The 55414-nt window shown below is 54.9% G+C and carries 63 protein-coding genes (1 of these 63 running past the window's edge); 5 read left to right on the forward strand and 58 right to left on the reverse strand.

The features are described 5' to 3' along the window. The 11 genes from ACAF76_RS12380 to mce all read right to left on the reverse strand — a co-directional run. On the reverse strand, positions 1 to 453 hold the 5' portion of the coding sequence (locus ACAF76_RS12380) for a purine-nucleoside phosphorylase (RefSeq protein ID WP_400163859.1). It extends 357 nt beyond the left edge of the window; only the first 453 of its 810 coding nucleotides appear in the window; its start codon is at positions 451 to 453; its stop codon lies off the left edge, out of view. 59 nt (positions 454 to 512) lie between these two features. Further along, positions 513 to 1685 (reverse strand): phosphopentomutase, encoded by a 1173-nt coding sequence (deoB, locus tag ACAF76_RS12385; RefSeq protein WP_400163860.1) that lies wholly within the window; start codon positions 1683 to 1685, stop codon positions 513 to 515. Positions 1686 to 1838: 153 nt separating this feature from the next. Further along, entirely contained in the window at positions 1839 to 2726 is an 888-nt protein-coding gene (gene xerD, locus ACAF76_RS12390; protein ID WP_400163861.1) for a site-specific tyrosine recombinase XerD, read from the reverse strand. An 84-nt stretch (positions 2727 to 2810) separates the two neighbouring features. Further along, entirely contained in the window at positions 2811 to 3047 is a 237-nt protein-coding gene (locus tag ACAF76_RS12395; protein WP_400163862.1) for a DUF4227 family protein, read from the reverse strand. Between the two features lie 191 nt (positions 3048 to 3238). Continuing rightward, positions 3239 to 3703, reverse strand: a complete 465-nt coding sequence (locus tag ACAF76_RS12400; protein ID WP_400163863.1) for a Fur family transcriptional regulator — start codon at positions 3701 to 3703, stop codon at positions 3239 to 3241. Between the two features lie 94 nt (positions 3704 to 3797). Beyond that, positions 3798 to 4424 (reverse strand): stage II sporulation protein M, encoded by a 627-nt coding sequence (gene spoIIM, locus ACAF76_RS12405; RefSeq protein WP_400163864.1) that lies wholly within the window; start codon positions 4422 to 4424, stop codon positions 3798 to 3800. A gap of 69 nt (positions 4425 to 4493) precedes the next feature. Continuing rightward, the gene (locus ACAF76_RS12410; protein ID WP_400163963.1) at positions 4494 to 5666 is read right to left on the reverse strand and encodes an endonuclease Q family protein; all 1173 of its coding nucleotides are present in this window, start codon (positions 5664 to 5666) and stop codon (positions 4494 to 4496) included. A 4-nt stretch (positions 5667 to 5670) separates the two neighbouring features. Next, the gene (locus tag ACAF76_RS12415) at positions 5671 to 6234 is read right to left on the reverse strand and encodes an NUDIX domain-containing protein (RefSeq protein WP_400163865.1); all 564 of its coding nucleotides are present in this window, start codon (positions 6232 to 6234) and stop codon (positions 5671 to 5673) included. 158 nt (positions 6235 to 6392) lie between these two features. After that, on the reverse strand, positions 6393 to 7586 hold the full coding sequence (locus ACAF76_RS12420) for a DUF3866 family protein (RefSeq protein WP_400163866.1): 1194 nt from the start codon (positions 7584 to 7586) through the stop codon (positions 6393 to 6395). A gap of 139 nt (positions 7587 to 7725) precedes the next feature. Then, a complete protein-coding gene (locus ACAF76_RS12425) occupies positions 7726 to 8841 on the reverse strand; it encodes a M20/M25/M40 family metallo-hydrolase (RefSeq protein WP_400163867.1) in 1116 nt (371 codons plus the stop codon). A 138-nt stretch (positions 8842 to 8979) separates the two neighbouring features. Beyond that, positions 8980 to 9405: a methylmalonyl-CoA epimerase gene (gene mce, locus ACAF76_RS12430; protein WP_400163868.1), complete on the reverse strand. Its 426-nt coding sequence runs from the start codon at positions 9403 to 9405 to the stop codon at positions 8980 to 8982. A 147-nt stretch (positions 9406 to 9552) separates the two neighbouring features. On the opposite strand from mce, the gene ACAF76_RS12435 reads away from it, so the two are divergent. Then, positions 9553 to 9723: a hypothetical protein gene (locus tag ACAF76_RS12435; protein WP_400163869.1), complete on the forward strand. Its 171-nt coding sequence runs from the start codon at positions 9553 to 9555 to the stop codon at positions 9721 to 9723. Positions 9724 to 9831: 108 nt separating this feature from the next. On the opposite strand, the gene ACAF76_RS12440 is transcribed toward ACAF76_RS12435, so the two are convergent. The 7 genes from ACAF76_RS12440 to ACAF76_RS12470 all read right to left on the reverse strand — a co-directional run bounded on the left by ACAF76_RS12440 (position 9832) and on the right by ACAF76_RS12470 (position 20161). Beyond that, positions 9832 to 11562 (reverse strand): copper amine oxidase N-terminal domain-containing protein, encoded by a 1731-nt coding sequence (locus ACAF76_RS12440; RefSeq protein WP_400163870.1) that lies wholly within the window; start codon positions 11560 to 11562, stop codon positions 9832 to 9834. Positions 11563 to 11880: 318 nt separating this feature from the next. After that, positions 11881 to 13161: a dihydrolipoamide acetyltransferase family protein gene (locus ACAF76_RS12445; protein ID WP_400163871.1), complete on the reverse strand. Its 1281-nt coding sequence runs from the start codon at positions 13159 to 13161 to the stop codon at positions 11881 to 11883. Positions 13162 to 13175: 14 nt separating this feature from the next. Next, entirely contained in the window at positions 13176 to 14159 is a 984-nt protein-coding gene (locus ACAF76_RS12450) for an alpha-ketoacid dehydrogenase subunit beta (RefSeq protein ID WP_400163872.1), read from the reverse strand. Beyond that, positions 14159 to 15163: a thiamine pyrophosphate-dependent dehydrogenase E1 component subunit alpha gene (locus ACAF76_RS12455; RefSeq protein WP_400163873.1), complete on the reverse strand. Its 1005-nt coding sequence runs from the start codon at positions 15161 to 15163 to the stop codon at positions 14159 to 14161. Before ACAF76_RS12455 ends, ACAF76_RS12450 begins: the two co-directional genes overlap by 1 nt. Positions 15164 to 15180: 17 nt before the next feature. Further along, positions 15181 to 16602, reverse strand: a complete 1422-nt coding sequence (lpdA, locus tag ACAF76_RS12460) for a dihydrolipoyl dehydrogenase (RefSeq protein ID WP_400163874.1) — start codon at positions 16600 to 16602, stop codon at positions 15181 to 15183. Between the two features lie 155 nt (positions 16603 to 16757). Next, the gene (locus tag ACAF76_RS12465; RefSeq protein WP_400163875.1) at positions 16758 to 17849 is read right to left on the reverse strand and encodes a Glu/Leu/Phe/Val dehydrogenase dimerization domain-containing protein; all 1092 of its coding nucleotides are present in this window, start codon (positions 17847 to 17849) and stop codon (positions 16758 to 16760) included. Between the two features lie 248 nt (positions 17850 to 18097). Continuing rightward, complete coding sequence (locus ACAF76_RS12470; protein WP_400163876.1) at positions 18098 to 20161, reverse strand: sigma 54-interacting transcriptional regulator; 2064 nt, start codon at positions 20159 to 20161, stop codon at positions 18098 to 18100. 163 nt (positions 20162 to 20324) lie between these two features. Between ACAF76_RS12470 and ACAF76_RS12475 the strand changes: the two genes are divergently transcribed. Continuing rightward, complete coding sequence (locus ACAF76_RS12475; protein WP_400163877.1) at positions 20325 to 20609, forward strand: DUF2627 domain-containing protein; 285 nt, start codon at positions 20325 to 20327, stop codon at positions 20607 to 20609. Between the two features lie 30 nt (positions 20610 to 20639). On the opposite strand, the gene ACAF76_RS12480 is transcribed toward ACAF76_RS12475, so the two are convergent. From ACAF76_RS12480 to ACAF76_RS12660, 37 genes are all read right to left on the reverse strand, one after another. After that, positions 20640 to 21500 (reverse strand): UDP-N-acetylmuramyl pentapeptide phosphotransferase, encoded by an 861-nt coding sequence (locus tag ACAF76_RS12480; protein WP_400163878.1) that lies wholly within the window; start codon positions 21498 to 21500, stop codon positions 20640 to 20642. Further along, complete coding sequence (locus tag ACAF76_RS12485; RefSeq protein WP_400163879.1) at positions 21470 to 22174, reverse strand: glycosyltransferase family 2 protein; 705 nt, start codon at positions 22172 to 22174, stop codon at positions 21470 to 21472. The genes ACAF76_RS12480 and ACAF76_RS12485 overlap by 31 nt, the downstream gene beginning before the upstream one ends. Beyond that, positions 22161 to 22718, reverse strand: coding sequence for a copper transporter (locus tag ACAF76_RS12490; RefSeq protein WP_400163880.1), 558 nt, complete (start codon positions 22716 to 22718; stop codon positions 22161 to 22163). Before ACAF76_RS12490 ends, ACAF76_RS12485 begins: the two co-directional genes overlap by 14 nt. A gap of 13 nt (positions 22719 to 22731) precedes the next feature. Continuing rightward, positions 22732 to 23886: a putative cytokinetic ring protein SteA gene (steA, locus tag ACAF76_RS12495; RefSeq protein ID WP_400163964.1), complete on the reverse strand. Its 1155-nt coding sequence runs from the start codon at positions 23884 to 23886 to the stop codon at positions 22732 to 22734. Positions 23887 to 24008: 122 nt separating this feature from the next. Further along, a complete protein-coding gene (locus ACAF76_RS12500; protein ID WP_400163881.1) occupies positions 24009 to 24179 on the reverse strand; it encodes a DUF2759 domain-containing protein in 171 nt (56 codons plus the stop codon). Between the two features lie 244 nt (positions 24180 to 24423). Continuing rightward, positions 24424 to 24813 (reverse strand): VOC family protein, encoded by a 390-nt coding sequence (locus tag ACAF76_RS12505; protein ID WP_400163882.1) that lies wholly within the window; start codon positions 24811 to 24813, stop codon positions 24424 to 24426. 212 nt (positions 24814 to 25025) lie between these two features. Further along, entirely contained in the window at positions 25026 to 25880 is an 855-nt protein-coding gene (locus ACAF76_RS12510) for a metallophosphoesterase (RefSeq protein ID WP_400163883.1), read from the reverse strand. After that, entirely contained in the window at positions 25877 to 26455 is a 579-nt protein-coding gene (locus tag ACAF76_RS12515) for a beta-class carbonic anhydrase (RefSeq protein ID WP_400163884.1), read from the reverse strand. Before ACAF76_RS12515 ends, ACAF76_RS12510 begins: the two co-directional genes overlap by 4 nt. Before the next feature lie 211 nt (positions 26456 to 26666). After that, entirely contained in the window at positions 26667 to 27170 is a 504-nt protein-coding gene (locus ACAF76_RS12520) for a hypothetical protein (protein ID WP_400163885.1), read from the reverse strand. 251 nt (positions 27171 to 27421) lie between these two features. Then, positions 27422 to 28210 (reverse strand): sporulation transcription factor Spo0A, encoded by a 789-nt coding sequence (spo0A, locus tag ACAF76_RS12525; RefSeq protein WP_400163886.1) that lies wholly within the window; start codon positions 28208 to 28210, stop codon positions 27422 to 27424. A gap of 308 nt (positions 28211 to 28518) precedes the next feature. Continuing rightward, positions 28519 to 29850 carry a SpoIVB peptidase gene (gene spoIVB, locus ACAF76_RS12530; protein WP_400163887.1) on the reverse strand — a complete coding sequence of 444 codons (1332 nt, stop codon included), beginning with the start codon at positions 29848 to 29850 and terminating at the stop codon, positions 28519 to 28521. Positions 29851 to 29990: 140 nt separating this feature from the next. Next, a complete protein-coding gene (recN, locus tag ACAF76_RS12535; protein ID WP_400163888.1) occupies positions 29991 to 31712 on the reverse strand; it encodes a DNA repair protein RecN in 1722 nt (573 codons plus the stop codon). A gap of 17 nt (positions 31713 to 31729) precedes the next feature. After that, positions 31730 to 32179, reverse strand: a complete 450-nt coding sequence (gene ahrC, locus ACAF76_RS12540; protein ID WP_400163889.1) for a transcriptional regulator AhrC/ArgR — start codon at positions 32177 to 32179, stop codon at positions 31730 to 31732. Positions 32180 to 32185: 6 nt separating this feature from the next. After that, entirely contained in the window at positions 32186 to 33049 is an 864-nt protein-coding gene (locus ACAF76_RS12545; RefSeq protein ID WP_400163890.1) for an NAD(+)/NADH kinase, read from the reverse strand. 109 nt (positions 33050 to 33158) lie between these two features. Continuing rightward, positions 33159 to 33977, reverse strand: a complete 819-nt coding sequence (locus ACAF76_RS12550) for a TlyA family RNA methyltransferase (protein ID WP_400163891.1) — start codon at positions 33975 to 33977, stop codon at positions 33159 to 33161. Continuing rightward, a complete protein-coding gene (gene dxs / locus ACAF76_RS12555) occupies positions 33974 to 35860 on the reverse strand; it encodes a 1-deoxy-D-xylulose-5-phosphate synthase (RefSeq protein WP_400163892.1) in 1887 nt (628 codons plus the stop codon). The genes ACAF76_RS12550 and dxs overlap by 4 nt, the downstream gene beginning before the upstream one ends. 290 nt (positions 35861 to 36150) lie before the next feature. After that, on the reverse strand, positions 36151 to 37047 hold the full coding sequence (locus tag ACAF76_RS12560) for a polyprenyl synthetase family protein (protein WP_400163893.1): 897 nt from the start codon (positions 37045 to 37047) through the stop codon (positions 36151 to 36153). Then, entirely contained in the window at positions 37047 to 37301 is a 255-nt protein-coding gene (gene xseB / locus ACAF76_RS12565) for an exodeoxyribonuclease VII small subunit (RefSeq protein WP_400163894.1), read from the reverse strand. Before xseB ends, ACAF76_RS12560 begins: the two co-directional genes overlap by 1 nt. After that, the gene (gene xseA / locus ACAF76_RS12570; protein WP_400163895.1) at positions 37270 to 38649 is read right to left on the reverse strand and encodes an exodeoxyribonuclease VII large subunit; all 1380 of its coding nucleotides are present in this window, start codon (positions 38647 to 38649) and stop codon (positions 37270 to 37272) included. The genes xseB and xseA overlap by 32 nt, the downstream gene beginning before the upstream one ends. A gap of 64 nt (positions 38650 to 38713) precedes the next feature. Beyond that, positions 38714 to 39568: a bifunctional methylenetetrahydrofolate dehydrogenase/methenyltetrahydrofolate cyclohydrolase FolD gene (gene folD, locus ACAF76_RS12575; RefSeq protein WP_400163896.1), complete on the reverse strand. Its 855-nt coding sequence runs from the start codon at positions 39566 to 39568 to the stop codon at positions 38714 to 38716. 81 nt (positions 39569 to 39649) lie between these two features. Continuing rightward, positions 39650 to 40618, reverse strand: coding sequence for an O-sialoglycoprotein endopeptidase (locus ACAF76_RS12580; protein WP_400163897.1), 969 nt, complete (start codon positions 40616 to 40618; stop codon positions 39650 to 39652). A gap of 19 nt (positions 40619 to 40637) precedes the next feature. Beyond that, a complete protein-coding gene (nusB, locus tag ACAF76_RS12585; RefSeq protein ID WP_400163898.1) occupies positions 40638 to 41042 on the reverse strand; it encodes a transcription antitermination factor NusB in 405 nt (134 codons plus the stop codon). Positions 41043 to 41115: 73 nt separating this feature from the next. Next, the gene (locus ACAF76_RS12590) at positions 41116 to 41328 is read right to left on the reverse strand and encodes a DUF2273 domain-containing protein (RefSeq protein ID WP_400163899.1); all 213 of its coding nucleotides are present in this window, start codon (positions 41326 to 41328) and stop codon (positions 41116 to 41118) included. A 12-nt stretch (positions 41329 to 41340) separates the two neighbouring features. After that, positions 41341 to 41904: an alkaline shock response membrane anchor protein AmaP gene (gene amaP, locus ACAF76_RS12595; protein WP_400163900.1), complete on the reverse strand. Its 564-nt coding sequence runs from the start codon at positions 41902 to 41904 to the stop codon at positions 41341 to 41343. A 111-nt stretch (positions 41905 to 42015) separates the two neighbouring features. After that, positions 42016 to 42432: an Asp23/Gls24 family envelope stress response protein gene (locus ACAF76_RS12600; protein WP_400163901.1), complete on the reverse strand. Its 417-nt coding sequence runs from the start codon at positions 42430 to 42432 to the stop codon at positions 42016 to 42018. 67 nt (positions 42433 to 42499) lie between these two features. Further along, positions 42500 to 43855: an acetyl-CoA carboxylase biotin carboxylase subunit gene (gene accC, locus ACAF76_RS12605; protein WP_400163902.1), complete on the reverse strand. Its 1356-nt coding sequence runs from the start codon at positions 43853 to 43855 to the stop codon at positions 42500 to 42502. A gap of 18 nt (positions 43856 to 43873) precedes the next feature. Then, complete coding sequence (accB, locus tag ACAF76_RS12610; RefSeq protein ID WP_400163903.1) at positions 43874 to 44365, reverse strand: acetyl-CoA carboxylase biotin carboxyl carrier protein; 492 nt, start codon at positions 44363 to 44365, stop codon at positions 43874 to 43876. Positions 44366 to 44584: 219 nt separating this feature from the next. Continuing rightward, a complete protein-coding gene (locus ACAF76_RS12615) occupies positions 44585 to 45211 on the reverse strand; it encodes a SpoIIIAH-like family protein (RefSeq protein ID WP_400163904.1) in 627 nt (208 codons plus the stop codon). A 13-nt stretch (positions 45212 to 45224) separates the two neighbouring features. Continuing rightward, complete coding sequence (gene spoIIIAG, locus ACAF76_RS12620; RefSeq protein WP_400163905.1) at positions 45225 to 45866, reverse strand: stage III sporulation protein AG; 642 nt, start codon at positions 45864 to 45866, stop codon at positions 45225 to 45227. A 37-nt stretch (positions 45867 to 45903) separates the two neighbouring features. Next, entirely contained in the window at positions 45904 to 46569 is a 666-nt protein-coding gene (spoIIIAF, locus tag ACAF76_RS12625; RefSeq protein WP_400163906.1) for a stage III sporulation protein AF, read from the reverse strand. A gap of 10 nt (positions 46570 to 46579) precedes the next feature. Beyond that, a complete protein-coding gene (gene spoIIIAE / locus ACAF76_RS12630) occupies positions 46580 to 47767 on the reverse strand; it encodes a stage III sporulation protein AE (RefSeq protein WP_400163907.1) in 1188 nt (395 codons plus the stop codon). A gap of 16 nt (positions 47768 to 47783) precedes the next feature. Then, on the reverse strand, positions 47784 to 48173 hold the full coding sequence (gene spoIIIAD / locus ACAF76_RS12635) for a stage III sporulation protein AD (RefSeq protein ID WP_400163908.1): 390 nt from the start codon (positions 48171 to 48173) through the stop codon (positions 47784 to 47786). Between the two features lie 13 nt (positions 48174 to 48186). Further along, positions 48187 to 48390, reverse strand: coding sequence for a stage III sporulation protein AC (spoIIIAC, locus tag ACAF76_RS12640; protein WP_400163909.1), 204 nt, complete (start codon positions 48388 to 48390; stop codon positions 48187 to 48189). A gap of 15 nt (positions 48391 to 48405) precedes the next feature. After that, positions 48406 to 48924, reverse strand: coding sequence for a stage III sporulation protein SpoIIIAB (gene spoIIIAB, locus ACAF76_RS12645; protein ID WP_400163910.1), 519 nt, complete (start codon positions 48922 to 48924; stop codon positions 48406 to 48408). Beyond that, positions 48912 to 49874: a stage III sporulation protein AA gene (spoIIIAA, locus tag ACAF76_RS12650; protein ID WP_400163911.1), complete on the reverse strand. Its 963-nt coding sequence runs from the start codon at positions 49872 to 49874 to the stop codon at positions 48912 to 48914. The genes spoIIIAB and spoIIIAA overlap by 13 nt, the downstream gene beginning before the upstream one ends. A 222-nt stretch (positions 49875 to 50096) precedes the next feature. Further along, positions 50097 to 50594 carry a CD1247 N-terminal domain-containing protein gene (locus ACAF76_RS12655; RefSeq protein ID WP_400163912.1) on the reverse strand — a complete coding sequence of 166 codons (498 nt, stop codon included), beginning with the start codon at positions 50592 to 50594 and terminating at the stop codon, positions 50097 to 50099. A gap of 91 nt (positions 50595 to 50685) precedes the next feature. Further along, positions 50686 to 50949 (reverse strand): YqhV family protein, encoded by a 264-nt coding sequence (locus ACAF76_RS12660; RefSeq protein WP_400163913.1) that lies wholly within the window; start codon positions 50947 to 50949, stop codon positions 50686 to 50688. 151 nt (positions 50950 to 51100) lie between these two features. Here ACAF76_RS12660 and ACAF76_RS12665 point away from each other — a divergent pair, with 151 nt between their 5' ends. The 3 genes from ACAF76_RS12665 to ACAF76_RS12675 are packed head-to-tail and all read left to right on the forward strand — an operon-like array spanning position 51101 to position 53133. Next, positions 51101 to 51922, forward strand: a complete 822-nt coding sequence (locus ACAF76_RS12665) for a phosphosulfolactate synthase (RefSeq protein ID WP_400163914.1) — start codon at positions 51101 to 51103, stop codon at positions 51920 to 51922. Continuing rightward, positions 51913 to 52629: a 2-phosphosulfolactate phosphatase gene (locus tag ACAF76_RS12670; RefSeq protein ID WP_400163915.1), complete on the forward strand. Its 717-nt coding sequence runs from the start codon at positions 51913 to 51915 to the stop codon at positions 52627 to 52629. The genes ACAF76_RS12665 and ACAF76_RS12670 overlap by 10 nt, the downstream gene beginning before the upstream one ends. A gap of 42 nt (positions 52630 to 52671) precedes the next feature. Next, positions 52672 to 53133, forward strand: coding sequence for a DUF441 domain-containing protein (locus tag ACAF76_RS12675; protein WP_400163916.1), 462 nt, complete (start codon positions 52672 to 52674; stop codon positions 53131 to 53133). Positions 53134 to 53175: 42 nt separating this feature from the next. On the opposite strand, the gene efp is transcribed toward ACAF76_RS12675, so the two are convergent. Genes efp through aroQ form a run of 3 tightly spaced genes read right to left on the reverse strand, consistent with a single transcriptional unit; the run spans position 53176 to position 55337 of the window. Beyond that, complete coding sequence (gene efp / locus ACAF76_RS12680) at positions 53176 to 53733, reverse strand: elongation factor P (protein ID WP_400163917.1); 558 nt, start codon at positions 53731 to 53733, stop codon at positions 53176 to 53178. Between the two features lie 41 nt (positions 53734 to 53774). Continuing rightward, on the reverse strand, positions 53775 to 54845 hold the full coding sequence (locus ACAF76_RS12685; RefSeq protein ID WP_400163918.1) for a M24 family metallopeptidase: 1071 nt from the start codon (positions 54843 to 54845) through the stop codon (positions 53775 to 53777). A 45-nt stretch (positions 54846 to 54890) separates the two neighbouring features. Further along, positions 54891 to 55337 carry a type II 3-dehydroquinate dehydratase gene (gene aroQ, locus ACAF76_RS12690; protein ID WP_400163919.1) on the reverse strand — a complete coding sequence of 149 codons (447 nt, stop codon included), beginning with the start codon at positions 55335 to 55337 and terminating at the stop codon, positions 54891 to 54893. Between the last annotated feature and the right edge of the window lie 77 nt (positions 55338 to 55414).

Below are 55414 nucleotides of genomic sequence, written 5' to 3' on the forward strand. Positions count from 1 at the left end.
AGGGAAACGCGTTCCCAGCGTATCGTCATTTGGTCCGATCAGCGGATTGCGCCCTGTCATGTTGATGTGGTCCTGAATCAGCATCAGGTCGCCCGGACGGTACGATTCGTTGATGCCGCCTGCCGCATTGGTCACGATGATCGTTTCCACGCCCAAAAATTTCATAATGCGGATCGGGAAGACGACGTCGGACAGATCGTGCCCTTCGTAGAAATGAAAACGTCCTTGCATGGCTACGACCTGTTTGCCTTGCAGCTTGCCGATCACCAGTTGTCCTTTATGCCCGACGACCGTCGATGCGGTAAAGCCAGGAATTTCCCCGTACGGAATCACAGTCGGATTCTCGATCTCGTCAGCCAGTACGCCGAGACCGGAGCCCAGCACCAGACCAATCGTAGGCTTCTCCGTCAGTTTTGGCAAAATATAGTCCACTGCTTCTTGAAATTTTGACATGGAAAGCAACTCCTTTTTCGTCTTTCTTCTATTAATAATTGTTTATGAAACTTTTATTTTTATAAATCACTCAGGAAACTTTTTCCAATATCAGGGGATTTTACGCCAAAGTTGTCGGCAATTGTTGCCCCAACATCGGCAAAAGTTCCGCGAATCCCGAGGTTGTTTCCTTCCTGCAAATCTTTATGGACAACCAGTAGCGGGACGTATTCGCGAGTGTGGTCCGTCCCGTGATGCACAGGGTCGTTTCCGTGGTCTGCGGTGATGATCAGCAGGTCGTTTTCCTGCAGTGCAGACAGCAGCTCCGGAATACGCGCATCAAACTCCATCAGCGCCTTGCCATACCCTTCCGGATCGCGGCGATGACCGTATTTGGCATCGAAGTCGACCAGATTGACGAAGCCAAGCCCGGTAAACGACTCCTGCATCGTCTTCAGCAGTTGATCCACGCCGTCCATGTTGTCCTTGGTACGAATCGCCTTCGTCACGCCCTCATCTGCGTAAATATCGCTGATCTTCCCGATGGCGATAGAAGCTAATCCCGCATCCTGCAAACGGTTCATCACCGTCGGCGCGAACGGCTTGACGGAGTAGTCGTGGCGGTTGGCCGTACGCGTAAATTGTCCCGGTGTGCCGACAAACGGACGCGCGATCACCCGGGTGACGGCGAATTCGTCGCGAAGCGTCAGCTCGCGGGCAACCTCACAAATCCGATACAGCTCCTCCAGCGGGATGACTTCTTCATGTGCTGCCACCTGAAAGACGCTGTCAGCCGACGTGTAGACGATCACATCGCCGGTCTGCATATGCTGCTCGCCCAGCTCATCCAGAATATCCGTACCGGACGCTACCTTGTTGCCCAGCACCTTGCGTCCGATGCGCTGCTCGAACTCCTCGATCAGCGTTTGCGGAAAGCCGTTCGGGTATGTATTGAACGGCGTCGAAACGTGCAGCCCCATCAACTCCCAGTGACCCGTGGTCGTATCCTTGCCCATCGAAATTTCCTGCATTTTCCCGTAGTGGGCACGGGGGTGCTGTACGGCTGCTACGTTGTGCAATGGTGCGATGTTGCCCAATCCCAGCTTTTCCATCTCCGGCAGGCGAAAGCCTTCCACCCGTTCGGCGATGTGTCCAAGCGTATGGGCCCCTTCATCCCCAAAGCGCGCGGCATCAGGCAGTTCACCGATACCGACACTGTCGAGGACGATCAGAAAAACACGTGAAAAACGCATCAGAAAACGCCTCCCCTATTTTGTCTGCACCGCAGCGTCAGAAACATGGCGGTGCTTCTTGTTGTCGCCTGAGTTGTCAGACGTCTGACCTGCTTGTAACGAAGACTCCCCTCCGCCTGATGTAGACGATGGGGGGTGTTCCCGCCAATACGCTTATGCTCTTGGATGCGTCTTGGCGTAAATGTCTTTGATTCTCGTACGCGTGACGTGTGTGTAAATTTGCGTGGTAGAAATGTCCGCGTGCCCCAACATTTCTTGCACAGAGCGCAGGTCGGCTCCATTCTCCAACAGATGCGTGGCAAAGGAATGGCGCAACGTGTGGGGCGTGATCTCGGCATGAATGTTTGCCTTTTGCGCATAGCGCTTGATGATTTTCCAAAATCCTTGGCGCGTGATTTTTTTGCCCAGGTGGTTGAGAAACAGCGCTGTCTCTCCTCTGCCCTTCAGCAGTTGCGAGCGGCCCGATTGCAGGTAGTTGCGGACCATTTGCACAGCGACAGAGCCGAGCGGGATGATGCGTTCCTTGGACCCTTTGCCCATGCACTTGACAAAACCCATCTCCAAATTGACGTCGGATGCTTCCAGATTGACCAGTTCGGAGACGCGGATGCCGGTTGCGTACAACAGCTCCAGCATCGCCTTGTCACGCAGGCCAGCCGGATTGTTGACCGGCGGGCTGTCCAAAAGACGCTCCACTTCTTCCACGGATAGCACCTTGGGCAGCCGTTTCTCGATTTTGGGCGTTTCCAGATGAATCGAAGGGTCCTTGTCTATGTACTTGTCGCGGACGAGAAATTGATAAAAGGCGCGGATCGAAGCCATGTTCCGCGACAGTGTCGCAGTGGCGCGGCCCTTTTCGCGCAAGCTGAGCAAATAGCCGACGATATGCGTCCGCTCCGAATCCTCAATCCTTGTCACTCCCTGCTCTTGCAGGTACGACGTATACGCTACCATGTCCCGCTGATACGATTCGAGCGTATTGCTTGAAAGTCCTTTTTCCACAGCAAGGAAATGGATAAATTGATCGATCATACTGTCCATGAAGCAGTCCCCTTCGAGATGTTAGGTATCCCGTATTGCTTTCCACATGGGAGGAAAAAATCCTGCTTTTCTTTTGAAAAAGGCTTACTCGCCTGTCATGTAAAAAAGCTGCAAGCGGGCTGCATAGCCATCCAAATCCTCTGGTTCCGTGGCGTTGACCAGCTTTGCCACCTTGACCGCATCCCCGGCAGGCAATTGGTGATGGTCAGGCAAAAGACTTTTCGCCAGCACGGCAATGAGAGCGTAGGACAACAGCGTGCAGGTCACGAGCAACAGCAGGAAACGAAGCACTTCCATCATGCGATAGTAGGGAGTTTTCACCGTATTACCTCCTTGTGCATCTTCCTTCTACCAGACATATGCGCCTGTCCATGCCGCCATGCCCGGATCGCGCGGGAAAAACCTGCCCATTTTGTTTTATGATTCCACACAACAACGCCGTCCATCATTGGAAAAAGTTGGGCATCAAGCAGACAAAAAGAAAAACTTCTCCGTTTCCAGAGAAGCTGCTGTTATTTGAAATCGTCGACATTCACCTTATCGATACAACGGCTGCAGACGCCGTAAAATGTTAAGCGATGGTCGGTAATGTAAAAGTTGTAAACATTCTTGACCTTTTCTTCTGCGGAAACCAGCAGATCTTCAAAAATCTCATCAACGGTTCCACAATGCATGCAAACCAGGTGATGGTGATGATATTCCGCATTATCGTCCCGCAGGTCATAGCGAGCTACGCCGTCACCAAAGTTCATTTTATGAAGAATTTTCAACTCGCTGAGCAACTCCAGCGTCCTGTATACGGTGGCAAGTCCGATTTCGGGAGCTTTGTCTTTCACCAAGAGGTAGACATCTTCAGCGCTGAGATGGTCTTCTTCATTTTCCAATAAGACGCGAACAGTGGCTTCACGTTGTGGCGTCAACTTGTAGTTCTGTGAATGAAGTTGTTGCTTTATTTTTTCTAACTTTTCTTCCAACATTTATGCCCCTCCCCGCTCGCTTGAAACCTGCTCCTATTATAGTAGAGGGGTGTCGAAGAAGTCAAATACATAAGTTCTCAACTAAGAATCATTCTTAATTAAGCACGTATTGCATCAGCCGAGGCGAAATGAATGTCTCAAACAACGAAGCCAGCGCCAATACCCCGAGCATGGCAACGACGAGCGCGGTGTACCCGACAAAATGGGGCATGATCCCGTCCCGTTTGCTTACCAGCCTGGTCTTGATCAGACGCAGCGAAAAGGAAATGCCGCTGACCCCGACGATAAACAGAGCCGGGACGACGAGCAAATTTTGCGGCAAGACGCCCATCATCGCAAAGCTGACCCCTTGCCACTGCATCTGATTGACGAGAAAGCCGACCGTAAAGCCGACGACGACACCTTTTAAAAACAGCATGAGCAAAATCATCGGCAAACCAATGATGGACAAGCCGAGTACCCACATGATCCCGACCGTCTTCGCATAGTGACCGAACGACTCGAAAAAATGGGCTTTCGACGGAGACGTTCCTTGTTCGCTGAGCGAGTTGAAAAAATACTGCAGGAAGGCGAAGAGCTCCTGCTTTTGCGAAAGGGGCAAAGAGTTGACAAGCACGGCCCCGAAAACGATTCCCATCGCAAACAGGACGATGGTAAACCAGTAGAGCGACTGATGTTCCCTGGCATAGGTATGGATAGTTTGTCCGACTCGTGAACGCACGATTGCCGCCTCCCGCTTCGCTGATCTTGATACAGCCTATGCGGACAAGTCCACACCTATGACAGTGAATCACTCATTGCGGATGCGTCCGTACGTGCCGGCACCGCCCGCAGCGATAGACAGCTCTCCTCTGCGCGCGCGGACGATCATCTGTGCGATCTTCTCTGACGCCACGCTCGCCAGCTCCGACTCTGCCGTGCGATGCAGCACGTTCATTTGCGTGCCAAAGGCGGCGTACAGCTTGTCCAGGAGCTTGGGACCGACACCGGGGATGAATTCCAGCGGGATCTGCTCCACATACGGCGGGCGATGGGGAGGATGCACTCCGACCGGCGTATCGGCCAGCTCGTCGATCCTCGCCGCGACACCGCGAACGATCCGCATGTAGCCGCATTCCGGACAGCGGCTGGAGGCGTCGGGCGGAAGCTGCGACTGGCAGTTTTGGCAAGCTGTCTGGTGATACTTGCCCAACTGCGGGTGCAGCCCGTAATTGACGCTGACTTCTCGGCCCTCCTCGCGCCGCAGCGCTTTGCGCCACTCGGCAAAGGAGCGCTCCGCCATCCGCACGGCCTGGTATTCCCTACCGATCTTGCCTGTCGAATGAGCATCCGAATTGGTCAGAAACGTAACCGGATGCAACTCCGAGATCCGATCCGCCATTACTGTATTGGCGCTCAGCCCGAGCTCTACCGCTTCGATCAAAGCCGGGTCGAGCACGTCGCAGAGTGAGTCGGCACAATTGCCGTACAGCCCTTTGTGCGGTGTAAAGACGTGTGCGGGAATGACCGTCCCGCCCAGCATCTGCGCTGTATGCTGCAATTCCCGGCAAGTGCTCTGTATGCGCTGCGAGCTGAGTGTGACGTTTTTACAGCGCTGGCTGAGCCATTGGGTAAACGCGCGCATCGCTTCAAAGCGCGGCAGGTACACCAGAAAATGAGCTTCACCGCGCCCTGCCTCTTTGATCTCCACTTCGCAGCCGAGGATCAGTACGGTGTTTTGGTAGATGATCCCCCCGTCCTCATGCTCCACAGCCACTCCCCGCTCCAGTAAATCGAGCAGCTCCTCCTGTACCTCTGGAGAGTGCGCATCGATGATCCCGATCATTTCCATGCCCTTTTTATTCGACGCTTCGTCCAAAATCCGCGTCAGCGTCATGTGCCGCGATGCGGTAATTTTCACCGGTTTGCCTGAACGCGTGCCGCCGATGTGGATATGCATGTCGCAAAAGTACGGGCGCAGCATCGGATCAGCCACGGCTTTGCAACAAGCGGTTCTCCCAGACGAACAGGGAGACGACTGTTTTTGCATCGCAAATTTCTCCGCTCCGGTGCAGCTTATGCGCTTCTTCCAGGGTCAGTTCGAGGATGTCCACGAATTCATCGTCGTCCGGGCGACTCTCCCCTTTGGTCAAGCCTGTCGCGATATATACATGCAGCAGCTCATCGGCAAAGCCTGGCGATGTATAAAACGAGCTGAGGTGTTCAAACGACGCTGCTGTGTAACCCGTTTCCTCTTCCAGCTCGCGGATGGCGCATTGCAGCGGCTCTTCTCCGGGCTCCAGCTTCCCTGCCGGAATCTCGACGATCGTCTTCTCCAACGGCTTGCGAAATTGACGAACGGCTACCAGCTTTCCATCATCGGTCAAGGGCAGGATCGCCACTGCTCCCTGGTGGTTGACGATCTCCCGCTTGGCTGTGTTTCCGTTTGGCAGCAGCACGTCGTCTACCTTTACCTTGATGATCCGCCCGTCGTAGATCGGCGTGCTGGCGATCGTCTTTTCGTACAAATGGCCGTGTTTGTTGTCGCTCACAGTACATCCTCCTTTTTGGCAAAACGAGTTCTACATTCATCTGTCTGACCATAGTCTGGAATCAGAAGCATGTCCACACCCATTGTATCGGAGGAGATCACAGATGAAAACCTATGTAGACGAAAAGCAGCTTCGCATGGTAGGAAAAGCGTGGGAGATCAGGGCTGCCCTGCGCTCCTGGTCAAATAAAGAGCTAACGCTGCAAGAGTATCTGGCAAGGCGGAGCAATCCCAACCGCCGCTGATTGTACAGTTCATCCAGGCCGCACTTCGCGATAGTTGATCAGCAGCCATATACGCCGCCAAAAAAGGCACCGGGTCCTCGCGCCAGCTTCGGCCCATCGAGGAAAACGGGCGGCCGTAAGCATCTTCCAGTTGTTCCAGTCCATCCGAGTCGGGCAGTTCGGCCCATACAGGATGTTGCGGTTTCATCGCCAGCACACGATCCACCTGCTCTTCCAGCAACTGTCCTCTGGCGTCATCGAGCCGGGGCAGCAGCAAGATTGTCGGCGTCAGTGCAAACCGTGCGAGGATGGACAAGCTGTGATGACTGATGCCGTGATGGCGGCTGCGCGGGTCGGCGAAGCTGAGACGCGGCAAAAACAGCGGCACGCCGCCAAGCGCTGTTACCGCGTGAATCACCTCGGCCAGTTGCACACCAGAAAAACCGTACGGCGTCCCCGTTCCGGCCACCCCCGGCCCCAGCATGCAAACGATCACATCCGCTTTGGCGACATGACGGGCGGCGAGCAGACCACTGTGAATCGTCACTGCTTCGTAGTCTCCCCCCCAGGCGTGTCCGGTAGTAATCACCGCATCGAGCGCACCGCTTGCCCGCAAGCGATCCACATGCTGGCTCATGGCAGCAGGCAGTGACGCGCCATCGGGCATGACGTAGGCGATGTTGAAGGATGGTTGCTGCTGACGCAGACGCAGGACAGAGACGGGCAGCAAGCTGTGCAGCTCCGCGATGAGTACGACAGTCCCCTCCAGGCTCAAATCTTCGCGGCGAAACAGCTCGTGGTAGTCGCTATCCTGTTCTTCGACCGTATCGACGGCAAGCTGCCAGGGAGCGTACCTCATTTTCATCACATGCCCATAGCTTCGCCCGATCACCTGCCGCTCCGTCCATTCATCTGCTTTTCCCACTACGACATGGTAACCGCCTGTCCCCAGTCTCAGGCGTACCGCCGTCGTATTGAGCAGCAGAACATCCCCTTGCCGATAGTCTTCCGCTGCATAGGAGAGGGCAAGCTCCCGCTGTCCGCTGTCCATGAGGCACACCTCGACGATTTGCAAGCCGGAGCGCTTCTCCTTGACCTGTATGACTCTCCCTGCGGCAAGCGAAAGCATCGCCCCTCCTCCTTCCAGATCGCAACTTTCCTATAGTTTATGTATAGCCTGAGGCAGTTCAATCATGCTTGATTCCGGCAATTACCGCAGTAAAAAACCGGAACTCCCGCATCGGGGAATTCCGGCTTTGCTCCGAGTCCTATTCTTGAACCTCCTGGATCACGGCCAGCACGAGCTCGGCTGCCTTGTTCAGCTCCGCAATCGGCATCCGTTCATTTTTCGTGTGAATCTCTTCGTAACCGATAGCGAAATTGACGCTCGGGATGTTGTAGCCGTTGAACACGTTGCCGTCGCTTCCACCCCCGCTGGCCACCAGCTCCGGCTTGCGGCCGATGCGGTTGACAGCGCCGATTGCCTTTTTTACTACCGGCGTATCTTCGTTGAATTTGTAGCCGTGGTACATGAATGTCACTTCGTTTTCGCAAGTCGCGCCCATTTCTGCTGCCGCTTCTTCAAAGGCTGTCGTCATCTTTTTCACTTGCGCTTCCAGTTTGTCCATGACCAGGCTGCGCGCCTCCGACCATACCTCTACGTAGTCAGTGACGATGTTGTAGGCTTTGCCGCCTTCGAATCGGCCGATATTGGCAGTCGTATCGGCATCGATACGCCCGAGCGGCATGCGGGAAATTGCCTTGCTAGCAACAGTAATCGCGCTCACCCCGTCTTCCGGATTGACGCCGGCGTGTGCCGCTTTTCCGTGAATTTTGGTCACGATGCGGTATTGACCCGCACCTGCGACCGTGATTTTGCCGACAGGACCTTCCGAGTCAAGGATGAAGCCCATTTCTGCTTTCAACAGGCTGGAATCCATCGCACGCGAGCCGACCAGTCCCGATTCCTCTCCCACCGTCAAGACGACCTGGATCGTGGGATGCGGCAGATTTTGCTCCTTGAGCGTGCGAATGCCTTCAAAGATCGCGGCAATGCCCGCCTTGTCATCCGCTCCGAGAATCGTCGTCCCGTCGGAATACACATAGCCGTCGCGAATTTGCGGTTTAATGCCGTTGCCGGGCACTACGGTATCCATATGGCTGCTGAACAGGATGGTCGGTCCATTTCCCGTTCCTTCCAGCGTAGCGATCAGGTTGTTGCCTCCATGGCCCGTTTTCGCAGCCGCATCATCCTCTTCCACCGTAAAGCCGATGGCGATCAGTTTTTCTTTCAGGACTTTGTTGATTTCCGCTTCGTTCTTTGTCTCGCTGTCGATTTGCACCAGCTCCAAAAACTCTTGCAACAGACGCTCTTCATTAATCACAGGTGTAACCTCCCCGGCTTGTTCGATTTTGATATGGTATGTACGTGCTTTTTTCAGTATACAGCAAAAAAATTTTATCTACCATCGCAGGTGCGAAACTTGCCCCATCATCAGGAACTGGATCGTACGCTTATTCGTCTATTCGTCGTGGGATTGGTCAGGATATTGGCACAATTCGTACAGCACGCCTTTGGCTGCCTTGGGATGAAGAAACGCGATCTGCGCGTTGTGTGCTCCTGCCTTGGGAGTTTCGTGAATGAGCGGCACGCCTGCTTCCTTCAAGTGCTGCAAACGCTCGCGCACGTCATCGACGTCGAGAGCGATGTGGTGAATACCCTCGCCCCGCTTTTCCAGGAAAGCAGCAATCGGACTTGCGCTGCTAAGCGGCTCCAGCAGCTCGATCCGGCTCTCGCCAATCTGCAAAAATGCCACTTTCACCTGCTCGCTTTGCACCTCTTCCGTCCCCAAAAGCGCAAGGCCCAAATGCTCGGTATAAAACGGCAGGGCATCCTCAATGCTTTTTACCGCAATGCCGATATGGGCAATCTTGTTCGGTGCTGTCATCCTTCTCCTCCCTTTCTGTACGAGCCATTTTCTCAAGATTCTCGGAAAGAACATTGCCACTGCTGTTTGTGTTCGGTACAATTTTGATAGAATCAAGCTGTCCACTTTCGAGAGGGATATCCCCTCTTGCCATTTTAGCACACTCTCATGCGGATGGAGCCGCGTTTTCCCGCATTGACGCATCTGTCAGCATGGTTTCCTATTTTCACGCTCGAGGAGGCAGTTTTCCACATGAAACAATCGTATGTAGCCAAAGCGCTGATCGTTCTTCTCGTCATCTCGCTGGTCGTTCCGATGTTCTTCTACTTTCCGTGGTAGACACCAGTTGGAGGCACGTGACTGTTTCTGTTTTTTTCACAAAAAAGGTGCTTCCCTCGCAGTTTTGCTGCTTGGGGAGCACCTTTTGCTATCGTGATCATGCCTTGTCTAGCGATAGACATAGACGCTGGATGTCTTTGTATCCCAGCCTACTTTATAGCCGAGGTTGTCGGTCACGAAGCGGATCGGGACCATCGGCATTCCGTCTTTCAAGGCGACAGCCGATGTCAGCGTGTGCTCCTGGTCGCCGATTTTCACTTTATTCGAGCCGACGGTAAACTGCAAGACTTTGGTACCGCTGATAATCGAGACGTTCTTTGTATCCCACAGTGTCGTCAGGTTCAGTGCATCGGCGAAGAACTGCGCCGGAACCATAGTGGTGCTGCCGTCTGCCAGGTAAGGCGCTACCTGCAACGCGGATGTCTGGCCGTTTTTCGTGTACGAAGCGGTGTTCAACTGAAAGAGAACCGCATCTGCCGGGACATCAACCGGTTGTGCTGCAGGCGTCGAAGGTGCAGGAGTGCCCGGTGCTGTCGGGGCTGTTGGGACTGGTACAGGCGGCTGTGCAGGAGCAGGCGTGCCGATTCCGACTGCGCGCGCAAACAGAAGTCCTTTTTCTTCGGACGTGTAAACGCTAATGCTGTACGCTTTTTTCTCGGTCGGGGTAACGATATTGGCACCCGCTCCGATCACGACATTGGTCGCTGTAGACGGATGAATGTCCTGAGCCGGGTAGATCAGCACGTTTTGTCCGCGGACGGCTACATAGTCAGCCGCTGCGCCGTTTACCGTGACATGGCTTGTGGCGATAAACGCCGGTACGCGGAACTCTTTCGGGAAGACGAGCTCAATGAAGTCCTGCTGCTTGGCGAGCGGGACGCCCACACCCCTGATCGACACGGTCAGGCCGGTCGCTTGTCCCGGCTCTGTCGTCCCCAAGGAAATAATCGCTGTGCTGTTGTCGACGAGTCCTGGCGTCTGTACCGGCTGATTTGCCGTGGCGGCAGAAATCTCATACGAATCGGACGTGATACTCCGTCCGTCTACGGTCATTTTCAGCTTGTAGCTGCCCGCTTCTTTCGGGTTGAGAATCCAGGCGCCTTCCGAGATGTCTACCTTCACCGTATTCGACTTGGCCACGCTGCCGGGAGCGGTCAGAAACACCTTGTTGCCGGTCGCGGACACCTTCAGTGCGGCCTGTCCGTTGATGGAAAACTGGTTGGCGCTCAAAATGGCCGGAATCATTTCGGCAGAAGGGAACTCGATCGTCACTTCTCCGAGCGGTACCAGTTCCTTGTCGCCCAGATACGCCTCAAATGAATAGCTGGAGCGTCCGCCCGCAGACTTGTCCGAGAGCTTCACCGCAAAGCTGCTGTCCGCCTTGTTGCTGTCGATTTTTACTCGGGCACGAGCGGAACTTTCGTTTTCGGTCTTGACGCGCACGTCGTAGTTTCCTACGCGATCCGGGTTGGTGATCGCGTTCTGGATCGTGATTTCGATTTCCTCATCGGAATCATAGCTTCTGCCGCTTGTGATCGTCAGCTCGTTTTTGCTCAGCTTCACGGTGTTGGCAGCTCTTCCGTTTATGTATACGTCGTTTTTGGAGATTTTGGAGTTGATCGCAAATGCATCGTCAAACGTGATGACGATCTCGTCCCCGCTGTCCAAATACTTTTCCAGGGTAAATGCAATCTCGTAGTCGGATTTTTTGTCGAGCATGTATGTATTGATCGCTTTCACACTCAAATCTTCAACCGCAAAGGCTTGCGGGACAACCGTCAGGGAAGCGGAACCCAGGAGTACCGCCATCGCCAACGGTATGAATTTTTGCTTCATCATCGTCTTCCTCCCATGCATGTACGAGTAGAATCGCGAGAATTGCTCGCCCAATTTCTATTAGTTTATCATATCAAATGGATCAAAAAAATCTGTCTAGTAGAATTCATTACCAACTCGGGGCGCTTCACTCGCGCCTTATGTAAGTACGCATGATGGCAAAAAGCGTTACAGCGAAGCGGCTGTTTTGTCTGCACAATCCGTTTCCTCACGCTGAAGCCAGAGTTGTGCCGACGGGAAAAAGGTGCGAAAGCCCTACTCCATGAGCAGGGCTTTCTACACAAATCGGACCAGGTGCATGCTTCACCTGGCCGTACCGTTTTAATACAGTTTTGTATCCGGGCCGATGCCCTCCAGCTTGCTTTTGACGCTTTGCAGAAAGCGACCGCAGATCAGACCATCGAGGATGCGGTGGTCCAGCGAGAGGCAGAGATTGACCATCGAACGCACGGCTATCATATCGTCGATAATGACCGGACGCTTTACGATCGCTTCGACGCTGAGGATGGCGGCTTGTGGTGCATTGATGATCGGCATGGACAGGACCGAGCCGAAAGAACCGGTGTTGTTCACCGTAAACGTACCGCCCGTCATGTCGTCCACACTCAGCTTCCCGGCACGTGTGCGGGCAGCCAGATCTTCGACCGCTTTGGCGATGCCGAGGATCGATTTCTGATCGGCATCCTTGATCACCGGGACGTACAGGGCATCCTCGGTGGCTACCGCGATGGAGATGTTGATGTTTTTTCTGACGATGATTTTGTCCCCTGCCCAAGTGGAATTGATCATCGGGTATTCCTTCAGCGCTTCCACCACGGCCTTGATGAAAAACGGCAGGAAGGTCAGGGAAATCCCCTCTTTTCGCTTGAACTCGTCTTTCACCTGATTGCGGAAGGCGACCAGATTCGTGACGTCTATCTCCACCATCGTCCAGGCGTGCGGGGCGTCGTGCTTGCTCTGCACCATCCGGTTGGCGATCGTGCGGCGGACCGCGGAGACCGGAATCACTTCATCGCCGGATGCGGCTGCGACATCGATGCTTCCCGGCTTCACCTCGGCAGGAGCAGCGCCTGCGATGACTTGTGTGGATTGCGCAGCGTCTGTGCGTTCCGTGGAGGCTGGCTGCCCCCCAGCATCGATCACCGCTTGCACATCCTTGCGCGTCACACGCCCGCCTGCGCCAGTACCGGTCAGGCGGCTCAGATCGATGCCGTGCTGCTGTGCCAGTTGCATGACAGCCGGAGAGTAGCGCGGTTTCGCTCCTGTTTGCGCTGGCGCGGATGGAGTCGACTGGATGGACGGACGGGCAGGTTCGTCAGTCTTTTCTCCGGCAGCAACCGCTTGTTGTCCTCCGTCAGCCGCTCCCTCTTCTTCTATATAGAGTATCAGGGTGCCGACTGCGACGGTCTCCCCTTCCGCTACGACGATCTTCGAGACACGGCCAGCAACGGTGGAAGGCACTTCGGCGTTTACTTTATCTGTGCTGACTTCTGCAAGCGGATCGTACTTCTTCACCACATCGCCGACCTGTACCAGCCACTTGCTGATCGTTCCCTCCGTCACGCTTTCGCCCAACTGGGGCATCAAGACTTCAGTTGCCATGCTTTTCACTCCTCCTAAAAATGGGCCAGCTCCCTCATTGCTTCCATGACTTTGTCCGGATTGAGCATAAAGAATTTTTCCATTGGCGGGCTGTAAGGCATGGCTGGAACATCCGGTCCGCACAAACGCTTGATCGGCGCATCAAGGTCAAACAGGCAGTTCTCGGCGATAATGGCTGCCACTTCGCCGCCCACGCCGCCTTCCTTGTTGTCTTCGTGCACGATCAGCACCTTGCCCGTTTTGGATGCCGCCTGGGCGATCGCTTCCTTGTCCAGCGGGTACAATGTCCGCAGGTCGAGCACATGGGCACTGATTCCTTCCTGTGCCAGCTTTTCTGCCGCCTGCAGGCAGAAGTGGAGCGCCAGACCGTAGGAGATAACCGTAATATCCGTCCCCTCCCGCTTTACATCGGCGACGCCAATCGGCAAGGTGTAGTCGTCGTCCGGAACCTCCCCTTTGATCAGGCGGTAGCAACGCTTATGTTCAAAAAAGAGCACCGGGTCTTCGTCGCGAATCGCCGCTTTCAAAAGCCCTTTGGCATCATATGGCGTAGAGGGGGCGACCACTTTCAGGCCGGGGACATTGGTAAACATCGCCTCGACAGACTGGGAGTGGTACAGCGCACCGTGCACACCGCCGCCAAAAGGCGCGCGAATCGTGATCGGGCAGTTCCAGTCTCCCGCAGTCCGGTAGCGCAGCTTTGCCGCCTCGCTGACAATCTGGTTGACCGCGGGCATGATAAAATCGGCAAACTGGATTTCTGCGATCGGACGCATGCCGTACGCTGCCGCTCCGATTCCCACGCCGACAATCGCCGATTCCGCCAAAGGCGTGTCAATGACCCGCGCTTCGCCAAACTCCTCAATCAAACCTACCGTGGCGCGAAATACGCCGCCGCGCACGCCGACATCTTCGCCGAGCACGAAGACATTGGGATCTCGCCGCATCTCCTCGCGCATCGCCATCGTAATCGCATCGATATACGAGATGACTGCCATCAGATTCCCCCCTGTTCGCGATAGACATGTGTAAGTGTCGACTCCGGTGTCGGATAGGCTGCCTGCTCGGCGTATTCCGTCGCTTCATCCACTTCCTGCTGGATTTTGCTGAGCAGCGCTGCTTCCTTTTCGTCGTCCAACAAGCCGTTTTCTTTCAAATAAACGGCAAATTGCAGCAACGGATCTTTTTGCTTCGCTTCTTCCACTTCTTCACGCGAACGGTAGACGCGATCGTCATCGTCGCTGGAATGTGGCACGAGCCGGTACATGACTGCTTCGATCAAGGTAGGTCCGCCGCCGCTGCGGGCCCGATCGACCGCTTCTTTCATCACACGATACACTTCAATCGGGTCATTCCCGTCGACAGAGACTCCCGGAAACCCGTAGCCAATCGCCCTGTCTGCCACGCTCTCGCACGCGAGCTGCTTTTTTAACGGGACAGAGATCGCGTACTTGTTGTTTTCACAAAAAAAGATGACGGGCAGTTTGTGAACCCCTGCGAAATTGGCGCCTTCGTGGAAATCTCCCTGGTTGCTCGATCCTTCGCCAAAAGATGTGTACACGACAAAGTCTTCCTGCTTCATCCGACCGGCCAAAGCAATGCCGACCGCATGCGGAACCTGGGTCGTAACCGGACTGGAGCCGGACATGATGTTGTATTTTTTTCCGCCAAAATGCCCCGGCATCTGTCTTCCGCCGCTGTTCGGATCTTCCGCTTTGGCAAAGGCGGAGAGCATGCTGTCTTTCGCGCTCTGGCCAAAGACGAGGACGACGCCGAGATCGCGGTAGTACGGGCAGACGTAATCTTTTCCTGTCTGCAAGGCAAATGCTGCCCCTACCTGTGCCGCTTCCTGACCCTGGCAGGAGATGACGAACGGAATCTTTCCCGCCCGGTTCAAGAGCCATTGGCGCTCGTCAATTTTGCGCGCCAAAAGCATGTAATAGTACATGTCAAGGACTTGCGCATCTGTCAAGCCAACCTCTTCATGCCGCTTGAGTGTCATCGTCGGTTCAACCTCCCCTAAATATGAATCGCGTTTCCGTCTACAGCCAAAGCCGCTTCCATCATCGCCTCCGCGAGTGTCGGATGCGGATGGATCGCCTGGCCGATTTCCCATGGCGTCGCGTCGAGCAGGCGAGCGAGCCCGGCTTCCGCGATCAAATCAGTCACATGCGGACCAATCATATGCACACCGAGCAAATCATTGGTGCTTTCATCAACGATCAGCTTGACGAAGCCGTCGTTTTCACCCTGAATCAGTGCCTTGCCCAGCGATTTGAAGCTGAATTTGCCGACTTTCACCGAAAATCCGTGTTCACGCGCTTCCTTTTCCGTCCAGCCTACACTGGCAATTTCCGGTCGGCCGTAAATGCACTTGGGCACCAGCTTGGCATCCAGCGGCTCCGGCTTCAATCCGGCCATGTGCTCGACGGCGAGTATTCCTTCGCGCGAGGCCACATGCGCCAACTGCAAACCGCCGATCACGTCTCCAATCGCATAAATATGCGATTCGGCTGTCTGGTAATGCTCGTTGACGACGATCGCGCCTTTGTCCACCTTGATCTCTGTCGCATCGAGCCCGAGATTTTCTACATTGCCCTGTCGGCCCACGCAGACGAGGATCTTCTGTGCTGTACATGTCTGGATTCCGTTCGCCGTCTCCGCCTGAACGGTAACGCTTCCGTCGTCTTTTTGCAGCGTCTCGGGCAGCACCTTGGCGCCGGTCAGGATGGTTACCTTGCGCTTTTTCAGCAGGCGTGCCATCTCTTTGCTGATCTCCTCGTCCTCCAGCGGCAGGATGCGATCGGCATACTCGACGATTGTCACCTCGACTCCAAAATCCGCCAGCATCGAAGCCCATTCGATGCCGATTACGCCCCCGCCGACGATCGTCACAGAGGCAGGCAGTTCGCTCCATTGCAGCGCTTCATCAGTCGTGACCACCTGCGTTCCGTCGATGACCAGTCCGGGCAGGGTCCGTGGGCGGGAGCCGGTGGCGATCAAAAGAAAACGGGGAACGATCATCTCCTGGTCTCCGTTCTCTTTTTCGATCCGCACAGCGCCTGCCTGCGGTGAGAAGATGGATGGACCCATCACTCGGCCAAACCCGGAAAACGTCTCGATTTTCCCTTTTTTCACCAAATATTGAACGCCTTTGTGCAACTGATCGACAATCGCTTCCTTGCGCACTTGCACTTTGGCAAAATCGACGCTTGCCTCGCCAGCTACAATGCCGTATTTGTCGCTTTCCTTCAACGTAGCAAACACTTCGGCGCTGCGCAGAAGCGCCTTTGAAGGAATGCAGCCGCGATGCAGGCAGGTTCCGCCCAACTTTTCCTTTTCCACGATGGCTACCTTCATCCCCAGTTGCGAGGCGCGGATGGCAGCGACATATCCTCCCGTTCCTCCACCGAGAACCACCAGATCAAATTCTTGAGACATCGATCAAACCTCTCCTTTCATCCCGGCTGCCAGGAATCTTTTCTACCGGCGTGCATAGCCCCATCTCTTTGTGTAAGTATGAATATTCGCGAACATTGACGTATGTAATCGCCTCTGGCTGGCTACAGCACAGCCAGAGGTGAAAAAATCTGTGATTAACGCTGGTAAACAGTCTTGCCATTTTTGAGGAAAGTATTACGCGACTTCGCGAGGCGGGCAATCCGTTCCTCCGCCAAGCGGTCTGCTGCCCGGTACGACGGAACGTGGTCGCGCTCGGCGATTGCAAACACTTTGAGGATGTTGTCGTAGATGCCTTCGACTTTTTTCAGCGCGCGCTCGCGGTTGTAGCCTTGCAGTTCGTCGGCGACGTTGATCACACCGCCGGCATTGATCACGTAGTCAGGCGCGTAGATGATGCCCATTTCGTGGATCTGGTCGCCGTGGCGCTCGTCTTTCAACTGGTTGTTCGCCGCACCGGCAATCACTTTTGCCTTCAACAGCGGAATCGTGTCGTCATTGATGATCGCCCCGAGCGCACATGGGGAAAAGATGTCGCAATCAACGCTGAAAATCTCCGAAACCCCTACCGCCTTCGCACCGAAATCATGCACCGCACGACTGACGTTTTCCTCATTGATGTCGGTGACGATCAGATGCGCGCCTTCCTCGTGCAGGTGACGGCACAGGTTGTAGGCGACGTTGCCGACCCCTTGGACAGCAACGACCTTGCCGGAGAGGTCATCCGTGCCATACGCCAGCTTGGCCGCTGCCTTCATCCCGCGAAAGACCCCATACGCCGTTACGGGAGAAGGGTTTCCGCTGGAGCCGAATGCAGGAGACACGCCTGTCACATAATCCGTTTCCAGATGGATCAAATCCATATCCGCTACTGTCGTACCCACGTCTTCCGCGGTAATGTAGCGACCTCCCAATCCCTGGATATAACGGCCAAAGGCCCGAAACATTTCCTCACTCTTATCCTGGCGCGGGTCGCCGATAATGACTGCCTTTCCGCCACCGATGTTCAATCCCGCTGCCGCATTTTTATAAGTCATACCACGAGCCAGGCGCAGCACGTCCGTAATCGCTTCTTCTTCCGTGCGATATGGCCACATGCGCGTACCGCCCAACGCTGGTCCCAACGTCGTATCATGGATACAAATGATCGCTTTCAGTCCAGAATTTTCGTCGTGGCAAAATACCAGTTGCTCGTAATCGTACTTGTTCAATTCAGCAAAGATGTTCAATGATGAAACCTCCCTAGTATCATTCGTCCTCTGCCCACTCTTTTGGCAGGTACGCGCAAAATCTCCCTATCGCAGCATGTCGCTGCTCAACAGGTAAGTTCTGCAAGTATCGTGCCAAGAACAAGCGCGTTATGAAAGCGCTTTATTCTGCTGTGTTTCTGATACCGATAGGAGTGATCGGGTGTGCAGTATTTTGCATGTTCGTGCAAATTTTTGCATGCATATTTTTGCGTGGTTGTCCACGCCTTTTAGTCCTCCGCCTCGATCCCGAGCTTCTCCATCTTATAGTATAGACTGCGAATGGAGATCCCAAGCCGTTTTGCTGCCAGCGTGCGGTTTCCTCGCGCCACCAGCAGTTCGTGCCGGATATGCTGTCGCTCCGCCTCCTCTACCGCTTCGCGCAGCGACTTGCCGCTTGGCCCCGCAGATACAGGCTCCTCTGGCGCGACAGTGCCCGCTTTGCCAAAAAGCGGCGGCAAATGTTCCGGCATGATCACCCGCTCGTGAATCCGCATATGAATCATCGCTCTGCCGATGACGTTTTCCAGCTCGCGGACATTGCCTGGCCAGTGGTATGAAAGCAGCAACTGCATCGTCTGCGGGTCGATTCCCTCGACTTTTCGCCCGTACTCCTCGTTGTCCTTGCGCAAAAGATGCAAGGCGAGAGGCTGAATGTCTTCCAGCCGTTGGCGGAGCGGCGGGATGTGGATCGGAATGACATTGAGCCGATAGTACAAGTCTTCCCGAAACCGCCCTGTCTGGATCGCCGTTTCCAGATTTACGTGTGTCGCGGCAATCACCCGCACATCGATTGCGATCGGCTTCGTCCCACCGACGCGGACAATTTCCCGCTCCTGGAGTACGCGCAGCAGTTTGACCTGCACGCCCATCGACAACTCCCCGATCTCGTCGAGAAAGATCGTTCCTCCGCTCGCCTCTTCAAAAAGTCCGCGCTTGCCGCCACGTCGCGCTCCGGTAAACGCGCCTTCCTCGTAGCCGAACAGCTCGCTTTCCAAAAGGCTCTCGGCGATCGCGGCGCAATTGACGCGGATAAACGGTTTGTACTTGCGGTCACTCTCGTTATGTATCGCGTGGGCAAACAGCTCCTTGCCCGTTCCCGACTCCCCGCGCAATAGCACGGTCGCCGGCGTGGAGGCTGCCCGTTTGGCCTGTTCGATCGCAGCCTTCATCGCTTCGCTGTAGCCGATAATATCGGCGAAGCTGTACTTTGCCTCCAGCGTGCGGATGATCCGGTGCGCCTTTTCCAGCTCCTCGGTGAGCCGCTTGAATTCGGATACGTCGTGAATGACCCCGACGCTGCCTTTCAGCTTGCCGTCGACGAGCACCGGAGCGACGTTGACGACCACGTCCTTGCGCTTGGAGCCGACTTTCATCGGGACGCCGCGCACAGCCCGCTGCGTTTTCAATACTTGCATGTGCATGCTCTCGCCTTCGGAGATGTCCACCGTCGCCGGCTTCCCGATCACTTCTTCCGGGGTCAGACCTGTCAGTCTCGTATACGCCGGATTGATCATCAGGCCGTAGCCATCCTGATCGACGACAGTGATCGCTTCGTCCGAGCATTGGATAATCGCTTCCAGCATGCTCTGCAATTCCTTGAGGTTGGTGATCTCTTCGGCGAGCGCCATCACTTCCGTACTATCGCGGAATATCGCGACTGCCCCGGTGACCTCGCCGCGTTCGTTACGGACAGGAACCCGGTTGGTGATGATCCGGGTCTGGTTGGGCAAAATCTGCTCCTGGTTGAGCTCTGGGTGTCCACTCTTTAACACAATATGTAATCGGGTATTGGGTATGCGCTCCTGGACATTGGTGCCCAGCACACAGGCTGCTTCCATGCCCATCAACCGCTCTGCGGCCTTGTTGAACAGCGTGACCACGCCCTGCCGGTTGACCGCAATAATCGCGTCGTGCGTGGAATCGAGCATCGTTTCGCGCTCGCGCTGGTTTTGCATCATCGCAGCAATCAGCTTGTCCCGTTCGCGGATCAGCCGCATCACGAAGCGGGTAAAAATGCCCGGGATGAGTACGGTCTTCTCCGCTTTCAACCGCTGGATCGCCTCGTATTCCTGCGCATCTCCGGTCGCTTCGAGAATCACGTCCAGATCCGGACCCAAATAAGGGCGGTAATCTGTATCGACCGGTATCCCCAGCGAGCGTGCCAAATCCAGACCCGGCGCGTCTGCCTGTTGATCCACGACCGCCACGATCTCCACTCGCTCCATCTGGTTGAGCATTCGCAAAAGTGCCGTACCGCCTCTGCCTGCACCGACAATCAACAGCTTGTGCATGTAGCCCTCCCTCACTTGTCCCCCTACTCGCTTACATTGTACTCCAACGTCTTGGGGATGGACAGGCGAAATTGCCTAACGTGCGCTCGCTCAATGCTTTGCAGCCGTAGACAAGCCCCATGCCATTCGCTATGATGAACTAGGAAGTCGCGAAGGTTTTTTTGTGAAGGAAAGGTGTGAAGCAGCCTTGCTCGGTCAAAAATTGGTCGCACTGATGATCATGGTCGTTCCTGCAGCGATCGCAATGTACGGAATCAAACTGATCCGTGACGCTTTTTTCTTTTCGATTGCTCCCGACACCGGATTTCTCTGGGGAAAACTCGTTGCCGGTATTCTTTGCTTTGCCATTCCGATGGCTTTTATCGCCGGATTTATCCTGCATCACGAGCGCAAGAAAAACCGCGTACAGCCCCGCTTTATGGTACGCGAACCGGAAGACGACGAGTAATCGCGCCTGCGCGGTTTATCAAGAGGCTAGTCAGCCGCGGTTTTGCTCCGTCTGCCGCCCCCATTGGTCGAGGCGGGCCAGCCACTTGTTGCGTTGGATAATCTCCGACAGGGAGACGAACTCCGCCAGCACGTGAATGAACGCAAAAAGCGCCAACAGCGCCAACTCGCCTTGCCAGGGCAAGAGCACGACGAGGAAAAAGCCCGCCGTAAAGCCCAGGACATTGGCTCCTGTGTCTCCCAGCATGATCTGGGCACCCGCATCCCGGCGAAACAGCAACAGCGTGCAGATGACTGTGGGGAGCACCCAAAGCGTCAGCCCCCCTGCCACGATGCCCGCCACGATCAACAGCCAGAACACTTTGATCGCCCTGCCCGGCCGCAGGTCGAACAAATTAAGCAGGTTGGTGCTGGCGGCCAACAGACAGGAAGCCAGCAGCCAATCCCATAATGAGGACGAGAGCACACTCGCAGCCAGCACCGCTGTGCATCCCCCGCCCAGCGCCTTGCCAACACCGCTCGTCACCCGCCTCTCGCGCAGCAAAGCTCCGAAATGTCCGCGAAATCCTTTTGTCTCCTTCTCCTTGCTCAGGTCATCGAGATAGCCCCAAAACGCCATCGAAAGAATCCCTGCAGACAGCACCAGCTCTTCCCGCCAATACGAAGGAAGCTGTGGATGCAGCCAATCGTGCAGCACCAAAAAGAGAAGCGTCGCAACAGAGAGAAACACGATGATCAGACCGCCCGCCGTGACTACTTCTTCGCCCCGGTAGTTGGTCCGCATCATTCCTTTGCTCTGCAAGCGATGCCAGACAACAGGAAAAAGCGGCCGATACATCAGCAGCGGAAAACCGATCGCGATCACAAAGGCCGCGATTCGTTCTGCGTCCATCGGTATCCCTCCCGCCACTTCCGCCACAGTGTCCGTCCGATTGCCACACATTCTTTACCGCGATGCCGATAGCCTGCCCAGTCATTTCCCGTCTGGCGATGCGAAAAAGGCACCGGCACTTCCTTGATGCGATACCCCGCGCGCAGCGCATCTACCGTCATCCCGACTTCTACGCCAAACCCGCCGTCTACCGTTCCCAGCTTGTACAGCATTTCACGACGCACCGCACGCTGTCCCGACAACGGCGCATCAGGAGAAAAGCCGGTCAACAGGCGAATTCCGTGCCGTGCCAGTCCTTTCGCCAGACCCATGCCCACCCGGCTCGCCGGCTTTGGCAAAATGGCGATCGCCATGTCGCACTCTCCTTCCTGGACGGGGGCGAGCAAATAAATCGCTTCCCTGGCGCTCTGTCGCAGATCGGCGTCGAGGAACAGCAAAATCTCGCCGCTCGCCTGCTGCCACCCGGTCTGAAGCGCCGTCCCTTTCCCCTGGTTGCGAGCCAGTGGAATGACCAGATCAGCCCATTCGGCAGCCAGTCTGCCTGTTCCGTCTGTGCTTCCATCGTCGACCACGATCAACTCGTCGCACAGCATGGATTGGCGGATCGCGCGCAACGTGTCGCCGATCGCATCAGCTTCATTGTATGCGGGAATGATGACGCTAACTTTTTTCATGCTCCTGCCTCATTTCCGTCAACAGTTTTTGCACATTCTCCAGAAGCTCCCACTGCCGTGCGAAGGAGTTCGGCACCTGCTCCACATGCAGCCAGCGGCTATCTGCCGGCAATTGCCCGAGCCAGTCCGGCTGCTCCGCTGCAAAAAGGAGCAACAGACCGTCGGGAACCGGACTTCCCTGCACGTAGGGGACGACCTCCATGCCCAGCGAATTCATCACCCGGGTAAATCGCTCCAGTTGCACTTCCGGCGAATGCCAGACGTATATTTTGCTGCCCTGCAGGTCGTTTGCGTAGCGCATCGCCATCAAGTGGATGACTTCCTGATTGCTCTGCTCGACTTCCTGCATCAAGTGCTTCATCTGCTGCTTGAGTTCATTGTTGCTTTTGAGCGCGCGGTCGTATTTTTCTTCCATTCTCGCCAGCACTTCCTTTTCCCCTTGCTGCAGCCAGGGTTGACCGACCGTACCACCCAAGAGGATCCCTACACCCAAAGCGATAAACACAGCAACCAGGGAAAGCAGATGATAGCGAAAATGAATCATCACCAAAGACCTCCTAAAATGCCCATGTACGCCATTGCATCCACAGCATCTGCACGGCATGGCGCGCAACCGGATTGATAGCGAGAATGGCAAGCACCGGGACGATCATCGCGGCCAGGCACCAGCCCCACAGCTTCCAGGACCAGCGCGGCTGATAGAGCTGGCTGACCCCTTTGGCATCGATCAGCTTGGTGCCGATCTTGGTTCGCACGAGCAGCGTGCTGGCCATTCCCTTTCTGCCTTTCTCCAAAAAATCGATCATGTTAGTGTGCGTACCAATCGTCACGATCAGCTCAGCCTGATTTTCAAAGGCGAGCAGCATCGCTACGTCCTCACTCGTGCCGGGCGCGGGCAGGACATGGTACGCCAACCCGAGCTGCCGCACGCGCTGTTCACCCGGTGAGCGCCCGTCGGGAAAGGCGTGTACGACCACCTCTGCTCCGCAGCAAAGCGCCTTGTCCGTCACACTGTCCATGTCGCCGACGATCAGATCGGGACGATAGCCCGATTCCAGCAAGGCGTCCGCTCCCCCATCCACCCCGATCAGAACAGGTCGGTATTCCCTTATGTAGGGAGCCAGTGTCTGCAGGTCTTCCTTGTAGTGCTTTCCGCGCACGACCACGACTACGTGCCTGTCGGCCAGTCGCGTTTTCAGCCTTAGCTTGCACAGGCGCTTGAGGAACAAATCTTTTTCGCGGACGGCGTATTGCAGCGTATTGTCAATAAAGGAAGACAGCGTGTCATCCAGGCGTGCGTGCGCCTCCTGCCACTTGGCGGCAATCGCTTCGTCGTTTACGCTGACGAGCTCATCGAGCAATCGCCAGCCGGTTGCTGTATGTAGAAAAAGCGTATTGTTGCGGATCATCACCTTGGCTCCGTCCAATTGTTCAATCAACCGCGGATGCTCGGCTTGTGTATTCCATTCGTATAAAGGTACCCCCATTTGCAGCAGGCTGCGCGCTCCTTCTGCGGGATAACGTCCGGTCATAAACGGGGAGAGGTTGATCACGGCCCTGACGCCTGCTTCCAGCAATGACTGCGCCGCCATTTCGTCGACGTCGGCATGATCAATCAGCGCGATTTGCTGCGGGAGCAATCGTTTGCACAGTTGTTTTGTCTTGCGATCCGCCGCTATCACCGCTGTACAGGATTCCGTACCCGAGAACATGCGCTTGACCAACTGGGCCACCTCCCTTTTCTAGTATGCTAAATATTTCCGGCCGTCATGCGCCAGAGCACGAAAAAGAGGCTGTGCATCAAGCACAGCCTCTTCTTGGGAACTGCAGTTCTTTACGATGTTGCGTAGTAAAGAATCAAACCGTCACAGAACAGGAACGTAACCAGCGAGACAAAAGCGAACGCGCTGGCAAATTTGTTTTTCGCTTTGACTGAACGCAGGAAGCCCCATGCGATCAATACGGTAAATACGAACATCAGGAAATCGAAGAAGATAAATTTCACCGTCGACACAACTCCTTTAACGAGATGACACAAACCGGAATACAATGGCAATTTCATTATATAGCTTTGCCCATATTGTGACAAGTCGAATCCTAATTGTGACAAAGGAATTCACAATTACTTATTTCCTGATGCTAGTATCCCTCAGCTTTTTTCTCCTATCCACAGGCTTCCGCATTCTCGCTCAAACGATTGCACGCATCGCCTGCCGCCATGTCTCATCGGGATGATCTGCCGCAGCAAATCAGTCGACGTCCGGGTTCGCCTCCATAAATTCCAGACGGTTGCCAAACGGGTCCTCGGTAAAAAATCGCGTAATGCCCGGTATCTCATCGTCCAGCCGATAAGCCACGCCATGTTCCCGCAGTCGCTCCATCAACGCTTCGATCGAGCGTACGAGAAACGCGGGATGGGCTTTTTTCGCCGGGGAAAAATCAGCTTCCACCCCGATATGCAGCATCTGCGCACCGCATTGAAACCAGACGCCGCCGCGCGGTTTCAGTTTTTCCGGCTTTTCCACCTCTGTCATCCCCAGCAGTTCGCCGAAGAAGCGGCGCGCCTCTGCTTCACAGCCTGCTGGGGCAGCAAGCTGTACATGATCGAGTCCCAACCAGTCAAAAGATGCTAGAGTCATATACCGTACCTCCTTTTTCGAAAAACGAATCCGATTTACTTTCATTGTAGTCCTTTTTGCCCGTGTCTTGTTATAGAAATGTTATCGGAAAATGCGATAAGGACTTCTCCGGCATGAACGCCTGGTCAGCGCCCCACTCAGATCCCTATTTGAAGCACAAAAAAAGCGGATGAACCGTTTCAACAGTTCATCCACCGGGTCAAGACAGCGTATCAAGCTAATGTCAATACGGTAATTTCCGGCCGGCAGAGGAAGCGGATCGGCAGTTGGGTCGTCCCTAGCCCCCGGTTGGTGTAAACGGGCATGCCCCTCTCACCCGCGTAGGCGAGTCCCTGGACGTATTTGCGAGCCAGCGGCGGCGTCACCAGAGCGCCGAGAAACGGCAGCCTTACCTGCCCGCCGTGGCTATGGCCGGAAAGCTGTATATGTACGGGAAATTGTGAAGATACTTCGGCGAAGTCCGGTTCATGCGCGAGCAGGATGACGGTCTCACCATCCGGGATACCGTGCAGCGCCGCATGGAGGTCAGGTCTGCCGAGCAGCACGTCATCCACTCCCGCCACATAGAGAGCGGCGTCATCCTTTTCCAGACGCATGTGCTGGTTGTCCAGTACGGAAAAACCGGACGCTTCCAGCGCATCGCGGACGAGCGAAGACTCCCTGTTGCGGTAATCGTGGTTGCCGAGGACTGCGTACTTGCCGTACGGACAGTCCATTTGGGCAAGCACCGGCACCGCTTCTGCCAACATGTCTGTTCCATCCTCCACGAGATCGCCGGTAAAACAAATGAAATCCGGCTTTTCCTGATTGATCAGATCGACGACGACCTGCACATCAGCGGGAGAACAAAAATGTCCCAGGTGCAAATCGCTGAAATGGGCAATTTTCGCCCCGCGCCACGCTGGCGGCAAATGGGGCAAAGACATGGTCAGACGAACCATCTCCACCCAGTTGCGCTCCCAGCCAAAGCTGTAAGAACCAGCCAAAAAAGCACCGCCCGCCAGACCCCAGATGATTTTCTTCATAAATGCCCGGCGCGAGAGGCGGACATGCTGAAGGTTGTTCATTTGCTTGCCTTGATTTCCTCGTAGCCGTTGACGACCAGATCCAGCTTCCCTGTTTCCGGATCGATCAAAAGACCGTGGACCGGGATATTCGGCGGCAACAACGGATGGTTGCGAATCGTCGCTACGCTTTCTTTTACGCTTTCGTCGACGCAGCTAAAGCCTTTCAGCCATTTGTTCAGGTTGACGCCTGCGTGTTCGAGCGTGGAAATCGTCTGCGGCGAGATGCCTTTATCGACCATTTTGTTCAAGACGCTCTTGCTGTCAATCGCGCTCATCCCGCAGTCGTAATGCCCGATGACCATTACTTCTTCGGCATTCAACTCGTAGATCGCAACCATGATACTGCGCATGATACTGCCGAACGGATGCGAGACGACAGCGCCCGCACTCTTCACGTGCTTAATGTCGCCATTGCGCATGTTCATCGCCTTTGGCAGCAGCTCTACAAGACGTGTGTCCATGCAAGAGAGGACGACCAGCCGTTTGTCCGGAAATTTCGTCGTCTGGTACTTTTCGTATTCTTTATTCTTCACGAACTCGCGGTTAAATGCGAGGATTTCATCTAGATTGCCCACTGTGCATTCATTCCTTTCTTCCAACTGTAAGTATGTTTATTGTAGCTCGTTTTTGCTCCGATTGAAAAGGTGCTGATCGCAAGCAGAACACATTGTATCCAGGCAGCATCAGTCGGCGACTGTGGCTCGTTTACTATGTTACTTGTACGTTCTGCTGGGCGTTTTCGATACAGGATTGAAAGGCCCTGTCTGGTTCCGGCTGCCCTGTACTTCAAACAGACCTGATGCTCGCACATTCAAAATACAAAAACTTCTTCTCGTCTTCCTGAATTTCTGGACGCAGCTCCTGGAACCACTCTGCTTGCAGATCGGCTTCTGTGAGAATGTTGGACCTCCAGAATGACAAGCCCAACTCCGGAAATTCATATGTATACCCCAATTCGCTGTGATCGCGATCATAGCGGGACAGGTTGTCAATTGCCGGGATCAGTTCCTCGGCTTTCGTCCGAAAGACATCCATATTTTGAAACACACAGGCGAGTACATCCTGTAAACTCGAGACAATCTGGATAAAGGTCACTTTTCCGTCCGCATCGTATTCAAAGCTGAAACTTCTGCGAATCGTGCCCGGCGCGTGGTAACATTCCGGATTTTTCTCATAAGTGATTTCATAGCGATCCGTGTAGTATTGGAGGCACTCTTCTACCTCTGCTTCGGTCATGCCGAGTTTGATGTTGCCGATGCCTTTTTTCGGTTCGATGGTAAGCTGGTCCATGGCTTCCTCCTGCGAATCGTGTTTCATAAAACCAATCCTAAATATACGGAAAATATCCTTTTTCTTCAATAATCCTAATCGTTTTATACGATAAAAAAATCCCCCCATCTTCTAACCGATGAGGGAACAGATACACCCAAAAAAGTATGCGTGTAACCTCTCGAAATCAGTCGCTACCAGCGAAGAGTGCGGCTAAAATCGAGAGGTCAGCAAAAAGCAAACGAAAGCCTTGCGCGTAATAATTATTGCACTTACGAAATTTTCGCCTCAATCCGCAGCTTGTCCGCCACCATCGCGATAAATTCGCTGTTGGTCGGCTTGGCTTTCGTATTGGAAACGGTGTAGCCGAACAGGCTGGATATGGAGTCGAGATTGCCGCGAGACCAGGCCACTTCGATGGCGTGGCGGATGGCACGCTCTACGCGGCTTGCCGTCGTGTTGAATTTCTTGGCGATGTCCGGGTACAGGACCTTGGTGATCGAGCCGAGCAGCTCGACGTCGTTGTACACCATCGTAATCGCTTCGCGCAAATACAAATAACCCTTGATGTGCGCTGGAACCCCGATCTCATGGATGATGCTGGTGATGCTTGCATCCAGATTGCGTCCTCTGACCGCAAACGAGGATTGCGGCTTGGCAGAGGTGACGAACGACGATGCCGTCTTGGAGGAGGTCATCTGGCGGATGCGCTGAGCCAGCACTTCCATGTCAAACGGCTTCAGAATATAGTATGCCGCCCCCAGCTCCACAGCTTTCTTCGTAATTTCTTCCTGACCGAACGCTGTCAGCATGATGATTTTCGGTTGTGGAGCGAGACGCATGGACTGCATTTGCTCCAATACAGCCAATCCATCCAGATGGGGCATGATAATATCGAGAATTAGTACGTCAGGTACTCTTTCTTCCAGCAACCTGATGACTTCATTCCCATTGTACGCGACTCCGATCACCTGCATGTCGTGCTGACTGCTGATGTACTCTTCCAAAAGATTCACAAATTCCCGGTTATCATCTGCCAATAACACTTCAATCTTGCTCAAAGTCGTTCCTCCTAACAATGGACGGTCTTTTCGGAAAGAAGGTGATTTTCTCAGATGCGCTTCATTACTCAGGATTAGTCCATACACCTTTTCACTTCCCCAAGTTATTCGACAAGACCGTACCCTTTCCTGCCAATGACGAAAGTTTGAATGAATTACCTGATATTTCGACAAAGTCTTTCGCAAGGCGTCATCGTTATACAACAGCGCCGTCGCCCGTTCCGATGAAAACAGACAAAATCTTACGCATGCGCCTGGCAACAGAAAAAAAACCGCCTCGCTTGCCCATGCGTGACGGTTTTCGCTGTTCATGCTGCGGTTTCTTGTTCAGGCTGTGACTGCTCAGGGCGGACAGAGACGCCCGCATCCTTGAGCATCCATTCGATGAAACAGCCATAGCCGGAGGTCGGGTCATTGACGAAGACATGTGTGACGGCCCCGACAATTTTGCCGTTCTGGATGATCGGGCTGCCGCTCATGCCCTGGACGATCCCGCCCGTTTTCTCCAGCAATCGCTTGTCTGTCACCTTGATAATCATGCCTTTTGTCGCGGGAAAATGCTGTTTGACGACACTGGAAATCTCGATCTCGAACTCCTCGACCTTCTGCCCGTTGACCACAGTGAGGATTTTGGCGGGCCCTTCCTCTACCTGTTCGGCCAGGGCGACGGGAAGCGGTTCGCGGTAATAGCTTCGTTTCGGTTCGCCTTTCATCTTGCCAAAAATCCCGAATGGCGTGTTCTTGGTGATGTTGCCCAGCACTTCGCTTTCATTGTAAAAGCGGGCAAACTTCTCGCCTGGGTTTCCGCTTTGCCCTTTCTCAATTGAGGTAACGCTGGCCTGTACAATTTGTCCGTCTCCCACGACGATGGCCTGTCCCGTGTCTACATCGGAAATGACATGTCCCAACGCGCCATATGCCTTGGAAGCAGGATCGTAAAACGTCAGTGTCCCTACTCCTGCCGCAGAGTCGCGAATGTACAGACCCATTCGGTACTCGTTGTCTTTTTGATCTTTGGCCGGATGCAAGGTAAGATTCAATTTTTCTTTGCCTCGGACTACCAGCAGTTGCACCGGTGTTTTTTCCTTGCCCGCTTCGTTGATCAGCTTTTTCACGTCGCTCATGTCATTGATGTAGAGATCGTTGATTTTGACGATCATGTCGCCGACGTGAATTCCGGCCTTTTCTCCCGGAGAAATCTTCTCTTTGCCGGTATTGACGAGATGGTGCCCGACGACGAGCACTCCGGCTGTCTGCAGCTTGACCCCGATCGACTGGCCCCCCGGGTAGATGCGCAAATCAGGCAAGACATTGACCTTGACTGCCTTCAGCGGGATGTTGTGCCATTTTACTTGCAGCTCTGCTTCTCCGGCACGACTTGGCTCGACGGACAGTGGCTTGCTAAGATCGACGGACACCTCACGCGCCTTGGTTCCGTTTACGCGTACAATATCCGGGTTGCTGTTCACCAGCGTTCCCATTACAGGCACGGAGACGCGCAGTTGCTCGAGGGACCCTTCCATCAGACGCAGTTCGCGGGGAAAGGAGGACAGATCGCGGAACGGGGTGGAACAAACGACAAGCGCTGTGAGGAAAAGAAGGAGACATCCCATCCATTTTCTTTTGTTCTGTCGGATCACCAGCAATCACTCCTACCGTTCCCTACCTACACCTATGAAACACCTCCACCCTGTGTACCTATAATGTTGCCTCTTGGCATGCGGATTATGTCAGGAAAATAACATCGCGTGACTGCGTGGAACACAAAAAAACTGCCAACCTAGTCGGCAGTTTTGCGCTTGCGTCCGAGCAAAATCATCTCGCGCGCATGTGCTTCTGTTTTTGTCGTCACTTCTGCGCCACCCAGCATTCGCGCCAGCTCGACGACCCGTTCCTGATCGGACAGGCGATCCACAACAGTGCGGGTTTCGTGCTCGCTCATCTCCTTTTTGATGAGAAAATGAGCATCCGCCAAAGAGGCGACCTGCGGCAAATGGGTAATGCACAGCACCTGGCGCTGGTTAGCCACACGCGCCAGCTTTTCGGCGATTGCCTGAGCCGCCCTGCCGCTCACACCGGTATCGACCTCGTCGAAAATCAGCGTCTCTACCTGGTCGGTGCCAGCCAGAATCGTCTTGATCGCCAGCATCACGCGGGACAGCTCACCGCCGGATGCGATTTTGGCAAGCGGCCGCAGCGGCTCGCCCGGGTTGGGGGAGATCAGAAACTCCACCTGGTCCATCCCGTTGGCATCGACGTAACGGCGGACACCCTCGATCTCCACTCCGTCCTCATCAGCTGTCTGCCGGACCGCGATCTCGAACTTGGCACGCTCCATATGCAGCTCACGCAGTTGCATCTCGATCTCCTGTGCCAGCTTGACTGCACATTCGCGACGGATGACGGACAGCTCGAGCGCTTCCACAGCCAGATCAGCAGCCAGTTCGGCCAGGTGATTTTGCGCCGATTGCAAACGGTCCTCATAGTGATGCATCTCGTCCAGCTCGTCCTGGATGCCGGCTGCGTATTCGAGAATATCGTCGACACTTTTGCCGTATTTGCGCTTCAAGGACTGGATCTGATCGAGACGGCTCTCCACCTCGGCCAGCTGCGCAGGGTCGAATTCCATCTGATACGACAGTCGGCGAAGCTGCTGAACCGCATCCTCCACCTGATAGTACGCGGTTTGCACAGCCTCGACGATCGGCGGAAGCTGCTCATCAAAGGAAGCGACACGCTCCAGTTCGCTCATGGCGTGTCCCAGCCAATCCATGCCTTTTTGCTCGCCGTGGAGGGAGCGGTAGGCGTCCTGGATCGACGAGTAGATCTTTTCGATATTATGCCACTTTTTGCGCTGCTGCATCAGCTTTTCGTCTTCGCCCGGCGTCAGCTGTGCAGCTTCGATCTCGTTTAACTGGTACTGCAACAGGTCAATGCGCTGGGCAAGCTCCTGATCGTTGCGCGCCATCCGCTCGACGTCCTGCTTCGTCTTGCGGTACGCTGCGTAGAGCTGGGCGTATTCGCTCTTTGCGGCTCCCAACGCCGACTCGCCATAGGCATCCAGCCAGTTGATATGCTTGTCCGCCTGCATCAGCATATGCGTGTCGTGCTGACCGTGTACGGTTACGAGCCATGGCCCCACTTCGCGCAAGATCGCCAGCGTCACCATCTGCCCGTTGAGACGGATAATGCTTTTTCCCAGGTTGGAAATATCCCGGCGGACGACCAGCATGCCATCTTCGACGTGCACGCCGATATTTTCGCAAACGGTCAGCGCCGGATGGCCGCTGGGCAGCTCGAACAGACCTTCTACTTCCGCTCGCGTCTCCCCGTAGCGTACGTAATCAGCCGAAGCCCTGCCGCCGAGCAGCAAGCCGAGTGCGTCAATAATGATCGACTTGCCGGCACCTGTCTCCCCGGTGAGGATATTCAATCCTTTTTGGAAAGAGATCGTAACCTCTTTGATGATTGCAAAATTGCGAATGGAAAGCTCCAGTAACATGACTTCGTACCACCCTTTTACAGCATCTTAAGCAAGCGCTGCACGACTTCTTCCGCGTTTTCCTTGGTTCGGCACAAAATCAAGATGGTATTGTCGCCGCTGATCGTTCCCATAATTTCATCCCACGGCAGGTTGTCAATCAGCTCTGCCACGGAATTGGCATGTCCCGACAAGGTTTTCAACACAATAAAATGGTCGGCATGATCGATGCTCACAAAAAATTCAACAAGCATCAGTTTCAGTTTTTGCACAGGATTAAACTTTTGTTCAGTAGGCATTGAATACTTGTACCTTCCATCAGGCAGCGGCACTTTCACCAGATGAAGCTCCTTGATGTCCCGTGACACCGTCGCCTGTGTGACTGTAAAACCCGCCGCCCGCAAGCGATCTACCAGCTCGTCCTGTGTCTCCACCTCGTGATTGCTGATAATATCGCGAATACGGATATGTCGTTGCCCTTTGTTCATCCTGATTTACTCCCATTCTCCTTGTAATTTGGTGCGAATCGCTTCGAAAAAGCCGCCTTTTTTCCATTTGATCAGCGGGGTAATATGCGGCGATTTTTTGATGAAAATCTGGTCTCCCCCTTCCAGACGGTACCCGAATTGTCCGTCGATGGAGAGGCCCATCTCCTGGTGGACCGCATCAACCTCTACGCGAATCGTCTGGTTTGCGCCAAGTACCATCGGCCTTGCCGTCAGAGAGTGGGGAGCAACCGGTGTAAGCAGCAGCATGTCTACATTCGGTGCGACGATCGGTCCGCCTGCAGACAGGGAATAGGCGGTGGAGCCTGTAGGCGTGGATACAATCACGCCATCCCCGTTGAACGTCCCTACGTAATCGTCGTCCAAATAAACCGCGCACTGGATAATGCGGCAAAAGGAGCCTTTGGCGATCCCGATATCGTTCATTGCGGTGTATCTGCCCAGTTCTTTGCCTTTGCGAACCAGTGTCGCCTCCAGCATCGCCCGGTGTTGAATGTCGTACTTCCCGGACAGCAGGTTGTCGACAGCATGAGGAAGATGCTCTGGCTCTGCCTCGGATAAAAAGCCGAGCGTACCCAGGTTAATGCCGAGGATCGGGATGGAGCAGCCTGCGAGTGTGCGGGCTATTCCCAACAGCGTCCCGTCCCCGCCCAATACACAGATCAAATCAGTCCGGCTGCCCATTTCCTCCACGCTGGCAGACAGTTCAGAGCGTCCCAGCACTGAAGCGATATTTTCGTCCAAAACGACCTGAGCGCCTCTGACCTCAAGCAGGTAAAGAAGCTCCCGGGCGACGATGCGGGCCTCCGGCTTTCCTTTGTTTGCTATAATACCAATTACATTCGTTTTCATATGGACCACCCCAAGCGGTTGGAAATCCTTATACAAGTATACAACTTCTTCTGCATAAATAAAAAGCCTCGAGTGAGACAAAAATCCCGAGGCTTGTCTGTCGTACCCTCTACTTCAATGTGTGATGGGCGGCGGCCACGATCTGGGATACGTGCTGCAGCCAGGCTTCGGCATCCATACCGCCCTCATCTTTTCGCAGGTGTACAATAAATTCGATATTTCCTTCGCCGCCGGTGATCGGAGAAAAGTCGAGACCGTGCAGCGAGTACCCGACATCGCGTGCAAACTGTCCGATGTCGGCAAGGACGTCCTCGTGTACGCGGGGATCGCGGACGATTCCGTTTTTGCCCACCCGTTCCTTGCCTGCTTCAAATTGCGGCTTGATCAGCGCGACCACGTCGCCGCCGTCGAGTAAAAAGCGGTACAAGACGGGTAATATCAGCTTGAGCGAAATAAAGGAAACGTCGATGGAAGCAGCATCCGGTTTTTCATGGGAAAACGCCTCCGGATCGAGATGGCGGAAATTCGTCCGCTCCATTACGACGACCCGCTCGTCCTGGCGCAAGCTCCAGGCGAGCTGCCCGTAGCCGACGTCGATGGCGTAGACGAGACGCGCCCCGTTTTGCAGGGCGCAATCGGTAAAACCGCCGGTGGATGCGCCAATGTCCATCATCACGCGGTCCTTCAGATCAATGCCGAAAACGCGCAGCGCTTTTTCCAGCTTCAGTCCGCCTCGGCTGACGTAGGGATGCAGCTCACCTTTGACCGTGATCGCCGCATCCTCGGCAAATTTCGTTCCCGGCTTGTCGCAACGCTCTCCGGCTACCTGGACGAGACCGGCCATTACCGCTGCCTTTGCTTTTTCCCGCGTCTCGTAAAGCCCTCGCTCGACCAGCAGGACATCGAGTCGTTCCTTGCGTATGCTCATGCTTCCAGAACACCTTTCTTCTCAGGCATCCAGGCGCGCACGCGGGATGCGATGCTGTCCGCAGTAAGCCCGATCTCCTGGCGCTGCTCCTTCACGCTGCCGTGCTCGACGAAGTAGTCTGGAATCCCGACTGATTGCACGTACACATCGTGGAAGCCCTCTTTGGCGTAGAATTCCATGACAGCGCTGCCGAATCCGCCCATTTCTGCGCCTTCCTCGATCGTTACGATCTTGTATCCTTCTTTTGCCAGCCGCAACAGCAGCTCTTCGTCCAGCGGCTTGCAGAAGCGGGCATTGACCAGCATCGGGCGCAGTCCTTCCGCTTCCAGAATGTTGGCAGCTTGTTCCGCGATTTCAAACACATGTCCGAATGAAACGATCGCTACAGATTCGCCTTCGCGCACCACTTCCGCTTTTCCGATCGGCAATGGACGCAGCTCCGCATCCATCTCTACGCCCTTTACAGGCAGACGCGGATAACGGTAGGAAATCGGCCCGTCTTCATACAGCATGGCTGTCTTCATCATATGGCGCAATTCATTTTCGTCCTTCGGCGCCATGATGACCATGTTTGGCACCGTGCGCATAAAGGCAATATCGTACACTCCCTGATGCGTCTCGCCATCGGCACCGACCAGTCCGGCGCGGTCGACGGCAAACACGACATTCAGCTTTTGCCGGGCCACGTCGTGAATCAACTGGTCATACGCACGCTGCAAAAACGTCGAGTAAATCGCCAGTACCGGCTTCAAGCCCTGTGTCGCCAAGGCAGCAGCAAACGTACAAGCGTGCTGCTCGGCGATCCCTACGTCAAACAAGCGCTCGGGATATTTTTTGCCGAACGGAATCAGCCCAGAACCTGCCGGCATCGCGGGTGTGACGGCGACGAGCCGGCTGTCTTCTTCGGCGAGCTGTATCATCGTGTCGGCAAATACAGACGTGTACGTCGGAGCCGATTTCGGGGTGTCTCCGGATTCAATTTTGTAGGTACCGATTCCGTGCCATTTGACGGAGTCCGCTTCCGCAGGAGCGTATCCGCGCCCTTTCTGGGTAATCGCATGGATCAGGACGGGACCTTTCGCTTGCTTGGCAATTTTCATCGTCTCGACAAGCAGCTCCATATTGTGTCCGTCGATTGGCCCGATATAGGTGAAGCCAAACTCTTCAAACAGCACGCCCGATACGAGCAGGTACTTCATGCTGTCCTTGAAGCGCTCCGCCAGATGCGCGAGCTTTTCGCCCACACCCGGGACCGATTTCAGCAAATGGCCGAGCTCGCCTTTGGCCCACTTGTAATTGTCAGCAGACCGCAATTTGCCCAAATAATTATGCAAAGCCCCGACATTGGGAGCGATCGACATCTCGTTGTCGTTGAGCACGACGATGACATTTTTTTGTTCGTGCCCGATGTGGTTGAGCGCTTCCAGCGCCATCCCGCCAGTCAAGGCACCGTCACCAATTACTGCGACGACGTGGTTTTTTTCTTTTTTCAGGTCGCGGGCGGTCGCCATTCCCATCGCTGCTGACAGCGACGTGCTGCTGTGTCCGGTTTCCCAGACGTCATGCGGACTTTCTGCCATTTTGGGAAAACCGCACAGCCCTTTGTACTGACGCAGGGTAGGAAACATTTCGCGGCGCCCGGTCAACATTTTATGTACATATGCCTGATGTCCGACATCCCAGATCAGCTTGTCTTTCGGGCTGTCAAACATATAGTGAAGGGCAAGTGTGAGCTCCACCACTCCCAGGTTGGGGGCCAGATGTCCGCCGGTCTTGGAGAGCGTTTCCACGAGAAACTGGCGTATTTCACCTGCTAATGTATACAGTTGCGGAATCGAACATTTTTTCACGTCTTGCGGGTCGTTAATCGTAGTAAGCAGCATTGGTTTACCTCACTTTCCACTGGTAGCTTCTCCGGTGATTGGGCATGCTGCGATCCAATCCGTGCTATCCGAGAATGTGCCTGCGCATGCTGAATAAAGCCTCTCGGATATCAGCTTGATTCATTATAACGGTTTCTTATGAAAAACACCACTTTTCCGCATATGTTGCCAATGGAAGAAAGCGGCTGCCCTTATTTTCCCTTGTAAGTACGCTCTGGTAAAACTGCACGTTACATCTCTTGCGCAAAAGAAAAAGCCGGCGATCCTTGCACGGAAAGCCAGCTTTCGGGTCAGTTTTTCCGGTTGCAGACGTAATCAGCGAGCTGCGGCAGGATCGAGTGGGACAGTCCTGCCTCGGCCAATGCCGTCTTCGCCTCGTCGATGAGCGCGTGCAGGCGTCGCCTTGATTCCTCCAGACCCAGCAGGGAGGGATAGGTTGCCTTCTCCCGGTCCGCGTCGCTGCCGACAGCTTTCCCCAGCAGCGCTGCGTCTCCTTCTACATTCAGGATGTCGTCCTGAATCTGAAAGGCGTGTCCGATGCATACGCCGTAGCGGGTGAGAGCCTCCATCTGCTCGTCGCTTGCTTCCGCCAAATATCCCCCGCCGCGCAAGGCAGCGACCAGCAGATCGCCCGTCTTGTGCTGATGGATGTACGACAACTGCTCCAGGTCGAGCCGTTTGCCCTCGCCTTCAATATCTGCCATCTGGCCGCCAACCATGCCCTGGGCGCCTGCCCGTTTGCCCAGTTCGGCGATCAGCTTGACGGTCGTGGCCGGCTGTACTTCCGGGTCTGCCTGATACGATTCGGCAATCAGCGAAAACGCGCGGGTCAGCAAGGCGTCGCCTGCCAGTATCGCGGTCGCTTCTCCGAACACCTTGTGGTTGGTCGGCTTGCCGCGGCGCAGATCGTCATCGTCCATGGCAGGCAGGTCGTCGTGGATCAGCGAGTATGTATGAATCATTTCCAGCGCACAGGCGAACGGAAGCCCGCGCTTTACAGGCTTGTCCAGTGCTTCGAGGACGGCCAGGACAAGCATCGGACGCAGCCGTTTGCCGCCCGCCATCAGCGAGTAACGCATCGATTCGTATAGCGAATCCGGAACCCCTTCCTGCTCTAAACAAGGCAGAAGATGTTGTTCAATGTAAGCAGTCTTTTCCGCCAAATAGGCCTGGAGTGTCCCCACCATCAAACTTCCCCTTCCACAGAAAACGCCTTCTGCTTTACCTGACCGTCTTCTTCAATCAACTGTGTAATTTTCGCTTCGATCGCATCCAGCTTTTGTCCGCAAATGCGGGACAAGGTGACGCCTTCCTGGTACAGATGGATCGCTTCCTCCAAAGGAATCTCTCCTTCTTCCAGTCGCTGGACGACTTCTTCCAGCCGCTTCATCGCTTCCTCGAATTGCAGGTCAACTTCTTGGTCCGTTTTCTTGCGAGCCATTTTCCTTCTCCTTCCGCTCGATTCGTTCGACGCTTGCCGTCACGCTTCCATCGTTCAATCGTACCATGAGCTTGTCGTCACGGGCAATCTGCTCCACCGATTTGATCAGCTCGTCGCCTCTGTAAACCAGTGAGTAGCCACGCTGCATGACCTTGAGCGGACTTAGTGCATCGAGATGGGCTACCCGTGAGGCAAAGGCTTGCTTCTTATGCCGCACATGGGCTCTCATCCGCTCGTCGAGAGTTGCGCGCAAGGCGCCGACCCGCTTGCGCTGCTCCTCTACCTGACCGCTCAGCCGATAGCGCCTGATCCGCTCTTCCAGCCGACCGTACTGCTCATGCCTTGCGCGCAGCAACTGGCGAATCGACTTGCGCATGCGAAGCTGCAGCGTGTCGAGATGCTGGGCAGCCTCCTCCAGACGTCGTTGGGGCTGACGCATCGCATACGAGCCAGCCAGCCGCTCCAGCCGTTTTCGCTCGGCGGACAGGCGCTGCTGAACCGAGCGCTGAAGCCGGATGTCGAGCTGCCGCACGCGCTCCTGCCATTCCAAATAATGCGGGACAGCCAGTTCCGCCGCCGCAGTCGGGGTCGCGGCGCGAACGTCGGCAACAAAATCGGCAATCGTCACATCCGTCTCATGTCCGACCGCAGAGATGACCGGAATCGAGGAGGTGGCAATGGCCCGTGCGACCAGCTCGTCATTGAAAGCCCACAGCTCTTCGATCGAGCCGCCGCCGCGCCCGACGATGAGCACATCGATACCTGGATGCGTGTTGATCATGCGAATCGCCTTGACGATCGATGGCGGTGCCTCGACGCCCTGGACGAGAGCGGGAGCGAGTACGATTTCCGCCTGCGGATAGCGGCGTTTGATCGTCGTGCAAATATCGCGGATGGCAGCCCCGGTAGGCGACGTGACCACCCCTACTTTTTTCGGAAAGCGAGGCAGCTGCCGCTTTCGTTCCGCAGCGAAAAGCCCTTCCGCCGCCAGCTTTTCTTTCAATTGCTCGAACGCCAGATAGAGCGAGCCCAGACCGTCCGGCTGCATCTCCCTGGCGTACAACTGGTACGCTCCGTCCCGCTCAAAGGCAGAAATGGAACCACGCACGATCGCCTTGGTTCCATTCTTGGGCAGAAAGCGAAGAAAACGGTTATAGCTGGCAAACATCACGATTTTCAGTCTGGATTGGTCATCCTTCAGCGTGAAGTACATATGGCCGCTGGTGTGGTGGGTAAAATTGGAGATTTCTCCGCGTACCCATACGTCCTGCAGCAGCGCTTCCCGTTCCAGCAGTTGTTTGATCCTGCGGTTCAACTGGCTGACTGATAAAATATCCTGAATCGCCATACGCCCCTCCCCTGGCATTGCCCGTCGCGCTGACACCCCCGGCATCAGGCGTGTCCCGCGATGCTTACAATCCTGCTTGCGCCTTGGCGGCAAGCACCGTATTTTTCAACAGCATGGTGATCGTCATCGGTCCGACTCCACCTGGCACCGGCGTCAAATAGCTGGCTACTTCCTGTACTTCGTCAAACTTGACGTCGCCGACCAGCTTGCCAGACTCGATCCGGTTGACCCCGACATCGATTACGACCGCGCCCGGCTTTACGTGTTCCTTGCCAATCATGTGCGGTTTGCCCGTCGCGACGACGAGAATGTCCGCCTTTTGCGTAAACTCCTGCAAGTTTTGCGTGCGGGAGTGGCACATCGTCACAGTCGCGTTTTCCTGCTGCAGCAGCAATGCCACCGGTTTGCCGACGATATTGCTGCGGCCGATAACGACGGCGTGCTTGCCGGCGATTTCCGTACCTGTCCGCTTGATCAGCTCGATTACCCCGTGCGGCGTGCATGGCAAGAGCGTCTTGTTGCCGATCACCATATTGCCGACGCTGATCGGATGGAAGCCGTCCACGTCTTTGGATGGATGAATCGCTTCAATAATAGCCGTTTCAGAAATATGCGCAGGCAGTGGAAGCTGAACCAAAATGCCGTGAACATTCGGATTCTGGTTCAATTCCTCGATGATCCCGACAAGTTCTGCTTCTGTCGTCGCAGCATCCTTCAAGATGATCTCGGAGCGGATGCCGACTTCTGCACAGCCTTTTTCCTTGCCGCGCACGTACGAGTGGGAAGCCGGGTCATCTCCGACCAGAACCACTGTCAAGCCGGGCGTAAGCCCCTGTTTTTTCAGCTCGTTTACTTCTTCCGCCAATTCGGCGCGGATGCTCGCCGCTACTTCTTTGCCCTGGAGAATCGTTGCAGCCATGGAAAAATGGCCCCCTTCATCACGTTGTTACCCTTAGTGTAGCGATTTGTGCGGTTGGTGTAAAGGCGAATCATAAAATGTTTAGCCCTCATTAATGTTCGCTTTTTGCTTCATCCAACCCAGCATCGCTACGCCGTATGCGTTGTCTCCGGAGTACACCGGATCGCAAAAGTACAGCTTCATGTTGACAGCAGGGTGCTCCAGGCGTTTGACCAACCGTTCCCGAATATACTGGTTGGCTGCGACCCCGCCGACGATCAGCACCTCGTTCGGAAGTCCCTGCTCACGGGCGTTGCGCAGCACCTTCTCCAGCGTATTGGCGATGCACTGTTCGGTCGCCCTGGCAATCTCCGCCTGCCCCGCAGCGCCTGCTTCGATCGCCCGCAGCAAGGATGCTTCCGGACCTGAGAAGCTGAAGGACAGTCCTTCCACCGCTGAACTGACGCGAAACTCCTCCTGTGCACCCCGGGCAAGCTGCTCGAGCTGCGGTCCGGCCGGAAAGGACATACCCATCGCTACGCCGATCCGGTCCACGAGTTGACCCGCATGCAAGTCGATGGTTCCGCCGACCTTTTCAATGCTGTAGCCAGCCTGCTGGCGTTCGCAAAGCAACAGCTCGCTTGTACCGCCGGACAGGTGAACCGCCAAGAATCGGTCTTGTACAGGGCGGCTCTCTGCCGTGTACTCCCCGGCTGCAATATGCCCCTCCTGATGGGTAGTCAAATACAGCGGCACCTGCAAATAGACGGACAATGAACGAGCCAGGCCCTCGCCCACTTTAAACACCGGCATGTACGACTGATCGACCGGCCGTGGCTTCTCGCTTACGCATACGGCTGCGATCTCGTACTCGCTCCAGCCCATTCGTTCACTTAATTCCGGCAGGTTCATCACATGCTGAAAGACGGCTTCGGATTGCTGCAGTCCACGCTTTCCCTCCTTCACCTTGAGGAGGCGCTTCTCTTCTGCGACAATCCGGCCGTCTTCCTGAGCCAAGCAGAGTGATGTCCGGTAATTGCTCGTGTCAATGCCCAACAATACCTTGGTCATGCTCTACGTCCCCCGTCTGCTACGCCTGCGCTGTTTTCCGCGACTGCAAAAAGCTGGAGAGCACGCCGTTGATATAGCGGTGCGACTGCTCATCGCTAAACAGCTTGGCAATTTCAATCGCTTCGTTCATTACCACCTTGTCCGGTGTGTTTTGGTCAAACATGATCTCGAAGAAAGCGAGTCTGAGAATTGCCCTGTCTACGTTGGCAATCCGCTCAAGCTGCCAGCCGCGCAAGTATTTCTTGATCTCATTGTCGATTTCGCTCTGATGCTCCATTACGCCTTCGAGCAGATAGTACAAAAACTGTGTATCCTCATCCGAATCTTCCATGACCATGGAGACTGCCTCTTTCAGCGGAACCTCTGCCATGTCGATCTGAAACAGGCACTGGACTGCCTTTTCTCGTGCTGTTCTACGCTTCATTCTTCCATTCACCTACTAATCAACGTGAGTTTAGGGAGCGATCAAGCCGCGCCTGATTCCCCCAAGCCTATATTTACCGAAACTTCCCCGGAAGAATTCGGTCGAGGATGTCCCGCAAATCCTCTTTGTGATCCAATTTCCGTCCAATGTAAAAACCGGTTCCGATAAACACGACAAACACCAGTGTATCCCAAAAACCGACGAGAAGGTAGACGATCCCGAAAAAAATTCCCGCCAGGATCCCCAGTAGTTTCCCCTTATGTTCCCACAACAACTCCCAGTTCATGGCGCTCACCTTCTATTCTACTCGTTTGCGAACAGCGTAATTTTCCTGCTGAACCACTTCCGTCACGACGACAGCTACTTCGGTAATCAACAGTCCCGTAATTCGCTCTACCTGCTCTTTCACTTCGCTTTGCAGTTGGTTCGTCAACTCCGGAAACGGTGTCTCACCGTCTACAGAGACGCGCAAGGAAATCATCGTACCGCTGTCCAATACCTTGACCGCCGTTTTCAGATCGCGAATCCCTTTTACCTGTCTGGCTGCCCGCTCGGCAATAGCCTGAATCGTCGGGATCGTGATGTTGATTTCCCCCAGATCAGTACGCTGGCGAATGCCGCGGTCTGCTTTCGGTTTGCGGGAACGAAATGAGCTGAAAAAGAAGCGGAGACTGACAATGAGGAAGAGAATGGCGACGATCAAGTAGGCGAGGTTGGTTCCCGCCAGCATCTGATCGATGTATGGACGGAAAACCTCCGGAGCGAACCACCCGCTGGTAGCTACAATCATCATGCAGGACAAGACAATCAGGGCAAAGCTGTATATCGTCAGGATAAATCGGTCAAACAAGTTCACATGCATCTCTCCTTTCAGCCCGCTCCCCGCTCTCTGCCAGGCAAGGGTTCGAAATCCCCACTGGCAGATGATGCGGAAAATGCCCCCTGATTACAGGGGGCATCCAGCCGCTGCTTGTTAACGTACGCGTTGATACTCTTCTACTGCCGCCGCAGGCGGTGCTTTTTCCTCGGCCTTCAGTTCTACATCAACGATATGTACATTTACTTCTACAACTGACAGCCCTGTCATGCTCTCGATACCGTTGCGGACGCTTTCTTGAATATCGCGAGCAACATCAGGAATGCGATGACCGTATTTCACGATAATAGACACATCAACTGCCGCTTCGCGGGAGCCGACTTCTACCCGAACGCCGCGGGCTATATTTTTACGACCCAATCGTTCTGCTATTTCACCGACAAATCCGCCGCTCATCGAGGCTACGCCTTCCACTTCAGCGGCTGCCATCCCCGCGATCACTTCCAAAACTTCGGGAGCAATCTGCACTTTGCCAAGCTCTGTTTTTTCTAAATCAGATGCAAATTCTTCCACGTTTCGCACCTCCCTTGTGGTTTGTATTCCATTATAACAATATGAAGCCTTATTTACAAACCAAGCCTTATTCTTCGCTCAAATCGAGGGGGTAGTTTTCCAAAAATTTTGTGTCAAAATCTCCCCCGACAAAAACTTCGTGTTCGAGCACTTTCAAGTGGAACGGAATGGTCGTGGAAATGCCACCGACGACAAACTCCTCCAGCGCCCGCTTCATCCGCGCAATCGCTTCATCGCGGTCTTTGCCCCAGACGATCAGCTTGGCGATCATCGAATCGTAGTAAGGCGGGATCGTATAGCCTGCGTAGGCTGCGCTGTCCACGCGAACGCCAAAGCCACCCGGCGGCAGGTAATCCGTGATCTGACCCGGAGACGGCATGAAGTTTTTCGCCGGATTCTCGGCGTTGATGCGACATTCGATCGCCCACCCGTCCAGTTTCACTTCATCCTGGGTAAAGGAGAGCGGGTGGCCAGCCGCTACCGTAATCTGCTCCTTGATCAGGTCGTAACCTGTAACCAGTTCGGTAACGGGGTGTTCCACCTGAATCCGCGTGTTCATTTCCATGAAGTAGAATTTCCCGTGTTTGTCCAGAAGGAATTCGACCGTACCGGCACCGTGGTAGTTGACAGCGCGTGCTGCCGCTACTGCCGCTTCCCCCATTTGGGCGCGAAGCTCTGGGCTCAAGGCTGGAGAAGGCGCTTCTTCGATCAATTTCTGGTGACGGCGCTGAATCGAGCAGTCCCGCTCACCCAGGTAGACAACATTGCCGTGTTTGTCTGCCATGATCTGGATTTCTACGTGGCGCGGCCCCTCGACGAACTTCTCCAGATAGACGCCAGGGTTGCCGAAGGCCGTCTTCGCTTCGTTCTGCGCCTGACGGATCGCCTTTTCCAAATCCTCGTCGTCGACTGCTACGCGCATACCGCGTCCGCCGCCGCCCGCTGTCGCCTTCACCATCACGGGATAGCCGATTTCGTTGGCCGTGCGAATCGCCTCGGCAATATCCTCGACAAGTCCGTCAGTGCCTGGGACTGTCGGAACTCCTGCTGACTTCATCGTTTCCTTGGCCGTCGACTTGTCGCCCATCTTGATGATCGCTTCCGGGTCCGGTCCGATAAAGGTAATGTTGCAAGCTGCGCAAATTTCTGCAAAATCAGCGTTCTCCGCCAAAAACCCGTACCCGGGGTGGATGGCGTCCGCCCCTACTTTGGTGGCTACGCTCATAATGTTGGCGATGCTCAGGTAGCTCTCTTTTGACGTTTTCGGGCCAATGCAATACGCTTCGTCTGCCAGTTTGACATGCAGCGCTTCGCGGTCTGCATCAGAGTAGACAGCGACCGTACGAATGCCCAGTTCGCGGCAGGCACGGATGACGCGTACAGCAATCTCGCCGCGGTTGGCAATCAATACTTTTTGAAACATTTCGCTTCCTCCCCTGTTTTATTCCGGCTTAACCAAGAACAGCGGCTGACCGTACTCGACCAGTTGGCCATCTTCAACCAGCACTTTGACGATCTCGCCTTCCACTTCTGCTTCGATTTCGTTGAACAGCTTCATCGCCTCGACGATGCAGACGACCTTGTTCTTGGTCACCTTGTCGCCCACCTGCACGTAGGCTGGCTTGCCAGGCTCCGGCGATTTGTAGAAGGTTCCGACCATCGGAGAGACAATCCGGTACAAGTCTACCTCTGCCTCCGCAGGAGCTGCCTTCGGTGCTTCCGCTACCGGTGCAGCAGCAGGTGCAGCTTGAGCAGGCGCTGCCGCTACAGGCGCAACAGGAGCCGGAGCAACAGCTTGGGAGACGACGACAGTCTCGGCTCCGGACGATTTTTTCAAAGATACTTTGCCATCCTCTGTTTCAAGTTTGAACTCTTGAATGGAAGATTGATCAATCAGCTTGATAATTTCGCGAATTTCATGGATTTTCAACACAATTACGCACTCCTTCGTCTCAGTAGGTGTTCGCAGAGTTTTTCTATGTAATCTCTAGGAGCAGACATAAATTCATGGTAGCCGTTAGGCATGTACACGTCAAGAAAGGATTTCCCCTCTCTTTCTTGCAAAGAATGAAAGAGGAAATCCTTTACCATCATTCCCGATTCCCGCCACTGTTATAAGCGGCCATCGGCAAGTTGCAGGCTCATGGCACGTTCAGGAGGATTGGAACTTCACCGTGACATTCGTCGCCGGGACATTGAGCTGCTGTTTGACGTGAGCGATAATCTCGACCGCTTCACTGGCGCTCAGTTGGTCTTTTTGCACGATGACCGTCACTTTGTCATCCTGCATGAAGACGACAGCGTCCTGGTAGCCGCTCGCTTTCAGCATTTCTTCCACAGTCAAGGTAGCGTTATCGAGGGTGGAAAGTTCTTCGTGCTTGGCTTTTGCCTCAGCGACTGCCTGCGGAGAGGAATCGGGATTGCTCATAATCGCGAGCTGCTCGTCTTTTTGCTGCTGGATTTGCGCTTCCCGCTTCATTTTGTAGCCTTGGAAGACTTCACTCGGGGTATCTGCGACCGGCATCGGCAATCCGCCTGTCGGGACTGGTGCTTCCGTGTTTTCTGTGTCGGGCGCTTCGACGGGAGTCGCTTCTGGCGGCTGGTCTACTTGTTTGGATTCGACGACCACGCCTGCAATCGGATCTTGTTTGTTCACTGCCTGCTGCTCGCCGGAGACGGGCACCTGCTCCTGCGGTCCCCTGGCCAGGTAGTAGCCGGACAGGACGACCATCACCGCCAGCATTGTCAACAGCCAAACCGTTTGTCTTTTCAGCATCATCGCACATTACCTCCTACCCTTTTTTGGGCAAAATGGATATCTTGTAGACGGGGACGTCCAGAACTTTCTGTACGGCTTCTGTAATCCACGCCTTGACCTGGATGTTGTCGGCTCCCTTCGCAACGACGAGTACGCCGCGGACGCGTGGTTTCATCGTTTTGACGATGACGGGCTGATCCTGCTTGTCGCCCTGGATAATCACCACCTGTTCATCCCGACTTTGGTCATTTTGGTTGCGGGTGGCTTTGTCCTTGTCCACCTCTTGGTTGGTGGAGGAGCTGGCCCGCGTATTCTTTTCCATGACCAGCTCCGGGGTCGACTCCAGATTTACCATCACTTCCACTTCCCCGACGCCTATGACAGTGGAGAGAATTTCCGCGAGCTGCGTCTCGTACATGTTCTCGTACTCGGCGATGAGATCAGGCGCCCCACCCTTGCCCATGGTCGGTGCTGCTGCCAGCATGTCAGGAGGAGCCGATGTGTCGCTCTCCACCCCACCCAGTCCAAGCGGCTGATCCCTCTCCACCTGCAAAAAGTCGGTAAGGATCATAATCGCCATCCCGATCCCCAAAATGACGATGAGGTAGTGAATCGGCTTCAATGTTTTGTTCCCGCCTTCGTCGCCCGCCCACAACTGTTTCAGCTTTTCTAACATCATTCTCACCTCTCTTTGCCTGGACCGAAAAATCCGTTCAGCGCCTTTCGCCTTGTGAAGACTCGTCCTTCACGACTACCTGGTTGCTGGCTAGTCCCCATCTGGCGGCGATGTCGCTGGCGATCTGTGCGTGAAGGGAATTCGGCTGCTGCACGCTGACTTCCTGATCGGGCGGATCGACCTGTGGGGCGGTTACCGGATTGACGCTGATTTCGATCGGTTGGATGGGCTGGATCGGCCGCACCGCTGCCTCCTCGTCCGCTACGCTGTCTGTGACGACAAGTTCGATTCGCTGCAGCACAGGTTGTTCGGGGTTGTCTTGGTTCATTACAATTTCTATATGCTGGACATCCATCCCGTATGCTTGTTTCACGCTCTCCTTTACAGAAGCGCTCACCTGCTCACGGACGTAGGCTGTTACCTGATCGTCCTGGTGTCTCAACAGCTTGTCGGTGATCCGCTTCCACTCCTCGTCCGCAGGCTTGTCTAGCTCCTGCTGGTACTGGTCCAATCGCAGCGCCAGGTCATCCTGCGACAGACTGAACAGCGCAAACACCGGGGAAATGATCGTCAGGAGCAGGATCAACCCCATGACCATCTTCACGTACCGCTGCAGGCTCGTATTGGGCAGGATCAGGTCGAGAAAGGCGCCAAGCAGGACCACGAGGATGATTTTTTTCAGCCACAGCGTTAACCAGGTCATCTCTTCTCACCTACCGAACCATCATGGAGATATTGCCCGCGGCGATAATCATCGTGATCGCCAAAAAGAACATCAGCCCGACTGTAGCCAGGGCGGCAAAGACGAACAGCAGGCTTTTGCCGATCGTCCCCAGCGCCGTAATGATCGGGCTTGAGCCGAGCGGCTGCAAAATCGCCGACGAGATGTTGTAAATCATCGCCAGCACGAGAATCTTCAACGCCGGAAACGCGCACATGATCAGCAAAATGATCACCCCGGCCAGTCCTACCGCATTTTTGACAAGCAGAGATGCGTTCAGTACCGTATCTGCGGCATCGGAAAACATCCGCCCGACGATAGGCACGAAGTTGCCCGTCAAGTATTTGGCTGTCCGCAGCGTGACCCCGTCCGTGACGGCAGTCGCTGTTCCCTGGATCGACATTACGGCGAGGAAAATCGTCAGAAACGAGCCGAGGACGCCCATCGCGATGTTGCGCAGCAGCGTAGCCAACTGGGTCACCTTGTACCTCTCCGAAAACAGGCTGACAATGGAGAGCAAGGCTGACAGAAACAGCAAGGGAAATACGACATACGTAATGATCATCCCGCTGATGTTGATCATAAAGATGATCAACGGATGAAACATCGTCGCCGTAGCGAGATTGCCCACCGACGCGAGCAGCGCGATCACCAGCGGAATCATCGCGAGCATGAAGTCGGACATGTTGGTAATCGCGTCTCTGGCATAGGAGATAGCCAGGTGGAAGCTGTTGATCGCAAGCACCATCAAGACCAGGTACGTAATCGAATAGGCGACGGTGGAGACGGTGTTTCGTTCAAAGGCGTTCTGCATCGTCTCCAGCAGCATCGCGAATACGGTGATGATGATAATCGAGCTGAGCAGCTTGCCGTTCATCAAAATTTCGTGAAACACAAAGGAAGCAAGTCCTTTTACAAAGCCTGATATACTCAAATCTCCCTGCTGCATCAGCAACTGGACGAAGCCCTGTGACTTCAGGTCTGGCAGGTAGCCTTCGTACTCGCGCTGCAATTGACGCCAATACTGCTCGACGCTCTCGACGTGGAGATTGCCTACCTGCTGCTCGACCAGATCCTGAATCGGGCTGTTTGTCGGGGGACCTGACGTCGCTGCGAGGGCTTGTACAGGGATAGAAAAAAAGAACAGAAAAAGCGTGATCGTCCAGACCAGACGCGCCATCGGCACCCACCTCCTCTCATGCAGGCAGCAAATCGATCACCGTTTCGATAATGATCTGGATGATCGGCACGGCCATGACCAGAATCAGCACTTTTCCTGCCATCTCGATCTTGGAGGCGATCGCCCCCTGCCCCGCATCTCTTGTCATTTGCGCACCGAATTCGGCGATATAGGCAATTCCGATAATTTTCAGGATCGTCTCCAGAAAGACGAGATGCAGGTCTGCCTGCACCGCCAATCGTTCCAGTACCGCAATTACTTCTGCGATCTTGTCGATAAGAAAGTAAAAGATAATGACGCCGCTGGCCACAGCCAACAAGAACGCGAACATCGGCTTCTGTTCCTTGATGACCAGGGCCAGGATCGTCGCAATCAGTCCCAAGCCGACGATTTGTACGATTTCCATGCGGTCTCCCTCCTCAATTGAACAAGAAGACCCGTTTTACCTCGGTAAACAAGTCGCCGACGTAGTGAACTACCATGAACAGGACGATAATAAACCCGACCAGCGTCGCCCAATGCGCGATATCTTCTTTACCTGCCTGCTTCAGAACCGTTTGCAGGATGGCTGTTATAAACCCTACCGCCCCGATTTGAAAAACAGGTGCCAGATCAAAATCCATTGTGAACACCTCGCATTAAAACATCAGGATGACGACCAACAGACCACCCAGAAAGCCGAGACTCTTGTACATTTTTTCGTACTTCGCCTGCTCCAGGCGGGCTTCTTCCTCAAGTCCGCGCAGGTGCGTGACAGCCAGGCGCAAATGCTTTTCCTGATCTTCCCGGTCGGAGGAGCCAAGCACGAGTCCGAGGCTGGCCAGCACCTCTTTTTCCTGTTTGCGCAGCGACGTGTGCGGCCATTGTCGCTCCATTGCCAGTTGCAGCGCTTCCTCCGCCGACTGCGCCCGCTCGGTCTCCAGCATTTCCGCCGCCAGCAAAAACAGCTTGCCGACCACGGCGTCTACGCGTTTGCCGACTTTGACAAAAGCGCGGGACAAGGGCGTCATGCCGTATACGATCTCCGTCTCCAGCATTTGCAGTGCCACCAACAGCGCGCGAATCTGCAACGGGCGTCTCGCGTAGGAGCCGCTGATCTGCCAGCCGACCATCGACGCAGACACGAGGACCAGTACCGCTCCGATCAGCTTGAGCATGTTGCGCGCTCCTTCGTCAGCGGTTGCAGGCTCTGGTCGTAGACAGCCTGGATCGTGCCGACACCGTTAGCCCGGCTGAGCACGATGTAGCGGGCAAAAGCGCCGTGACGGATCAGCTTGCCCAGCATCGGACGCTGTGCTACTTCACTCACTTCCGCGCCGTGTGCCGAGCAAATGACCGCCACGCCGGCGTGAATCGCTTCCCAGACGGCATCGCCATCCTCGGGGCGTCCGATTTCGTCTACGATCAACACATCAGGCGACATCGAGCGAATCAGCATCATCATGCCGACGGCCTTGGGGCAGGCATCCAGCACATCGGTGCGCGGGCCAACATCCCGCTGCGGAACCCCCTGCAAGCAGCCGGCCAGCTCGGAACGCTCGTCCACAATGCCCACCTTGCGACTGGAGGCCCACTCGCTTCCGTAGCTGATCGTTCTCGCCATGTCGCGCAAAAGCGTCGTCTTGCCGCACTGCGGCGGGGAAATGACCAATGTATTGAGCAGCTTGCCGCCCGCAAACAGATACGGCATGACCGCGTGTGCCACACCCTTTTTCTCGCGGGCGATCCGGATGTTGAAGCTGGTCACATCGCGGATGCCCTTTACTTCCCCTCGATCCAGCACGACCTTGCCGGCAATTCCGATCCGATGTCCTCCGACGACGGTGATGTAGCCTCGTCGCAATTCCTCTTCCAGCGCATACAAGGAGTGCTGGCTGATTTGATTGACCAGCTTGAGCGCCTGCTCGGCGGTAAATATCCAGCCGTTGCTTGCGATCGAAGTCAGGTGCCCGCTGGCCGTGACGTAGCTGGTTTGATGTCCGTAGCGAATTTCCATGGGCTGGTTCTGTCTGAGCCGAATCTCTTCCAATTGCTCTGCAACGGTGGAGGGTAGGGCGGCCACGATGCTCCTGACAGATGCCGGCAAAAGCGCCACTATCTCTTTCAAGGCAAATGCCCTCCTCTTTGATCGAATACAACCATGTGCGCGAATGTGGTGCAGCCTTTGTCCACATAGGCTTATCTCCATCCTATGCGAGAGTGGACGAGGATTATGCTAGAAAAGCAGGGACAAAAGCGCAGCCGGGCATGAAAAATACCTGTCCGCAAGCACACATTCATGCTCGTGAACAGGTATCAGAGTAAAGTCACGTCCTGTATGGATTGCCCGTCAAGTCGGGTTGACGGGTTCTAGGTCAGCGCGGCTTTCCAGTGATTCGACCACGTAATGGGTGTACCCGTCATCATCGACGCCTTCATGCAAAAAGATCACTTCCTGGCAGTTGGGGCATGTAAATTCATACGTCGTGTCGAGGTGTTCATCATCTGCCGTTTCGTACACGCGTGCGTCTTCGTCATCATCGAGATCGGCGTACTCGTCGTACAACTGGTCTCGCACCAGGCAATCGTCGTCGTCAATCGTTTCGTACAGCTCGTCGTCGTCTTCAAACAACAAGAGTTCCACATCCTGCAAATCCTCGTCGATCGCTTCCAAATAATCCTCGCTTTCCTCCACACGCACCTGCAATTCGTGGATGTGCGCGTGCATCTCGTCGAGAACATCGATCATTTCCGCAATCAATTTTCCTTCCGAACTCTGCGCATTCACGTCAAAACCGTCTGCCAGGCCGCGCAAATAGGCGATCCGGCTATCCAGCGAGTCGCGCATGTCCACCCCTCCTTATGTTTTCACATCTAGCTGATATCATTCCCAAACGAGAGGCGAATTACCAGTGGAATCTTGGCACCAAAACAGACTGCTATTTGCGCACTCCGATCAAAATGCATGTGATTCCCAGCAGAATCCAGGCAATCTTGGCAAAGCTGAGACGATCCGAGATGCCCAACAGACCGATTGCGGTTGTCGCAATGAGCACGAACGGACCTACGATGGCCAAGCCTGAGTTGATGAGAAGTGCTTTTTCCACCTGATTTACTTTTAAAATGAGCAAGGCGGCAATCAGCTCCAAGCTGCCGGAAATCATCCGCAGGACAGCCATGCCCAAAATTGCTTTTTCCCACATCGAACCTCGTCCCCCTTCCCTACCACTGTATGCTTGGCCCCCTGCGTTTCAGCACTGCTCCCTGGGCAAACGCCTAGGGAAGTCGGGTCACTCCTTCTATCGCCTGGGCATAGACTGGGGTAAATGCGTTGAGGAAATGAGGAATATCACGATGCCAGAAACAACAGATTTCACATGGCCAGCCGCGTGGAGCGATCCTTCCGGCCAGCGCTCTGAAAAGCCGCGCACAACGGGAATCACCATGGTGATTGACAAAGGAGCGGGCTTGTTGGCGTTCGCCGACTCCCTTGAACTGGGAGCGCCTTATATCGATATATGCAAGCTCGGGTTTGGGACATCGGCTCTCTACCCTCCTGCCCTTTTGCGAAGAAAGCTCGGGATTGCCAAGCAGCACGGACTGCAGATCATGCCCGGCGGCACGTTTTTTGAGATTGCCCAGCGACGTGCACCCGTGGACGAGTACATGAAAAAGCTGGCCGCCCTCGGCTTCAATGCAGTCGAGATTTCAGACGGTACATTTCCGCTTTCACGAGACGAGCGCGAGAAAGCGATCCACAGTGCTCGCGAAGCAGGTTTGACCGTGTTTACCGAATACGGCAAAAAAGCGGCCCGTTACAAGGCGGAGCGCGATGAACTGCTCGCCACGCTGCAAGCGGATGTGCAGGCTGGAGCCAGCTATGTGATCGTGGAAGCACGGGAAAGCGGAACGGTAGGCGTGTTTGACAAAGACGGGAAGATGGATACCAGCTTTATCGAGGAGGTCGCAGAGGCCGCGGGGAATTTGCGGCACAAGCTGATATGGGAGGCACCACAGAAGGAGCAGCAGGTGACGCTGCTGCAAGTGTTGGGCAGTAACGTCAATTTGGGCAATATCGCGTATACGGATGTACTCTCCCTGGAGACGCTGCGGCGGGGATTGCGCGGCGATACGGCTGCCAGCTTCGCGGGCAAGGAGCGGGAATCGTGCGAATAGAAGTTGTGCCGACTGTAGAAGAAATACGTGCTGAGCAGATTACAAACCGCGTCGTCATCGTCATCGACGTACTGCGCGCCTCCAGTACGATTGTGACTGCCTTGGGGAACGGATTTGCCGCCGTGGTTCCGGTGGAGACAACCGGACAGGCGAACGCATTGCGCACAACGGATGTCTGTCTTGCCGGGGAGCGCCACTGCCGCAAGATTCCCGGCTTCGACTTCACCAACTCGCCGACCGAGCTGGCTGCACAAACCGCAGCCGGGCGCCAGCTCGTCCTGACGACGACGAACGGCACGCGGGCGATCCAGAAAGCGGAACGGGCTGCCCATGTGCTGATCGGCTGCTTTCTCAATGCTACTGCCTGTATCACCCACGCGCTTTCCAAACAGCTCGACATTACCTTGTACTGCGCCGGTACGCGCGGAGAATTTGCCCTGGAGGACGGTCTGTTGGCAGGGCTGCTGATCAGCCTTGCGGAAAAGCGCGTTGCCTCGCTTCAGCTTTGCGATCTGGGAAAAGCGCTGCAGGCAAGCTACCTGCATCTGGCCGACAGACTGCCCGAGCTGTTGCCGCTGACGACGACGGGAAAACGGCTTGTCTTGCATCGACTGGCGGACGATCTCGCCTACTGCGCACAAGTGGACCGCTATGCGCTGGCCCCCTATGTGACACAGAAACGCATACTCCCACACCTTGTCTCATAAAGTGAAAGGAGAACAGGGACAAGGACAGGGGTTATGATGCCGATGATGTCTGGAGAAGTGATGCTCGTCATCCTGATCATTATAGGATTAATTGGCCGCTCGCCAATCATCGCCACGGCAGCCAGCATACTGCTGATTCTCAAGCTGACTGCCCTCGAGCGCTTCTTTCCCGCGGTCGAACGGCGCGGGCTGGAGTTGGGACTGTTGTTTTTGACCATATCGGTGCTCGTCCCGTTTGCCAGCGAAAAGATTTCCTGGCGCGACATTACTCCGCTGTTTACGACAGTGATCGGCCTGATGGCTCTCGCAGGGGGAGCGCTGGCCACCTGGATGAATGGCAAGGGGCTGGATTTGCTGCGCACCGAGCCGCATATGATCGTCGGTCTTGTCATCGGCTCTATCATCGGCATCGTCCTGCTGCGCGGCATCCCGGTGGGACCGCTGATGGCGGCAGGGATTACGGCGTTGATCCTCAAGCTGTGGCAATGGTTGGGAGGGAATTAAAAAAAGCTGCCCCTCAGGGAGCAGCTTTTTTTGTCAATGCCATTACGCACGAGAAACGTACGCCTCTGTACGCGTATCGATGATCAAGCGGTCGCCTTCCTCGACGAACAGCGGCACGTTGACCACAAAACCGGTTTCCAGCGTCGCTTTTTTGGTCACGTTGGAAGCGGTATCGCCTTTTACGCCTGGCTCACATTCCGTAACGACGAGTTCAACCGTGTTCGGAAGCTGAATTCCGATTGTTTCCCCGTTGTACTGCATGATTTGCACGTTCATGTTTTCCTTGAGGAAGCGGAGTTCACGCTCGATTTGGTTGCGGCTGAAAGTAAGTTGCTCGTATGTTTCGGTGTTCATAAATGTGTAGTCATCACCGCTCGCATACAGGTACTGCATAGTGCTCGACTCGATGCGCGCAGGGTTTACTTTTTCGCCACCGCGGAACGTCATTTCCGTCGTGTTGCCGTTGCGCAGGTTGCGCAGTTTGGAACGTACGAATGCCGCCCCTTTACCTGGCTTCACATGCTGGAATTCCAGAACTTGGTAAATATTTCCATCTACTTCGATTGTCAAGCCAGTCCGAAAATCGTTAACAGAGATCATGATAGTCCTCCCAAATCAATCAGTAACAAAAATAGTATAAATTACACCGGCAAAATGAGCAACTCTTTCGTCGTCTTGTTCAATACCTCATGTCCGTCGGCGGTAATCAGCACGTCATCCTCGATCCGGACGCCGCCAAGACCCGTAATGTAGATACCCGGCTCCATCGTGACCAGCATCCCCGGCTCCAGCACGAACTGACTTGCCGCCGAAACGTGGGGCAGCTCGTGCACTTCCAGGCCCAGTCCGTGTCCGGCACTGTGTCCATACGCATCACCGTAGCCTGCCTGGGTGATCAGATCACGTGTCGCTGCATCGGCTGCCTTGCACGTATTGCCCGGCTGCAAAGCCTGCAACCCCGCCAACTGCGCGCGCAGCACGACATCGTAGATTTCCCTCATCTTGGGATGCGGCTCTCCGACCGAGACTGTACGGGTAATATCCGAGTTGTAGCCTTGGAAAGCGGCACCGAAATCCATCGTCACCATCTCGCCAGCCTGAATTACCTTTTCCGTAGCTCTTCCGTGCGGCAGCGCGCCACGCGGCCCCGAAGCGACGATCATGTCGAACGCAGAGCCGGTCGCTCCTTGCTTGCGCATGAAAAACTCCAGCTCCATCGCCACGTCAATCTCGCGCACACCCGGCCTGATGTAGCCTTGAATATGCTCGAACGCGGCTTCGGCAATGCGCACCGCTTCTCTTATGATCACCATTTCCGCTTCGTCTTTGTACATGCGGATTTTTTCCACCAAGCCGTTTGTCGGGAGCAACTCGACATCGGCGAACGCCTTGCTCCAATCCTGGTAGGTCTGGAACGAGACGCTGCTTTCAAAAGCAAGACGCGATACGCGCTGCTCCTTGAGCAGGTTGGCGATCGCCTCGACCGCTTTGCGCTCGTTGTTGACGATTACAAAATCCGGCGCCTGTTCAGCCGCCTGCTCCACATAGCGAAAATCGGTGACCAGAAAAGCCTGGTCTGCAGTCACGACTACCGAACCGGTCGAACCGGAAAAGCCGCTCAAGTACAGTCGGTTTTCCGGCTTCTCCGTAATGAACGCTTCTGCCCCGATCTTCTCCAGTTCTACGCGCAGTTTTTCCAAACGTCCACTCACAGCCAATCTCCCCTTTTCATGTGCGTGTTTCCATCATTGTTCCCGTTAGCGGCTGGCTTTAATTTTGCGTACCAGCGCCCGCAACGCCCATTCGTATCCGTCCGAGCCAAGCCCGACGACCTGCCCCATGACGATCGGCGCGATGACAGATGTATGGCGGAACTCCTCCCGTGCATGCACATTGGACATGTGAATTTCGATCGTCGGCAGCATGACACTGGACAGTGCATCGCGCAATGCGTAACTGTAATGGGTAAACGCGCCCGGATTGAAGACGATGCCGTCATGCACGCCTTTTGCCTGGTGGATCGCGTCTATCAGGACGCCTTCGTGATTGGACTGGACATGCTCCAGCTTGCCGCCCAGCTCCTCCACCATGATTTTGTTCAAAGAAGCGACGATATCCTCCAGAGTCTGGCTGCCGTATACCTCTGGTTCGCGTTTCCCGAGCATGTTCAGATTCGGTCCGTTCAGCAATAGGATTGAAACCACCGCGCATCCCTCCCGCATTTCAGCAAAAAATTTTTTATTTCATAAAAATAGACAGGCATTAGAAATTTCAACACGCA

It is taken from the genome of Brevibacillus sp. TJ4 (genome assembly GCF_044627595.2).
Taxonomy (GTDB): domain Bacteria; phylum Bacillota; class Bacilli; order Brevibacillales; family Brevibacillaceae; genus Brevibacillus.

What these genes read in the sequence shown, in the direction of transcription:
- deoB (WP_400163860.1), bottom strand. Translation starts at nt 1,685, where the DNA reads ATGCGTTTTTCACGTGTTTTTCTGATCGTCCTCGACAGTGTCGGTATC.
- xerD (WP_400163861.1), bottom strand. Translation starts at nt 2,726, where the DNA reads ATGGACAGTATGATCGATCAATTTATCCATTTCCTTGCTGTGGAAAAA.
- ACAF76_RS12400 (WP_400163863.1), bottom strand. Translation starts at nt 3,703, where the DNA reads ATGTTGGAAGAAAAGTTAGAAAAAATAAAGCAACAACTTCATTCACAG.
- ACAF76_RS12410 (WP_400163963.1), bottom strand. Translation starts at nt 5,666, where the DNA reads ATGCTGCGCCCGTACTTTTGCGACATGCATATCCACATCGGCGGCACG.
- ACAF76_RS12420 (WP_400163866.1), bottom strand. Translation starts at nt 7,586, where the DNA reads ATGCTTTCGCTTGCCGCAGGGAGAGTCATACAGGTCAAGGAGAAGCGC.
- mce (WP_400163868.1), bottom strand. Translation starts at nt 9,405, where the DNA reads ATGACAGCACCGAACAAGATTGCCCATATCGGCATTGCGGTAAAAAGC.
- ACAF76_RS12435 (WP_400163869.1), top strand. Translation starts at nt 9,553, where the DNA reads ATGCGGATGGAGCCGCGTTTTCCCGCATTGACGCATCTGTCAGCATGG.
- ACAF76_RS12440 (WP_400163870.1), bottom strand. Translation starts at nt 11,562, where the DNA reads ATGATGAAGCAAAAATTCATACCGTTGGCGATGGCGGTACTCCTGGGT.
- ACAF76_RS12445 (WP_400163871.1), bottom strand. Translation starts at nt 13,161, where the DNA reads ATGGCAACTGAAGTCTTGATGCCCCAGTTGGGCGAAAGCGTGACGGAG.
- ACAF76_RS12450 (WP_400163872.1), bottom strand. Translation starts at nt 14,159, where the DNA reads ATGGCAGTCATCTCGTATATCGATGCGATTACGATGGCGATGCGCGAG.
- ACAF76_RS12455 (WP_400163873.1), bottom strand. Translation starts at nt 15,163, where the DNA reads ATGACACTCAAGCGGCATGAAGAGGTTGGCTTGACAGATGCGCAAGTC.
- lpdA (WP_400163874.1), bottom strand. Translation starts at nt 16,602, where the DNA reads ATGTCTCAAGAATTTGATCTGGTGGTTCTCGGTGGAGGAACGGGAGGA.
- ACAF76_RS12470 (WP_400163876.1), bottom strand. Translation starts at nt 20,161, where the DNA reads ATGCACAAGCTGTTGATTGTCGGTGCAGGCAGAGGCGGTACGGCACTT.
- ACAF76_RS12480 (WP_400163878.1), bottom strand. Translation starts at nt 21,500, where the DNA reads ATGGACGCAGAACGAATCGCGGCCTTTGTGATCGCGATCGGTTTTCCG.
- ACAF76_RS12485 (WP_400163879.1), bottom strand. Translation starts at nt 22,174, where the DNA reads ATGAAAAAAGTTAGCGTCATCATTCCCGCATACAATGAAGCTGATGCG.
- ACAF76_RS12490 (WP_400163880.1), bottom strand. Translation starts at nt 22,718, where the DNA reads ATGATTCATTTTCGCTATCATCTGCTTTCCCTGGTTGCTGTGTTTATC.
- steA (WP_400163964.1), bottom strand. Translation starts at nt 23,886, where the DNA reads ATGTTCTCGGGTACGGAATCCTGTACAGCGGTGATAGCGGCGGATCGC.
- ACAF76_RS12505 (WP_400163882.1), bottom strand. Translation starts at nt 24,813, where the DNA reads ATGACTCTAGCATCTTTTGACTGGTTGGGACTCGATCATGTACAGCTT.
- ACAF76_RS12510 (WP_400163883.1), bottom strand. Translation starts at nt 25,880, where the DNA reads ATGAACAACCTTCAGCATGTCCGCCTCTCGCGCCGGGCATTTATGAAG.
- ACAF76_RS12520 (WP_400163885.1), bottom strand. Translation starts at nt 27,170, where the DNA reads ATGGACCAGCTTACCATCGAACCGAAAAAAGGCATCGGCAACATCAAA.
- recN (WP_400163888.1), bottom strand. Translation starts at nt 31,712, where the DNA reads ATGTTACTGGAGCTTTCCATTCGCAATTTTGCAATCATCAAAGAGGTT.
- ahrC (WP_400163889.1), bottom strand. Translation starts at nt 32,179, where the DNA reads ATGAACAAAGGGCAACGACATATCCGTATTCGCGATATTATCAGCAAT.
- ACAF76_RS12545 (WP_400163890.1), bottom strand. Translation starts at nt 33,049, where the DNA reads ATGAAAACGAATGTAATTGGTATTATAGCAAACAAAGGAAAGCCGGAG.
- ACAF76_RS12550 (WP_400163891.1), bottom strand. Translation starts at nt 33,977, where the DNA reads ATGAGCATACGCAAGGAACGACTCGATGTCCTGCTGGTCGAGCGAGGG.
- dxs (WP_400163892.1), bottom strand. Translation starts at nt 35,860, where the DNA reads ATGCTGCTTACTACGATTAACGACCCGCAAGACGTGAAAAAATGTTCG.
- ACAF76_RS12560 (WP_400163893.1), bottom strand. Translation starts at nt 37,047, where the DNA reads ATGGTGGGGACACTCCAGGCCTATTTGGCGGAAAAGACTGCTTACATT.
- xseB (WP_400163894.1), bottom strand. Translation starts at nt 37,301, where the DNA reads ATGGCTCGCAAGAAAACGGACCAAGAAGTTGACCTGCAATTCGAGGAA.
- xseA (WP_400163895.1), bottom strand. Translation starts at nt 38,649, where the DNA reads ATGGCGATTCAGGATATTTTATCAGTCAGCCAGTTGAACCGCAGGATC.
- folD (WP_400163896.1), bottom strand. Translation starts at nt 39,568, where the DNA reads ATGGCTGCAACGATTCTCCAGGGCAAAGAAGTAGCGGCGAGCATCCGC.
- ACAF76_RS12580 (WP_400163897.1), bottom strand. Translation starts at nt 40,618, where the DNA reads ATGACCAAGGTATTGTTGGGCATTGACACGAGCAATTACCGGACATCA.
- nusB (WP_400163898.1), bottom strand. Translation starts at nt 41,042, where the DNA reads ATGAAGCGTAGAACAGCACGAGAAAAGGCAGTCCAGTGCCTGTTTCAG.
- ACAF76_RS12590 (WP_400163899.1), bottom strand. Translation starts at nt 41,328, where the DNA reads ATGAACTGGGAGTTGTTGTGGGAACATAAGGGGAAACTACTGGGGATC.
- amaP (WP_400163900.1), bottom strand. Translation starts at nt 41,904, where the DNA reads ATGCATGTGAACTTGTTTGACCGATTTATCCTGACGATATACAGCTTT.
- accC (WP_400163902.1), bottom strand. Translation starts at nt 43,855, where the DNA reads ATGTTTCAAAAAGTATTGATTGCCAACCGCGGCGAGATTGCTGTACGC.
- ACAF76_RS12615 (WP_400163904.1), bottom strand. Translation starts at nt 45,211, where the DNA reads ATGATGCTGAAAAGACAAACGGTTTGGCTGTTGACAATGCTGGCGGTG.
- spoIIIAG (WP_400163905.1), bottom strand. Translation starts at nt 45,866, where the DNA reads ATGTTAGAAAAGCTGAAACAGTTGTGGGCGGGCGACGAAGGCGGGAAC.
- spoIIIAF (WP_400163906.1), bottom strand. Translation starts at nt 46,569, where the DNA reads ATGACCTGGTTAACGCTGTGGCTGAAAAAAATCATCCTCGTGGTCCTG.
- spoIIIAE (WP_400163907.1), bottom strand. Translation starts at nt 47,767, where the DNA reads ATGGCGCGTCTGGTCTGGACGATCACGCTTTTTCTGTTCTTTTTTTCT.
- spoIIIAD (WP_400163908.1), bottom strand. Translation starts at nt 48,173, where the DNA reads ATGGAAATCGTACAAATCGTCGGCTTGGGACTGATTGCGACGATCCTG.
- spoIIIAC (WP_400163909.1), bottom strand. Translation starts at nt 48,390, where the DNA reads ATGGATTTTGATCTGGCACCTGTTTTTCAAATCGGGGCGGTAGGGTTT.
- spoIIIAB (WP_400163910.1), bottom strand. Translation starts at nt 48,924, where the DNA reads ATGCTCAAGCTGATCGGAGCGGTACTGGTCCTCGTGTCTGCGTCGATG.
- ACAF76_RS12655 (WP_400163912.1), bottom strand. Translation starts at nt 50,594, where the DNA reads ATGCGCGACTCGCTGGATAGCCGGATCGCCTATTTGCGCGGCCTGGCA.
- ACAF76_RS12660 (WP_400163913.1), bottom strand. Translation starts at nt 50,949, where the DNA reads ATGTGGGAAAAAGCAATTTTGGGCATGGCTGTCCTGCGGATGATTTCC.
- ACAF76_RS12665 (WP_400163914.1), top strand. Translation starts at nt 51,101, where the DNA reads ATGCCAGAAACAACAGATTTCACATGGCCAGCCGCGTGGAGCGATCCT.
- ACAF76_RS12675 (WP_400163916.1), top strand. Translation starts at nt 52,672, where the DNA reads ATGATGTCTGGAGAAGTGATGCTCGTCATCCTGATCATTATAGGATTA.
- efp (WP_400163917.1), bottom strand. Translation starts at nt 53,733, where the DNA reads ATGATCTCTGTTAACGATTTTCGGACTGGCTTGACAATCGAAGTAGAT.